This is a genomic window from Leucobacter sp. G161, assembly GCF_001482305.1.
GTDB lineage: Bacteria > Actinomycetota > Actinomycetes > Actinomycetales > Microbacteriaceae > Leucobacter.
This window is the reverse complement of sequence record NZ_LOHP01000063.1, coordinates 56726-101619: the sequence shown is the minus strand read 5'-3', so window position 1 is coordinate 101619 and position 44894 is coordinate 56726. Positions and strand designations below refer to the sequence as shown.

General features: G+C 64.9%; 51 protein-coding genes and 1 tRNA gene (1 of these 52 cut by a window edge). 33 read left to right on the top strand and 19 right to left on the bottom strand.

Annotated features, from left to right (window positions below; genetic code table 11):
- Positions 1–172: 172 nt before the first annotated feature.
- A complete protein-coding gene (locus tag AUL38_RS17985; protein WP_083506766.1) occupies positions 173–310 on the bottom strand; it encodes a hypothetical protein in 138 nt (45 codons plus the stop codon).
- Between the two features lie 542 nt (positions 311–852).
- Here AUL38_RS17985 and AUL38_RS10040 point away from each other — a divergent pair.
- Genes AUL38_RS10040 through AUL38_RS10030 form a run of 3 tightly spaced genes read left to right on the top strand, consistent with a single transcriptional unit; the run spans position 853 to position 3773 of the window.
- Entirely contained in the window at positions 853–1680 is an 828-nt protein-coding gene (locus tag AUL38_RS10040) for a CoA transferase (protein ID WP_059061715.1), read from the top strand.
- A 35-nt stretch (positions 1681–1715) separates the two neighbouring features.
- A complete protein-coding gene (locus tag AUL38_RS10035; RefSeq protein ID WP_059061713.1) occupies positions 1716–3383 on the top strand; it encodes a long-chain-fatty-acid--CoA ligase in 1668 nt (555 codons plus the stop codon).
- Between the two features lie 57 nt (positions 3384–3440).
- Positions 3441–3773, top strand: coding sequence for a DUF4190 domain-containing protein (locus tag AUL38_RS10030; protein WP_059061710.1), 333 nt, complete (start codon positions 3441–3443; stop codon positions 3771–3773).
- A gap of 82 nt (positions 3774–3855) precedes the next feature.
- Here AUL38_RS10030 and AUL38_RS10025 read toward each other — a convergent pair whose 3' ends face one another.
- A complete protein-coding gene (locus AUL38_RS10025) occupies positions 3856–4053 on the bottom strand; it encodes a hypothetical protein (RefSeq protein WP_059061708.1) in 198 nt (65 codons plus the stop codon).
- A gap of 82 nt (positions 4054–4135) precedes the next feature.
- On the bottom strand, positions 4136–4717 hold the full coding sequence (locus AUL38_RS10020; RefSeq protein ID WP_059061706.1) for a TetR/AcrR family transcriptional regulator: 582 nt from the start codon (positions 4715–4717) through the stop codon (positions 4136–4138).
- A gap of 70 nt (positions 4718–4787) precedes the next feature.
- On the opposite strand from AUL38_RS10020, the gene AUL38_RS10015 reads away from it, so the two are divergent.
- Genes AUL38_RS10015 through AUL38_RS10000 form a run of 4 tightly spaced genes read left to right on the top strand, consistent with a single transcriptional unit; the run spans position 4788 to position 7181 of the window.
- Positions 4788–5402, top strand: a complete 615-nt coding sequence (locus AUL38_RS10015) for a biotin transporter BioY (protein ID WP_059061704.1) — start codon at positions 4788–4790, stop codon at positions 5400–5402.
- A gap of 10 nt (positions 5403–5412) precedes the next feature.
- The gene (locus AUL38_RS10010; protein ID WP_059061702.1) at positions 5413–6096 is read left to right on the top strand and encodes an energy-coupling factor ABC transporter ATP-binding protein; all 684 of its coding nucleotides are present in this window, start codon (positions 5413–5415) and stop codon (positions 6094–6096) included.
- On the top strand, positions 6093–6716 hold the full coding sequence (locus AUL38_RS10005; RefSeq protein WP_059061700.1) for an energy-coupling factor transporter transmembrane protein EcfT: 624 nt from the start codon (positions 6093–6095) through the stop codon (positions 6714–6716). Before AUL38_RS10010 ends, AUL38_RS10005 begins: the two co-directional genes overlap by 4 nt.
- A gap of 9 nt (positions 6717–6725) precedes the next feature.
- The gene (locus AUL38_RS10000) at positions 6726–7181 is read left to right on the top strand and encodes an SseB family protein (protein ID WP_059061698.1); all 456 of its coding nucleotides are present in this window, start codon (positions 6726–6728) and stop codon (positions 7179–7181) included.
- A gap of 64 nt (positions 7182–7245) precedes the next feature.
- On the opposite strand, the gene AUL38_RS09995 is transcribed toward AUL38_RS10000, so the two are convergent.
- Positions 7246–7821 carry an HdeD family acid-resistance protein gene (locus AUL38_RS09995; RefSeq protein WP_059061696.1) on the bottom strand — a complete coding sequence of 192 codons (576 nt, stop codon included), beginning with the start codon at positions 7819–7821 and terminating at the stop codon, positions 7246–7248.
- A 173-nt stretch (positions 7822–7994) separates the two neighbouring features.
- On the opposite strand from AUL38_RS09995, the gene AUL38_RS09990 reads away from it, so the two are divergent.
- Positions 7995–8285 (top strand): cupin domain-containing protein, encoded by a 291-nt coding sequence (locus AUL38_RS09990; protein ID WP_059061695.1) that lies wholly within the window; start codon positions 7995–7997, stop codon positions 8283–8285.
- Positions 8282–8734: a GNAT family N-acetyltransferase gene (locus AUL38_RS09985; RefSeq protein WP_059061693.1), complete on the top strand. Its 453-nt coding sequence runs from the start codon at positions 8282–8284 to the stop codon at positions 8732–8734. Before AUL38_RS09990 ends, AUL38_RS09985 begins: the two co-directional genes overlap by 4 nt.
- On the opposite strand, the gene AUL38_RS09980 is transcribed toward AUL38_RS09985, so the two are convergent.
- Complete coding sequence (locus AUL38_RS09980) at positions 8731–9153, bottom strand: acyl-CoA thioesterase (RefSeq protein WP_059061688.1); 423 nt, start codon at positions 9151–9153, stop codon at positions 8731–8733. The two genes, AUL38_RS09985 and AUL38_RS09980, sit on opposite strands and share 4 nt — an antisense overlap.
- Positions 9154–9204: 51 nt before the next feature.
- Between AUL38_RS09980 and AUL38_RS09975 the strand changes: the two genes are divergently transcribed.
- Complete coding sequence (locus AUL38_RS09975; protein WP_059061685.1) at positions 9205–9423, top strand: SCO4848 family membrane protein; 219 nt, start codon at positions 9205–9207, stop codon at positions 9421–9423.
- 90 nt (positions 9424–9513) lie between these two features.
- On the opposite strand, the gene AUL38_RS09970 is transcribed toward AUL38_RS09975, so the two are convergent.
- On the bottom strand, positions 9514–9714 hold the full coding sequence (locus tag AUL38_RS09970) for a hypothetical protein (protein ID WP_059061661.1): 201 nt from the start codon (positions 9712–9714) through the stop codon (positions 9514–9516).
- A 118-nt stretch (positions 9715–9832) separates the two neighbouring features.
- On the opposite strand from AUL38_RS09970, the gene tagD reads away from it, so the two are divergent.
- Positions 9833–10231, top strand: coding sequence for a glycerol-3-phosphate cytidylyltransferase (tagD, locus tag AUL38_RS09965; RefSeq protein ID WP_059061658.1), 399 nt, complete (start codon positions 9833–9835; stop codon positions 10229–10231).
- Positions 10232–10325: 94 nt separating this feature from the next.
- Here the strand turns inward: tagD and AUL38_RS09960 are convergent, their stop codons facing one another.
- The 5 genes from AUL38_RS09960 to AUL38_RS09940 form a co-directional block, all read right to left on the bottom strand.
- Positions 10326–11099 carry an amino acid ABC transporter ATP-binding protein gene (locus AUL38_RS09960; protein WP_059061656.1) on the bottom strand — a complete coding sequence of 258 codons (774 nt, stop codon included), beginning with the start codon at positions 11097–11099 and terminating at the stop codon, positions 10326–10328.
- The gene (locus tag AUL38_RS09955; RefSeq protein WP_059061654.1) at positions 11096–12076 is read right to left on the bottom strand and encodes an amino acid ABC transporter permease; all 981 of its coding nucleotides are present in this window, start codon (positions 12074–12076) and stop codon (positions 11096–11098) included. The genes AUL38_RS09960 and AUL38_RS09955 overlap by 4 nt, the downstream gene beginning before the upstream one ends.
- 82 nt (positions 12077–12158) lie before the next feature.
- Complete coding sequence (locus AUL38_RS09950) at positions 12159–13055, bottom strand: ABC transporter substrate-binding protein (protein WP_059061653.1); 897 nt, start codon at positions 13053–13055, stop codon at positions 12159–12161.
- A 283-nt stretch (positions 13056–13338) separates the two neighbouring features.
- Complete coding sequence (locus AUL38_RS09945) at positions 13339–14100, bottom strand: DUF4822 domain-containing protein (protein WP_059061651.1); 762 nt, start codon at positions 14098–14100, stop codon at positions 13339–13341.
- 236 nt (positions 14101–14336) lie between these two features.
- Positions 14337–15116, bottom strand: coding sequence for an ankyrin repeat domain-containing protein (locus tag AUL38_RS09940; RefSeq protein ID WP_059061649.1), 780 nt, complete (start codon positions 15114–15116; stop codon positions 14337–14339).
- A 154-nt stretch (positions 15117–15270) separates the two neighbouring features.
- Between AUL38_RS09940 and AUL38_RS09935 the strand changes: the two genes are divergently transcribed.
- Both AUL38_RS09935 and AUL38_RS09930 read left to right on the top strand, forming a co-directional pair.
- Positions 15271–16437, top strand: a complete 1167-nt coding sequence (locus tag AUL38_RS09935) for a sensor histidine kinase (protein WP_059061647.1) — start codon at positions 15271–15273, stop codon at positions 16435–16437.
- The gene (locus tag AUL38_RS09930; protein WP_059061645.1) at positions 16434–17060 is read left to right on the top strand and encodes a response regulator transcription factor; all 627 of its coding nucleotides are present in this window, start codon (positions 16434–16436) and stop codon (positions 17058–17060) included. The genes AUL38_RS09935 and AUL38_RS09930 overlap by 4 nt, the downstream gene beginning before the upstream one ends.
- A 38-nt stretch (positions 17061–17098) precedes the next feature.
- On the opposite strand, the gene AUL38_RS09925 is transcribed toward AUL38_RS09930, so the two are convergent.
- Both AUL38_RS09925 and AUL38_RS09920 read right to left on the bottom strand, forming a co-directional pair.
- Entirely contained in the window at positions 17099–17950 is an 852-nt protein-coding gene (locus tag AUL38_RS09925; RefSeq protein WP_059061643.1) for an ankyrin repeat domain-containing protein, read from the bottom strand.
- A 208-nt stretch (positions 17951–18158) separates the two neighbouring features.
- Positions 18159–18246: transfer RNA gene (locus AUL38_RS09920), tRNA-Ser, on the bottom strand.
- 338 nt (positions 18247–18584) lie between these two features.
- On the opposite strand from AUL38_RS09920, the gene AUL38_RS09915 reads away from it, so the two are divergent.
- A complete protein-coding gene (locus AUL38_RS09915) occupies positions 18585–19178 on the top strand; it encodes a lipase (protein ID WP_235590681.1) in 594 nt (197 codons plus the stop codon).
- A 17-nt stretch (positions 19179–19195) separates the two neighbouring features.
- Here the strand turns inward: AUL38_RS09915 and AUL38_RS09910 are convergent, their stop codons facing one another.
- Together AUL38_RS09910 and AUL38_RS09905 are read right to left on the bottom strand one after the other, a co-directional pair.
- Entirely contained in the window at positions 19196–20431 is a 1236-nt protein-coding gene (locus AUL38_RS09910) for a glycosyltransferase (RefSeq protein ID WP_059061641.1), read from the bottom strand.
- Positions 20432–20437: 6 nt separating this feature from the next.
- The gene (locus AUL38_RS09905; protein WP_059061639.1) at positions 20438–21622 is read right to left on the bottom strand and encodes a glycosyltransferase; all 1185 of its coding nucleotides are present in this window, start codon (positions 21620–21622) and stop codon (positions 20438–20440) included.
- Between the two features lie 211 nt (positions 21623–21833).
- Between AUL38_RS09905 and AUL38_RS09900 the strand changes: the two genes are divergently transcribed.
- Positions 21834–22217, top strand: coding sequence for a helix-turn-helix domain-containing protein (locus AUL38_RS09900; RefSeq protein ID WP_083506764.1), 384 nt, complete (start codon positions 21834–21836; stop codon positions 22215–22217).
- Here AUL38_RS09900 and AUL38_RS09895 read toward each other — a convergent pair.
- On the bottom strand, positions 22214–22507 hold the full coding sequence (locus AUL38_RS09895; protein ID WP_059061636.1) for a DUF4229 domain-containing protein: 294 nt from the start codon (positions 22505–22507) through the stop codon (positions 22214–22216). The two genes, AUL38_RS09900 and AUL38_RS09895, sit on opposite strands and share 4 nt — an antisense overlap.
- A gap of 72 nt (positions 22508–22579) precedes the next feature.
- Between AUL38_RS09895 and AUL38_RS09890 the strand changes: the two genes are divergently transcribed.
- The 3 genes from AUL38_RS09890 to AUL38_RS09880 all read left to right on the top strand — a co-directional run bounded on the left by AUL38_RS09890 (position 22580) and on the right by AUL38_RS09880 (position 25793).
- Positions 22580–22972 (top strand): PLD nuclease N-terminal domain-containing protein, encoded by a 393-nt coding sequence (locus AUL38_RS09890; RefSeq protein ID WP_059061634.1) that lies wholly within the window; start codon positions 22580–22582, stop codon positions 22970–22972.
- On the top strand, positions 22969–24807 hold the full coding sequence (gene menD, locus AUL38_RS09885; RefSeq protein WP_235590680.1) for a 2-succinyl-5-enolpyruvyl-6-hydroxy-3-cyclohexene-1-carboxylic-acid synthase: 1839 nt from the start codon (positions 22969–22971) through the stop codon (positions 24805–24807). The genes AUL38_RS09890 and menD overlap by 4 nt, the downstream gene beginning before the upstream one ends.
- A gap of 116 nt (positions 24808–24923) precedes the next feature.
- Positions 24924–25793, top strand: coding sequence for a PPK2 family polyphosphate kinase (locus tag AUL38_RS09880; protein ID WP_059061632.1), 870 nt, complete (start codon positions 24924–24926; stop codon positions 25791–25793).
- A gap of 195 nt (positions 25794–25988) precedes the next feature.
- Here the strand turns inward: AUL38_RS09880 and AUL38_RS09875 are convergent, their stop codons facing one another.
- Together AUL38_RS09875 and AUL38_RS09870 are read right to left on the bottom strand one after the other, a co-directional pair.
- Positions 25989–26381: a VOC family protein gene (locus AUL38_RS09875; protein WP_059061731.1), complete on the bottom strand. Its 393-nt coding sequence runs from the start codon at positions 26379–26381 to the stop codon at positions 25989–25991.
- Positions 26382–26600: 219 nt separating this feature from the next.
- Entirely contained in the window at positions 26601–27983 is a 1383-nt protein-coding gene (locus tag AUL38_RS09870; protein WP_059061630.1) for an isochorismate synthase MenF, read from the bottom strand.
- A 61-nt stretch (positions 27984–28044) separates the two neighbouring features.
- Here AUL38_RS09870 and AUL38_RS09865 point away from each other — a divergent pair, with 61 nt between their 5' ends.
- The 3 genes from AUL38_RS09865 to AUL38_RS09855 are packed head-to-tail and all read left to right on the top strand — an operon-like array spanning position 28045 to position 31563.
- Positions 28045–29121, top strand: a complete 1077-nt coding sequence (locus AUL38_RS09865) for a class I SAM-dependent methyltransferase (RefSeq protein WP_083506762.1) — start codon at positions 28045–28047, stop codon at positions 29119–29121.
- A 41-nt stretch (positions 29122–29162) separates the two neighbouring features.
- The gene (locus AUL38_RS09860) at positions 29163–30176 is read left to right on the top strand and encodes a polyprenyl synthetase family protein (protein WP_083506769.1); all 1014 of its coding nucleotides are present in this window, start codon (positions 29163–29165) and stop codon (positions 30174–30176) included.
- A 10-nt stretch (positions 30177–30186) separates the two neighbouring features.
- Positions 30187–31563, top strand: a complete 1377-nt coding sequence (locus tag AUL38_RS09855) for an FAD-dependent oxidoreductase (protein WP_059061623.1) — start codon at positions 30187–30189, stop codon at positions 31561–31563.
- A 57-nt stretch (positions 31564–31620) separates the two neighbouring features.
- Here the strand turns inward: AUL38_RS09855 and AUL38_RS09850 are convergent, their stop codons facing one another.
- On the bottom strand, positions 31621–32673 hold the full coding sequence (locus AUL38_RS09850; protein ID WP_059061620.1) for an Ldh family oxidoreductase: 1053 nt from the start codon (positions 32671–32673) through the stop codon (positions 31621–31623).
- A 112-nt stretch (positions 32674–32785) separates the two neighbouring features.
- Between AUL38_RS09850 and AUL38_RS09845 the strand changes: the two genes are divergently transcribed.
- From AUL38_RS09845 to AUL38_RS09790, 12 genes are all read left to right on the top strand, one after another.
- Positions 32786–33496 (top strand): GntR family transcriptional regulator, encoded by a 711-nt coding sequence (locus AUL38_RS09845; protein WP_059061618.1) that lies wholly within the window; start codon positions 32786–32788, stop codon positions 33494–33496.
- Positions 33493–34086: a short chain dehydrogenase gene (locus AUL38_RS09840; RefSeq protein ID WP_059061616.1), complete on the top strand. Its 594-nt coding sequence runs from the start codon at positions 33493–33495 to the stop codon at positions 34084–34086. Before AUL38_RS09845 ends, AUL38_RS09840 begins: the two co-directional genes overlap by 4 nt.
- 219 nt (positions 34087–34305) lie before the next feature.
- Positions 34306–35157: an ABC transporter substrate-binding protein gene (locus tag AUL38_RS09835; RefSeq protein ID WP_059061614.1), complete on the top strand. Its 852-nt coding sequence runs from the start codon at positions 34306–34308 to the stop codon at positions 35155–35157.
- 23 nt (positions 35158–35180) lie between these two features.
- Complete coding sequence (locus tag AUL38_RS09830) at positions 35181–35927, top strand: amino acid ABC transporter permease (RefSeq protein ID WP_059061612.1); 747 nt, start codon at positions 35181–35183, stop codon at positions 35925–35927.
- Positions 35924–36727 (top strand): amino acid ABC transporter ATP-binding protein, encoded by an 804-nt coding sequence (locus AUL38_RS09825; protein ID WP_059061609.1) that lies wholly within the window; start codon positions 35924–35926, stop codon positions 36725–36727. Before AUL38_RS09830 ends, AUL38_RS09825 begins: the two co-directional genes overlap by 4 nt.
- Before the next feature lie 134 nt (positions 36728–36861).
- Positions 36862–38241 carry an aldehyde dehydrogenase family protein gene (locus tag AUL38_RS09820; RefSeq protein WP_059061607.1) on the top strand — a complete coding sequence of 460 codons (1380 nt, stop codon included), beginning with the start codon at positions 36862–36864 and terminating at the stop codon, positions 38239–38241.
- 18 nt (positions 38242–38259) lie between these two features.
- Complete coding sequence (locus AUL38_RS09815) at positions 38260–39504, top strand: FAD-binding oxidoreductase (RefSeq protein ID WP_059061605.1); 1245 nt, start codon at positions 38260–38262, stop codon at positions 39502–39504.
- A gap of 24 nt (positions 39505–39528) precedes the next feature.
- A complete protein-coding gene (locus AUL38_RS09810) occupies positions 39529–40431 on the top strand; it encodes a dihydrodipicolinate synthase family protein (RefSeq protein ID WP_059061603.1) in 903 nt (300 codons plus the stop codon).
- Positions 40431–41492, top strand: coding sequence for a proline racemase family protein (locus AUL38_RS09805; protein ID WP_059061601.1), 1062 nt, complete (start codon positions 40431–40433; stop codon positions 41490–41492). The genes AUL38_RS09810 and AUL38_RS09805 overlap by 1 nt, the downstream gene beginning before the upstream one ends.
- Before the next feature lie 23 nt (positions 41493–41515).
- Entirely contained in the window at positions 41516–42277 is a 762-nt protein-coding gene (locus AUL38_RS09800) for an SDR family NAD(P)-dependent oxidoreductase (RefSeq protein WP_059061598.1), read from the top strand.
- Complete coding sequence (locus AUL38_RS09795) at positions 42277–43032, top strand: SDR family NAD(P)-dependent oxidoreductase (protein ID WP_059061596.1); 756 nt, start codon at positions 42277–42279, stop codon at positions 43030–43032. The genes AUL38_RS09800 and AUL38_RS09795 overlap by 1 nt, the downstream gene beginning before the upstream one ends.
- A 153-nt stretch (positions 43033–43185) precedes the next feature.
- Positions 43186–44894: the 5' portion of a pyruvate carboxylase gene (locus AUL38_RS09790; protein ID WP_059061594.1), read on the top strand. 1690 nt of this gene lie beyond the right edge of the window; the window shows 1709 of its 3399 coding nt (coding positions 1–1709); its start codon is at positions 43186–43188; its stop codon lies off the right edge, out of view.

The window sequence follows — 44894 nt, the reverse complement described above, 5'->3', positions numbered from 1 at the left end:
CGGGCCCACAGCTACCGACAACCTCGCACATTTGTGCCGCAGCCACCACGCACTGAAAGGCAACTCGGACTGGACAGTGAGACAACTCGCGGGCGGGGTGCTCGAGTGGACGTCACCGACTGGGCGTATCTATATCGACCTGCCACCAGACCTCCTCCCAGAGCTACGGGCTTCACGGCCCAAACCGAAACGCAAAGTGCAATTCGAACCCGCGGTTGAAGAACCCGCGGTTGACGATCCCGCGGTTGAAGAACCCGCGGTTGACGATCCCGCGGTTGACGATCCCGCGGTTGACGATCCCGCACTGCACCCTTTCTAACTGCCCGGCACGCCACTGCGCCGCGGGGTGGAGTGAGCAAGGTTCGGGCTGCCGCGGGCGATCCGTGCCCGACCCCCAGGGTCAGGCGTGCTGTATTCCGGAGGGCACGTGTGCTGTACCGGCTGTTTCGTCGCGACCGAGACACGCACGTCGCGACCGAGACACGCAAGTCGCAGCTGAGTGCGCGCCCTGCGCAAGGCTGCCCGATGGCCCGGCTCATCGCGGCCCCGCGTCGACCTCGCCAGCCACTACACCCGCTAGCGAGAAGAACCCCCAAGCGGGGCCACCCTCCCACTCGCCACCTGCCGGCACACCCTCAACTGCGAAGAACCGGCTTCCCCAAACATCTCTACTTCAAGTGCCTGAAGACTTGCACTGTTGGGGTGGAGCTCTCCTTCAGTAGCACTTCTGGCGCACTCGTCCCCATCGAGCAGCATCACTCCCGTCAACCGCAGCGGACGGCGCAACCCAGAACTTTTTGCAGCACAACCAAGCGAATAGCGATACGGTTGTAGTCGAAAGGTGGGTGGGTTATGCCAGAAGCTTCACCGTTAGCAGGCATTCACCTCGTCTCTCTCGCCACAAATCTCCCTGGTCCGCTCGCTGCTGCACGACTACACGAGCTCGGCGCCACCGTCACCAAGATCGAACCGCCCGCCGGCGATGCGCTCGCGCAGGGGGCACCAGGCTGGTATTCGAAGCTCACCCGCGGCCAGACGATCCTTCGGCTCGACCTGAAAGTGGAGACCGACATCGACAGGTTTGCGGATGAGCTCGCCCGCGCCGACCTTCTTCTCACAGCGATGCGTCCCTCCGCTGCAGAGCGGCTCGGCCTTCCCGACATCGTCGCCGGGCTTCCTCGGCTCTCCGTCGTCGAGATCGTTGGGTCCGACGACGCGGAGCGCCCGGGCCACGATCTGACGCACCAGGCCGAACACGGGTTGCTCACGCCACCGCTGATCCCGCGCGTCCTCATCGCGGATCTCCTCGGGGCCGAGCGCGCAGTCTCCGCGATGCTCCTCGCGCTCCTCAATCGCGCCACCAGCGGCCGCGGTGGTCATCATCGCGTTTCCCTCGAGCGGGCAGCAGCTGATGCCAGCGACTCGATGCGTTTTGGCTTGACGACGCCCGGCGGCCTGCTCGGCGGGGCGGATCCCGCTTACGGCTTGTACGACACTGCCGATGGCGTGATCGCCGTTGCCGCTCTCGAGCCGCACTTTCACGAGCGCCTTGCGCTCATGATGGGCGGTTCAACCCGTGAGGCGCTGGAATTCGCGTTTCGCGCCCACCCCACCGCGACCTGGCTCGCACTCGCAGCAGACGCAGATGTCCCGCTGGCGCGCGTGCATCCCAGCACCTAGCCGGTTGCGACAGTCTGACATTTCAAGGAGGAATCATGACCACGAAGTTCGTCACCGGCAAGCCCTCGACGATGGGCGACAGCTACCAGCTCAATACCACCACGATCATCAGGCACTCCGCGCGAACATTCCCTGAGCAGGAGATCGTCTATCGCACGACCAACGGCGAGTGGGGCCGTTACACCTACGGCGAAGCGTACGCACGGACGCAGCGCATCGCGAATGCGCTTGAGTCCATCGGTGTCGAGCCCGGTGACGTCGTCGGCATTCTCGACTGGAACAGCAAGCGTCACTTCGAGCTGTACTGGGCCATCCCGGGCACGGGCGCGGTCATGCTGCAGATGAACCTGCGATTGCCGCCGCTGGACCTTGGGTACGTGACAACGCACAGCGGCGCATCGGTGATCCTTGTCGACGAAACGCTGCTGCCCGTCGCTGAGGGCCTCGCAGCGCACTCCCCGGGGGTGCGGGAGTGGGTAATCATGTCGGATCGACCGATGTCGGAGATCACGACCACGCTGCCGAACGCGCGCCACTTTGAGGAGCTCGTCGCGGATGCGGATCCCGAATACCACTGGCCAATCATCGACGAAAAGTCGGCATACAGCGCCTGCTACACGACGGGCACCACGGGACGCCCCAAGGGCATCTTCTACTCGCATCGCAGTATCTACCTGCACACGCTTGCGTGCGCAGCGAGCCTCGATATCAGCGCGGACGATACCGTGATGCCGGTCACGCCAATGTTCCACTGCCAGAGCTGGGGCTTCCCGCAGGCCGCGGTCTACAGCGCGGCGAAGATTGTTCTGCCGGGGCGGTACCAGGCGGAGGATCTCCCGGCGCTCGTCGACACCCTCATCTCGGAGGAGGTCACGGTCGCCAACGGCGCCCCGGCCATCTTTCAACCGATGCTCAGCTACATCAAGACCCTCGACCCGATGCCAGATCTCAGCCAGGCACGCCTCATTTCCGGCTCCACAGAACCGGCGCTCTCGCTCATGCGCGACTTCTACGAACTCACGGGAGCGAACGTCATACACGCGTTCGGCGCCACAGAATCCTCGCCGTTCGTGAGCGTGAATCTCGGTCTGAAGCCGTCCATGCTCGGCACCGTGAGCGATGAGAAGATGTGGGATCGCAAGCGAAGCCAGGGCCTGCCGGTAAACGGCATCGACATCCGCGTCGTCGACAGCGAGGATCGCGATCTGCCGTTTGACGGCGAGAGTGTCGGCGAGGTGCTGCTGCGGGGGCCTTGGATCGCCGAGCGGTACCACGAGCTCGAGGACGATGCCGACCGGTTCCTCGACGGATACTGGCGCACGGGCGACGTCGGCAGCGTTGACCAGTTCGGCTATCTCAAACTCACCGACCGGCTGAAGGATGTCATCAAGAGCGGGGGCGAGTGGATCTCATCGATCGACATGGAGAATGCGATCGTGGGGATTCCCCGCGTCGCCGACGCCGCCGTCATCAGCGTGCCGCACCCGAAGTGGGAGGAACGCCCACTTGCGCTCGTGGTGACCACCGACGGAGAACCGTTGGCCCTCGACGAGCTCCATGCGGGCCTCGATGGCCGCTTCGCAAAGTGGCAGCTGCCAGAGGAGATCGTGCACGTCGCGCAACTGCCGCGCACCGGCGTCGGGAAGATCGACAAGAAGGCGCTGCGGCTCGAGCACGCCGACGTCTACGGATCCAGTGCGTAACAGCCGGGGCGCTCACCCAAGCTGTGCAGGTGCAGCGGGCGCCGGTACTATCGGGGCATGAGCTACCAGCCACCACCGCCGCAGGTTGTTTACCAGCAGCCGCTGCCGCCACCCGTCAACGCGATGGCGGTCACGTCGCTAATCCTCGGGATCATCGGTGGCCTCATCGGCATCTGGTCCCCCTTCCCGATCTTTGGCATCGTGGCTGGCGCGGTCGCGTTTCTCCCCGCGCTCCTCGCGATCATTTTGGGCCACTCCGGGCTGCGCAGGGCAAAGTACACCGGCGCGGGTCGCGGGGTGGCGCTCACCGGTCTCGTGTTCGGCTACGCCACGATCGCGATCATCGTCGCATCAGTGCTGTTCTGGGCGTGGCTGCTCGCATCCGCGTAGCCCTGCAGCCTCAACGCCGAAGCGCCCGGCGCCCGCTCCCCATCGGGGTCGTGGGCGCCGGGCGCTTCGGGGTGCTGAGAGGCTAGTTCTCGCGGAGCTCGTCCTTGACGTCGTTCCGTGCCTTCACGGCGTCGCGCTCGGCCTCGGCGCGCTTCACGTCGGCCTCGGCCTTCAGCTCGTCGACCTTGTCCTTGGCCTTGTCAACGCCATCTGCGACAGCCTCATGAGCCTGCTCAGCGGCCTTCGCCGCGTTCTGCTTGGCTTCATCAAGAAATCCCATGGTATTCCCCCTTCGTTTCCTGCGGTACGAGACCAGTATTTCGCGGGAATCTGAGTGGAAACACTGGTATTCGGGGGAAGTCTCAGACCGTTTTCAGCCCCGCGCCGGTATTCGCGCGGCCAGGATCGCGCGCACCCGCGGCCAACCCAGCAAGGATGATGTCGATGCCGCGGGCAAAAGATCCGTCGAGATCCTCCTCGGGCCTCGCCGCTGGCGTGCCGGTCTGCGGCAGATCCAGCAACGCACCAAACTCGGCAGCCTGCCGATGCGTCTGGGTCGACTGCGTGTGCCCGAAGGTGTACAGCAGCAGGGTCTTTGCCCCGTCAGCTCCGACGAGTTCAGCGAGGCGCCCCTCCGCTACTGAGGTACCGAGCCGGAATGCCTCAACCGTCGCGACGACGTCGGCGCCGTCGCGCACCGCGAGCATCGCAGCTCGCAGCTCGGTGCAGAGGGCGCGGGGATCCGAGCCGTCGAGCCGCACCCGCCGCACGATCTCATCAGCCATGAGCGCGAGCAGGCTCTGCTTGTTCGGCACGTGATGGTAGAGCGCGCTCGGCTGCACATCGAGCTCCGCCGCGACGCGACGCATCGAGCAGGATTCGAGCCCCTGCGCCGCCAGCACGCGCAGCGCAGCGGCGACCACATCGGCTCTCGTGTTGCGCATTGCATCATTCTATCGGTAACCTGAACACCGTTCACCAGAACACCGTTCAGGTTCTACCTTGGGAGTCCGCATGACCGCTTCGCCAGCCCTCGCCCCAGCGCGCAAGCGCCGCAGCACCGCCACCGATCTCACACTCATTGCGAGCTTCGCTGCCCTCATTGGCGCGTGTTCACTACTCCCCGCGATCCCGGTCGGCGTCGTACCGATCACGCTGCAGACGTTCGCCGTGATCCTCGCCGGCGCCGTACTCGGGGCATCGCGCGGCGCGCTCGCCGTGCTCCTCTGGCTCGCGGTCGGCGCGATCGGGCTCCCCGTCTTCACCGCGAGCGGCGCGGGCCTCGCCCCCTTCGCCGGCCCCTCGGTTGGCTACCTGCTGTCGTTCCCGTTCGCCGCATTCCTCACCGGCTTCATCGTCGAACGCCTCCCCCGCAAGCGCATCGCGACGAGCATCCCCCTCATCCTCCTCGCGGGCGTAGCGGCCTCGGTCCTGGTGATCTACCCGCTCGGCGCCCTCGGCATGGCCTGGCGCGCAGACATGACACTCGCTCAGGCCTTCACCTTCGGGCTGACCTTCCTCCCGGGCGACATCCTCAAGGACGTGCTCATGGCGATCGTCGCGACCTCGGTGCACCGCGCGTTCCCCGCGCTGCTCCCGCCACGCGGCCGCGCGGCCGTCACCGCGTAGGATCACTGGGGTGATCTCGTTCAACCAGGCGGCCGTTGCCGCGCACGACGGGGCGACGATCCTGCACCCGGTATCGCTCACCCTCACCGAGCAGCGGGTGTCAATCATCGGCGCGAATGGTTCGGGCAAGTCAACGCTCGCCCGACTCATCAACGGGCTGGTCGAGCCAAGCGCAGGCAGCGTGACGGTCCGCGAGCTCGACACGGTCACGGATGGCGCTGCGGTGCGGCGTGCCGTCGGCTTCGTGTTCACTGATCCTTCGGCGCAGCTCATCATGCCGACCGCCATCGAGGATGTCGAGCTGTCTCTTCGCCGAGAACACCGCGACTCCGGCGAGCGCCGGGCCGCGGCGCTCAGCGCGCTCGCGCGCTTCGGGCTGGACGGCTTTGCCGAGCGCAGCGTGCACGCGCTCTCGGGCGGCCAGCAGCAGCTCCTCGCAATCGCGACCGTGCTGGCGACCGACCCGCAGATCCTCGTCACCGATGAACCCACGACGCTGCTCGATCTGCGCAACACACGCCTCATCGGCGACCTGCTGCTCGGCCTCCCCCAGCAGGTGGTCATCGTGACACACAACCTCGAGCTCGCTGAGCGCGCGGATCGTACGCTCGTGGTCGAGCAGGGGCGGGTTGTCTTCGACGGCGCACCGGCTGCGGCCATCGCCCACTACCGCGCGAGCGCTGCGTCCGCATGAGTGCCCCAGCAGCGCTCGGCGCGTACATCACCCACCGCGGCCCGCTCCACGCGATCCGGCCCGGCGCGAAGCTGCTTGGACTGTTCGCGTTCGCGATCGCTGTGCTCGCCGCGAAGGGGTGGATCAGCGCCCTCCTCGCACTCGCGATCGGTGTCGCGCTCGCCCTCATCGCCGGCCTCCGCGGCCGTGACTTCTGGCGGGTCGCGCGCACCTTTGCACTGATCGGCGTGCCGCTGTTCGCCTTCCAAACGTGGAACGCTGGCTGGGAGCGAGGCACCGAAGTCATCGCCGACCTGCTCGCGCTCATCTTTGCGGCGAGCGCCGTCACCGCGAGTACGCGCGCGAGCGACATGCTCGAGACGATCGCGTGGGCACTCACCCCGCTCCAGCGATTTGGGGTCGACACCGAGCGGATTGCGCTCACCTTTTCCCTCGCGATCCGCATGATCCCTGCCGTGCAGGAGCTGTCACGCGAGACGCTCCTTGCCGCGCGCGCACGCGGACTCGAGCGCAGCCTTCGCGCCCGCACGGTGCCGCTGGTGTTGCGCACCGTCTCCCAGGCGCAACTCACCGGCCAAGCGCTCGCCGCACGCGGCATCGGCGACGAGCAGGCCCCGTAGGCTAGTCACATGGCCGAAATGCAGGACACCCCCGAGGGCGTTGACGAGAACTACGAGAACACCGAGGCGCGTGCAGCACTGCTCGCGTTTCAGGAGACGCCAGATTACGAGCACCTGGCGACGTTTTTGAACGCCATCCGCGAGGGCTATCTCGTCGTCGACGTCACCGGCACCTCGTCGAAGAAGAAGGGGCCGCGGGTGCGCACGATTCGCTCGACGAAGGGCCAGCTCGTACTGCCAATCTTCACGTCCATGGCCGAGCTCCGGGCGCTCTCGGGGACGGCACGCGGCGAGGAACTCAAGGGCGCCATCATGCCAGCCCGCTCGGCGCTGTCGCTCATCACCGCGGACCGATTCGTAGCCGCGGAATTCGATAAGGCGTCGGCTGGCCTCGTCTGCCTGCGGAAGTTCATCACTCTCGCGATGGCATACGACGAGGTCACCGCCGAGTCGCTGCAGGCGTAACTGCCCCCAGACACACAACAAGGCGCCCCTCGCGTTCGAGGGGCGCCTTGTTGTGTTCAGACGGCTACTTGCCGACGCGGAATGCGCGCACGACCTGCACGACGCCGAGAACGACCATCGAGATGCCGAGCAGCCACCAGAGGGTGACCGCGCCCATGAGCGGCGAGAAGAGCAGTGCAATACCGGCGAGCACCGAGATGATGCCGTAGATGATGCTCCACACCTTGCTCTCCGACTTCGACGCGGTCGCGAACGCGAGCACGCCTTCGAACAGCCAGAGGATACCGACCATGATCGAGAACATGAGTGCGGTGACGACACCGGCAAACACGAGGTTCGACATGATGATGACACCACCGGCAACGTACAGCAGACCGAGGAGGATGTGGCCGACGCGCGACCAACCACCAACCCCACGTGAGAAGATCGCGGTGCCGACGTAGACGATTCCCGTCACAATCGCGTAGGCGCCGATGAGCGCAGCAACGAGAGTGAGCGTGACGCCAGCAGACGTCTTCGGTGCGAAGATGACGAAGAGGCCGAGCACAATCGCAATGAGTCCGCCGACGCCGAAGAGCACGCGTGCGCCATCGGTGGCGCGGGCTTCGAGCGTGGGTTCGGTTCTATCAGTTACAGACATGATTCGTTGCTCCTATCAGGATCTCTAGCGCCCCTTATGTGCGAGCGTTTCTCTCAGCATCTCACTTTTCTGTGATGAACGTGTAGCTTTTCTTTGCGCGAGTCCGATGCCGCCGCCACATTAGACTTGCCTCACGACGGCACGGTGGCCGTTGAGCGCTTTGAGGAGGAACGATGAGCACAGGATCGCACGGTGACGTGCAGCTCGAAAACGAGCATTTCCGGGTGACCCGGTGGACCATCGAGCCCGGTGGTGCGATCCCGATGCACCGCCACGACTTCGAGTACGTGGTGGTCCCCCTCGTCACAGACACCATGCGCGTGACGAACGCCGACGGCAGCGTCATCGAAGCAACACTCGAGACCGGCGTGAGCTACACGCGGCCCGCCGGCGCTGAGCATCTGGTCGAGAACCCGCACTCGACCGCCAACATTGTGTTCGTCGAAGTGGAGAAACTCTCGTGAGCGACCTCATTATCCGCCCCGTCACGCCCGCAGACCGCGATGCCTGGGCCTCGACCTACCGCGGCTACCGCGATTTCTACGAGAAGCCGCACGAACCCGCCGTGTTCGACACCGTCTGGGGTTGGCTCAACGACCCGAGCCACGAGACTCGCGGTCTCGTGGCGGAGCTCGACGGCGAGATCGTCGGCCTCGCCCACTTCCGCACCTTCGCCCGCCCCATTGCGGGATCGACCGGCCTCTACCTCGACGACCTGTTCACTGCGCCAGCCGCTCGGGGCAAGGGCGCAGCGAACGCGCTCATCGAGCGGCTCCGCGCGATTGCGCGCGACGAGGGCGCGGGGCTGGTCCGCTGGATCACCGCCGAGTCGAACACGACCGCTCGCAGCGTCTACGACAAGCTCAACGCCCCGACCTCGTGGGTGACCTACGACGTCACGCCACTCGACTAGCGAGCGCGCAGCCCCGCGGCGGCATGGCGGATCCGCTCCGTGCCGGGAGTCGGCATCGTGATGCCGTGCGCCGCGGGATGCCCCGCGTCGTCGACTGCAACGAACACAATGCTGTCGAGGCGCAGGATCTCCTGCCCCGTCACCGCGTTTTCGACGCTGCAGCTCAGCGTGACCGATGTGCGGCCGAACGCGGCAACCCGGTATTCAAACTCGAGCAGATCACCGCGTGCAGCGCGCGCGACAAAGTCGATCGCCGACATATGGCGTGTCACGACGTCCGTCGTGCCCAACTGCGTCACCGCGACAATCGCGGCTTCCTCGTCAACCCACTGCAGCAGCCTGCCCCCAAACAGCGCGTCGTGCTGGTTGAGATCCTCCGGCTTTACCCATTTACGAACAATGTGTCTATAGCCGTTCATAGGCCAAGCCTAGGTCAGAGCCTGCGCGGGATCTGACCGTAGACTGACCCCATGGTCGTCTTCGCTGGAATCCTGCTGCTCATCAACGCCGCCTACAACGTCATTGTGTGGCCGCGCTTCTGGACGCGCGTGGCGCAGGATCCCCGCGCCCGCGACGAGCAGGGCCGCGCGACCCGCTTCCTCACCGTGCACGCGGTACTCATCTCGGTGGCACTGCTCATTGCGGTCGTCTCCGCAATCGCCGGCGTGCTCCTGCTCGTGCAGGGGTAGCACTTCCGACCGCGCCCGCGTTTCGCAGCCCGGACATGAGTCGGCCCCGCCACCCCGGTGATACCCGGAGGGGCGAGGCACATAGGTGGTTTACTCTGAGTCGTCGGTGACTGCAGCGTCTTCGGCGAGTGCCTCATCGACCTCAGTCGAGTCGGCTTCTTCGCGGCCCGACGACGTGTGCGTCGCGGGGCCGAGGTGCGAAGCCCCTCCCTCGCCAACCCAGCCGTCACCCGGCGTCCGAGCCGGATCCGAATTGTGATCCGGCAGCGCCTTCTTCGTTTCGTCAGCCATTCCCGCGCCCCTTTCAACGGTGAAACATGTGCCCCGAGTCTACGCAGGATTCAGGTCCACGACCAGAGGCCGCTGACGAAAGCCGATAGAACCCTGCCAGCCCTAATAGGATGGCGGAATGAAGCGGATCCTCACCTACGGCACCTTTGACCTCCTGCACTGGGGGCACATCCGACTGCTCAAGCGGGCGAAGAGCCTCGGCGACTACCTCGTCGTTGCCGCCTCCACCGAGGAGTTCAACGCCGGCAAGGGCAAGAAGACCTACCACGACTTCGAAACGCGCAAGAACATGCTTGAGGCTGTGCGCTACGTCGACCTCGTCATTCCCGAGGATTCGTGGGATCAGAAGATCGAAGACGTACGCAAGTACGAAATCGACACCGTCGTCATGGGCGGCGATTGGGAGGGCGACGAGCGATTCGAGATCCTCACGCCGTACTGCAACGTCGTCTACCTCGACCGCACCGAGGGCGTTTCGACGACCAAGATCAAGCGGGACCTCGGCGTCAACGGCTAACGCAGAGCTCCTCCGCCACTCGGCAGCGAACGGCCCCGGATCACCCTTGCACGGTGGTCCGGGGCCGTTCGCGTAGCGCGGGGCGTCCTGCCCGCTACAGCACCTTTGAGAGGAACGCCTTCGTGCGCTCCCGCTGCGGGTTCGTGAGCACCTCAACCGGGTCCCCGGATTCGACGACGACGCCGCCGTCCATAAAGACGAGCTTGTCGGCAACCTGCTTCGCGAACCCCATCTCGTGCGTCACGACGATCATCGTCATCCCGCTCTCGGCCAGGCCCTGCATCACGTCAAGCACCTCGCCAACGAGCTCGGGATCGAGCGCGCTCGTCGGCTCGTCAAACAGCATGAGCTTCGGATCCATCGCGAGCGCACGCGCGATCGCGACGCGCTGCTGCTGCCCACCCGACAGGTGCGCCGGATAGTAGTCGTGGCGATCGGCAAGGCCCACCCGCGCCAACAGCTCCATCGCGCGCGTCTGCAGCGCAGCCTTTGACCCCTTCTTGAGCAACGTCGGCGCCATCGCGACGTTCTCAAGCGCGGTCATGTGCGGGAAGAGGTTGAAGCGCTGAAACACCATGCCGATGTCCCGGCGCTGCACAGCGGCTTCCTTCGGGTGCATCTCGTAGAGCTTGTCCCCCTGCTGTCGGTACCCGACCAACGCACCGTCGACCGAGAGCCGGCCGGCGTTAATGGTTTCGAGGTGGTTGATGCAGCGCAGGAACGTGGACTTGCCCGACCCCGAGGGGCCGACGAGGCAGAGTACCTCGCCGCGCTTGACCTCCAGCGAGATTGACTTCAAGACCTCGTTCGAGCCAAACGACTTCGAGACGGCCTCGGCCTTCACCATGGGAGTGTCTGTCTGATTCATCGTCCGCCTCCTAGGCCGGCTCCGGCCGGTCCGTCTGCTTCTGGCAGTTCGCCGACTACACCGATCGACTGCGTTTCAACGGTGGGCTTCTGGACGTCGGTCCGGGCTTCGACGCCCTTCGCGAAGTGCCTTTCGAGGTAGTACTGGCCGACCATGAGGATCGAGGTGACCACGAGGTACCAGACCGATGCGACGATGAGCATCGGCACCGGCTGGTACGTGACGCCCGCAATGTCCCGTGAGCGGGTGAACAGTTCGCCAATGAACGGTACTGCCGCGACGAGCGACGTCGTCTTCAGCATCGAGATGACCTCGTTGCCCGTCGGCGGGATGATCACACGCATCGCCTGCGGCAGCACCACGCGTGTCATCGTGTGCCACCAGCCGAGGCCGAGCGCGGTCGCGGCCTCGTCCTGACCCTTGTCGACCGCGAGCAGGCCGGCGCGCACGATCTCGGCCATATACGCAGCCTCGTTCAGCGCGAGCCCGATCACCGCGAGCGTGAAGTAGGAGAGGAAATCCTTGGTCGTGAGGGTCACGAACGCCTCTGTGAAGGGGATGCCAATCGTAATCGTCTTATAGACGACGGTGATGAGCCCCCAGAAGGTCAGCTGCACATAGACCGGGGTGCCGCGGAAGACCCACAGGTATACCCACGAGACCGCCTTCACGACCGGGTTCGGCGACTGCCGCATCACCGCGAGCAAGACGCCAAGCACGATCGCAATCACCATTGAATAGACCGTGAGCTGGAGCGTGTAGCCAATCGCGGTGATGATCCGCTGATCGAAGAGGTACTTTCCGACCTCTGGCCAGTTGTACACGGGCCGGTTGAATGCTGAGTCGTAGATGAACAGGGCCGCGAGGACGACGATAATAATCGCGGCGAGCATCCGCCAGGGGTGGCGTCGCTTGATCGCCACAAGCGCTTCGGGTCGCGCGTGTTCTTCGCTGGCATCACCAACTAGATGAGACATATCTCTGCTTCCTAATAAGCGTGCGTGAGATGTGAAGCGGGACGGCCGAGCCTGCGCACGGCCGTCCCGCTGCTACACACGACTAGGCTGTCGCCGCGTTGATGGTTGCCTCGGTGAGCGCACCCGCTTCGAAGCCTGCTTCGGTGAGGATCTCGAGATAGGTGCCGTCGTCCATGAGCGACTGCAGTGCAGCCTGCACGGCCTTCGTCATGTCGCTGTCCTTCTGGGTGGCGAAGCCGTAGGGCGCTGCGTCGAACATCTCCCCGACGACATGCAGCTGGTCTCCGAGCTTGTCGACCGCGTCGATTGTGACGGGAAGGTCGGCCGAGAAGGCGTCTGCCATACCATTGACGACCGCGTTCGTCACCTCGGGCTGGCCCTCGAACGGCAAGATCTCGATGGCGTCCTTGCCTGCGTCCTTGCATTCCTGATCGCGGCGCGGCATCTCGTCGAGGTGCTGGACGGTGCCGGTCTGCACAGCGACGGTGAGACCACACGCGTTATCGGGATCAACCTCAGTGCCGGCTGGCGCAGCCCACTGGCTACCCGCGTTCAAGAAGTTCACGAAGTCAACCGACTGTTGCCGCTCAAGCGTGTCGGTGAACGAGGAAGAGCCGAGGTTGACGACGCCCTCCTGGATACGCGGGATGATGCTGTCGAAGCCGAGGATCTCCCACTCAGGGGTAAGCCCAAGCTTTGCGGAGACTGCTTCGGCGAGATCGACGCCCCACCCAATGGGTTCGCCCTTGTCGTTCTTGTACTCGTTCGGCGGGTACTCGGCGTCGGTGCCGATGAGAATGGTGCCCGCCTCGCGAATATCTTCCGGGAGGAGCGCTACCGCTGCCTCGTCGGGCTTGATGGTCGTTGACGCATCGACCTTGTCGCCGTCCGTGCCCTCCTCAGCCGCGTTGTTCGTGCATCCGGTGAGTACCAGGGCCGCCGCCGCAGCGAGGGCGGGAAGTGCGTAGCGAATCTTCATTGATTCCTCCTTGTATGAGGTGGGGTGTTCAGTCATTGAAACCTCGATGCCGAGTGTAGCGAGCTACGCGGCTTCGGATGTAGCCAGAGTACCTATCCCGCTCCATACGAGGACTGGATCAGCCGGTTTTGTTGTCGAACTGTGTCTGGGATCTCGGATACCGGGAGTGTCAAAGCTCGGATCGACCAGAGCCGTGGCTTCATAAGTTCGGGCACATCGTTGGCGGTGCCTGCCGAGTAAGGCTGCGACTCTGCAGGCACCGCGATCTACACTTCCCGGCGAGCTAGTTCCCCACGTGTCGCAGACCGCGTCGTACGAGCAGCACCGCCCCGCTCACGAGCGCAGCCAGCGCAACCATGATCCCTGTCGAAGGGCCGGTTCCACCGGTCTCGGCGAGTTGCCGCGGCTCCGTCCCAACCGTATCCTCCGCTGGCTCGCTGACCCCGTTGCGTCCCGCTTCACCTGTGCTCCCTAGAGACCCACTGCCGTTGCCGCTAGCACTGCCGCCGCTGTCGGTACTGCCGCTGTCGGTACTGCCGCCGTCGCTAGTACCGCCGCCGTCGGCACTGCCGCCGCCGCTAGTACCGCCGCCGCTGTCGGCGTCCTCGACGCTTCCCGGTTCCGCGTGATCGGTCGGGGTATGCACAATATCCACCCATGAGGCCGGATCCTCCGCACTCACCACCCGATACGTGAACTCCGCGCTATCAAGCGCCACAATCGGGACCGTCCGCTCAAACAACACCGCACCGGCAGGATCCTTCGCAGCAATCCAACGCACCAACGCACCGTCAACCTCGCGCATCTCCCACGCACCCTGCATCTTCGGGGAATCATCCAGGTTGAACATCGTGAACGTGCCATCAGCCTTGAAATAGGCGTTCCCCACAAAGTTCATCGCACGCGGATCATCAAGCGCGACCGGCGCACCATCCTGATCCACCGCTCCCGTGGTCTGCCACGGCGTCGCAGCAAGCGCCACAGCGGCTTCGGTCTCCGAGGCGGTGACGACCGCGGCGCTCTGGACTGCACTCCCGGAGGCCATAGCTGGTCCTGCCGGCAAAACGCAGATCGCGAAGGCGACACAGGCCGAAGCGATCACGGTGTTTCGTGTGTATTCGTGAGATTTGTTCTTCAAGAGCACTTCCTTCTATCTATATACCGGTGACGGTGTCTGCCTGCGCTGAACGGCCTCGCTCACTCAGTTTTAGGCCCGAGAACCACGCAAAAACCGGGTGAGAACCCGCACATCAATCGATCAGTTGAACCGGGAACCGCCGCTCAGATGCCTGTGAGATGCGCATCCAGTTCAGCTGCAATGGCCCAGTAGCCGTTTGCCGCGGCAAGGTCGCGCGGCGACGTGCCGCCGCCATCCGCAAGCGAGGGGTTCGCGCCCGCGTTGAGGAGCATGCGCACCGCAGCGAGGTGGGCATCACCACCTGTTCCGAGCACGATAGCCTCGTGCAGTGCCGTCCATCCAAGGTTGTTGATGTGGTCGATCGGCACCCCGGCATCGATCAGCATTTTCATCGTGCTGAGGTGCGCGTGCTCAGCGGCCGGTATGAGGGCTGTTCCGCCAAAGCGGTTGACGGCGGTGACGTCGGCACCGTGTTCGAGCGTGAGCCGCAAGATTTCGTCTAAGCCCTCGGCCCCCGCGTACAGGAACGCCGAGTCTCGCATATCGTCTTGCGCGTTCGGGTCGGCACCGGCCTCGAGGAGGGCCCGCGCAATCTCGACCTGGTTCGCCTTCGTTGCCGATACTAGAGGGGTGCGCCCTGCTTCTCCTGTGGCTTCAAGGTCCGCCCCATGGAGGATCGCAGAGCGCACTCCGGCGAGATCCGCTGCCGCCGTCGCGTCTCGCAGCGCGACAGTCGCCGCGGCCTTTTCGGCCTCACTCGGGGGCTTGGGGGGATCTGCGGGGATGGGCGCCGCCGGCTCCCGCGTTTCTCTCGGCGGGGTGGGCCGGTCGTCGCCCGAGGTAGGCGCACAGCCAGCCAATACGCATAGCGCCAGCACGAAGGCAAAGGTCCGGATGATTGGCCGCGGCTGCCGCTTCGTCATGGGTACTCTTCCCGCGCGTCAGACCGGTGTGGCGTGGGTCACCGACACCTCGTTCTGTCCAACGAACGCTGTCCCAGGGTCTCGCCTCGGCGCAGGTTACACATCAACCGATCGGTTGAGGCTTGAACCGGCCCCATGCTGGATACTGAAGGCGATGGATCCTCGCGCTTCCCCACTGACTGCCGGCCCCGACAGGCCGCTCACAGCGATGCATATCGCCGTGGACCTGGGATTTGGCATCTTGATGGCCGTGAGTGTCTTCCGGTATTTCAGTAATCACCCGTTCGACGGAGTCGGGGTGTGGGCGCTCGCGCTTGCGGTGGGGTCGACGCTTGCCTACGCGGCCGCGGTCCTCGGCGCCGACCGGGGGAAACGGCAGACGATCGGGATCCTGACAGCGACAGCGCTCTGGCTGCCGCTGGCGGTCATCGCGCCCTCCTTCAGCTGGTGCGCCTTCGCACTCATCTTCGCCGTCTATCGCGTGCTGCCGAGGCGTCAGGCGACGGTCACGAGTGCGGGCATCGTTGTCACGGTCAGTACGGGACTGCTCATCATGTCCGACGGGCAAGATCTCGGGCTGGTTCTCGGCCCCTTCTTCGGCGGGATCGTGGTGTCCACGGCATACGTCGCGCTTGATCGTACGCTCGAGAACCGACGGCACCTCACCGACGAACTCTTGGCCACCCGGGAACAGCTCGCCCGCACGGAGCGAGATGCCGGAGCGCTCGCCGAGCGCGGCCGCTTCGCGAGCGAGCTTCACGACACTGTGGTGCAGCGCACCGCAAGCGCCCTCTTGCTGCTCGAGTCCACGGATGAGTCACGGGACCGCGGTGACGCGGCCATCGCCGAAGTACGGGAGGTGCTCCGCGAAGCGCTCGTGGAGACTCGGCAGCTGCTGCACGGTCTCCAGGCACCAGCGGAACAGGAGTCGCTCAGCGCTGCCCTGCGCGACCTCGCGCACTCGCACGCAGCAGAGTTCACGGCCGTTGGGGAGGACCATGCGGTCGAAGCCGATGTCGCGCACGCCCTGCTCCGCGTCACACAGGAGGCGCTCGTCAACGCGGGAAAGCACGCAGATGCTCGCACGGTGCGAGTCACACTGACGTTCTTTGATGATGCGGTCGGGGTGGACATCGCAGACGATGGCCGCGGTTTCAACACCGAGCAGGAGCAGCCTGTCGAGGCCGGCTACGGTCTCCGAGCGATGGCGTGGCGGATCGAAAACTTGGGTGGCCGCTTCACCCTGGAATCAGCAATCGACCAAGGCACGGTCATCGCGTGCGTCGTGCCGTGCGTAATTCCGGAGGATTCCCGCGCATGATCCGCATCCTGCTGGTTGATGACCACCCCGTGCTCAGGCACGGGATCCGTGCGCTGCTCGACACGCAGCCCGATTTGGAGGTGGTCGCCGAGACCGGGGAAGCCGACGAGGCCGCTTCGCTCGCGCTCGCAGAACGCGTTGAGGTGGCGCTCGTCGATCTCGACCTCGGGCAGGATCGAGCTGACGGGGTGGCTGCGACGAGAGCAATCCTCTCGGCGCACCCGGCGGCACGAGTGATCGCGTTCACCGCGTTCGATTCAGACTCCGACATTGTTCGCATGACCGAGGCAGGTGCGATCGGCTATCTCCTCAAGGACAGCCGACCGCAGGCGCTCTATCGGGCTATACGCGCGGCCGCCGCTGGCGCACCCGCAATCTCCGGTCCGATCGCAGCACGACTCCACGGTCGCCAGCAGCATCCCAACGAAACACTCACTGCACGCGAACTCGCCGTCCTCGAGTTGGCTGCGTCAGGGCTGTCGAACAGGGATTTGGCGCGGAGGCTCCACATCAGCGAGGCGACCGTGAAGACCCATCTTCACCACGCATTCACGAAGCTGGGGGCGGAGAATCGCCAGAGCGCCATCGCGATCGCCATCAAACAGGGACTCGTCAGGCTCTGACAGGCGCCGAGCGCAGGGTCCCGCGTGTCCCGCGCTCGCTACCCACCGAGCACACGCAGAACTGATGCCGCCGCGCTGTGCCCTGCGTCTTCGGCGACCTGCCTCGCGGTCCGGCCGTCGTCGCCCACCGCAGCCGGATCGGCACCAGCCCGCAGCGCGAGTGCCACTGCATTCGCGTCGCCCGCCGATGCACCTGCAAACAGGGCCCGGCCAGGTACTGCGGGGGCGGGTGCGTTCAGCGCTTCCAACACCGCGATCTGGCCGGGGAACCCTCGATGATGCGCCATCTGCAGCGGCGTCATGCCTTCGCTACCCGACGGCGTATTCAGGCTCGCGCCTCCCGCCACGAGCACCTGCAACGTCAGGTGGTAACTCGGGTCATCGCGCCCCAGGATCACTGCCTCGTGGAGCGCCTGATAGCCCAGCCTGTTGACATGGCTGGAGTCGATGCCGTTGCGCAGCAGGATTCCTGATACCTCCCAGTGACCGCGCTCGGCGGCCCGGATCAGTCCCGTACCGTTCCAGCTGTCGAGGTCGGTGAGGTCCGCGCCGTGTTCGAGGGTGAGTTCGAGAAGCTCGGATCGCCCCTCGCTCGTGGCGATGAGATACGGCGACTGCATAGTCTCATCTTGTGCGTTCGGGTTTGCTCCCCACTCGATGAGTCGCTCAGCTGCTCTAACATCGTTGACCCAGGCAGCGTCGCGGAGCTGCTGGTCGAGGGCGCCCTGCGCGAGGCCGGGGTTTTCTGGGCCCGGTTGAGGCGTTGCAGAAGGCTTGGCTGCCGCCGCATCGGTCGCGCCCGACGTCACCCGTTCCGGCGCGCTCGATGGCTCGGGCGCGCAGCCGCTCAGCAGTACCGCGCTCCCGAGAAGCAGCGCAGTGAAACGCATATTCGTGGTTGTCCGGCAGTCAGTCATCCAACTCAGCCCCCTGCAGTTGCGCGGGCTCGGTGCCCGGTCTCATCTGCCAGCGTATGAAGTGACTGCCCCAGCCACATCAACCGATCGGTTGAGCCCGGCCCACTACCGGGGCACGCGGCACGACAACCCAAAAGCCCCTGACTGCAGTGAATGAACACGCAGTCAGGGGCTTTCGTTGTGGCGGAGGATGGGGGATTTGAACCCCCGAGGGCGTGAACCCAACACGCGTTCCAGGCGTGCGCCATAGGCCGCTAGGCGAATCCTCCATGTTTGTCGAGCGAACTCAACCAACGCGGATAAGTCTAGCGTGTTCGCGGGGCGCCGTGCGCCACCACCCCCACAAGGGCCGTGAAACCCCGACATTCCGCCGGAAATCCGGCGACCGAACGACGCGGATGCGCCCCGATCTGGCCAGCCAGCGTCCCCGGAAGGACGCAGAGCGCGCTCCCCGGAAAGCTGAGAAAACGTGCCCGAGCTTGAATGTAACGGAAACGTAACGCATACTAGAAAGGTTGCTGGCCCACCGGTCTTGCAATAATCAACGTTTTGGAGTCTCTGAGTGCCATCACCCGCCAAACCCTTTGTGGTCACGCTTGTAGCTGCTGTGACCTTCGCACTGGGAGCAGCGCCAGCCGGCGCAATCGAGACCGAAGACTTTACGGCAGCTTCAGCTGCGCCGACTGTCTCGCTCACCACACAAGCTTTGAACACTGAGACGGATACCTCTCCGCTCGTTCCCATCAGCTCCGTCCTTGCCGAGGCCGAGAGCAAGCACGCTGACGCCGTGCACAACTTCGATGTCGAGGCAGCTATCGCCGCAGCGACGTCAGAGCTGGGCACGAGCCGCGCCACCGGCTGGGGAGCCCCCGGCGAGTGCATCGTCTCGGCCCAGCGCTGGATCCGCGCAGGCAGCGGCGCCTGGACCGGCGGTGGCGACCCCGTCGCGAACTACGCGGGCGCACTCCGCCTCTCCCCCAACGAGGCAGTTGCCGGCGACATCATCCAGTACGAGCACATGCAGTTCCCGACCTCCTGGGTCTCCGGCGTGCACACCGTGCTGGTGACCGGCGTGAACGATGACGGCACCTACCAGATCATCGAGTCGAACGTTCCGACCGGATCGGGCTACGTGCAGGCGCACGAGTCGTGGGTTCCCAAGCCGCCCGCAGGCTTCCAGGCAGTCGCCTGGCGCTTCTAGGCAGTCGCCTGGCGCTTCTAGGCGCTGAGTACCCGCTCGTACAACCCCACCATGCCTGCGGTCTGTGCTGACTGCAGCAGCCGTCCGCCAACGTCCTCCGGCACGCGGTGCACTCCCGGACGCTCGGAGATCCCGGCGACCGCTTCCCGCAGCACAGCCGCAAGTGCCGCGACACTTGCATCTCGCGCGAGCCATGCGGGCTCCACAGCAAGGTCGGCCGCGATGTTCGGGTCGCAAAAAATCGTCGGGGTCCCGAGCGCCGCAGCCTCGTACGGAGTGAGACCCTGGGTCTCAAACCCGATCGAGGTTTGCACGAGCGCATCCGCGTCGCGCATCGCGGCGAGCGCCTCCTCGTAGGGCACAGGACCCGCGACGCGCACGCGATCCCGCAGGCCGAGCGTCTCGATCCGCCGTTCGACCTTCCCGAGCAGCAGCCCGGCCCCGTGCAGGGCGACGTCAGCGTCGATCCCCGACTGGCCGAGCGCCTCGATAAACTCGAGCACGCGCTTCTCGCCGCTCATGCGGCCGAGCCAGACGAGCCGTGGCCTGGTGCGTGCGCTCCGGGGAGCCGCGCGAACAGCGCCGATAAGCTCGTCGTCGACGCCGCCCTGGGTCACCTCGACACTGCGCGCAACCCCGTGTGCTTCGAGCGTCGTCGCAAAGTGCCCGGATGGCGCGGTCACGAGTGCGGCACCGGCAGTGAGCTCTGCGAGGTACCGCCAGGCGCCAGTGTCGCTCTCAGCGACCTGCGCGCGCGCGACCGCGGGAATCCGTCCGACGGCGATCCGCCGCCAAGCGCGCAGGCCAGCGAACGCGATGGGTGCGAGCGGGGTGACGGCACGCGTCCCCTCGTCAACGTTGTTGTGCATCGTGAACGCGACCGGCAGTCCGTGCCGTTTCGCTGCGCGGAGGCCAATCATCGCGCCCCAAAAGTCACCCTGGATGTGCACGAGATCCACCGGCGGCGCCCCCGCGGCTTGGCGGGCGGCGAGCGCCCGATCCAGCGCGCGATCGGTGCGCTTCCCCGGCCAACTGATGCCGTACTCACGGTCCTTGGTGATCGGCATCGACGGGAGGTCGATGTAGGCGTCGCGGTCGGCCGGCGTCGGCGCGTAGCCCGCGCGATGCAGCGCGGGAGCCGCGATGCTCACGGTGTGGCCCGCGCGCTCGAGAAAGCGCCGCTGCAGCCGCAGGGCGACCTGTACGCCACCGAGCGACTCGGGGTGCTGGTCGGTGACGATGAGGATGTGCATCGCGCGCTACGCGGCTGGAGCGCCCCGATAGAGGGCTTCGAAGGTGTCGAGGGTGGTATCGATATCGTGCGACTGCACGGCGGCCAGCGAGGCCTGCTGCATCCGTTCGTACTCCGCGGGATCCGCCGTGAGCACCTTCTTCAGTGCCTCAGACAGCTCGCGGTCGTTCCCCGCCTGGAACAGATAGCCGTTCTCGCCGTGGTGCACCAGGTGCGGGAGCGCCATCGCGTCGGCGGCGACGATCGGCAGGCCAGAGGCCATCGCTTCCATCGTTGCGATCGACTGGAGCTCGGCGATCGAGGCGATGGCAAACACCGTGGCCTCGGTGAGGTGACGGCGCAGCTCGTCGTCACTCACGCGGCCCGTGAAGTGCACGCGTCCGGTGAGCCCGAGCTCGGCGACGAGTTTCTCAAGGTTCTTGCGCTGGTCGCCGTCGCCGACGATGGTGAACGTCGCCTGCAGCTCCGGGTCGAGGCGGGCGAGCGCCCGGATGATGACGTCGATCTCTTTTTCGAGCGTGACGCGGCCAACGAACACCAGTTTGTTCTGTTCGCGCGGACCGACCACTGCCGTGTAGTCGCTCGCACGGAGCCCACAGCTCACCGGCTGCACTCCGCGCCGATATGTGTTTCGTTCGAGGAAGTCTGCCGCGCGCCTCGTCGGCGTCGTGATCGCTGCGGCGTTGCGCAGCACGCGGTCGGCGTCGCGCCAGCCCCAGCGCACAAACAACCGCTTCGCCCGCTCGGGGAGAAGCGTGAAATCGAGCACGTTCTCGGGCATGATGTGGTTGGTCGCGACGATCCGAATGCCACGCTTCGCGCCCTCGCGAGCGAGCCCGCGACCGATCACCAGGTGGGACTGGATGTGGATCACGTCGGGCTTCACCTGGTCGAGGATCTGCCTGGCGTAGTGCCGTGCTCGCCACGGGAGCACGAACCGGAGCCAGTCATGCGGGTACCAGCGCCAGCTGGCGAGCCGGTGCACCACCATACGCTCGCCCTCGATCGTTTCGATCGACGCGCCCATGAGCCGGTGTTTCTTCGATGGGGCGGCCACATGGACGTCATGCCCGCGACGCACCAGTCCGGCGGCGAGCCGCTCAGCGAAACGCGCAGCACCGTTCACATCTGGGGCGAACGTGTCGCAGCCGAGCAGTATGCGAATCGGGGCGTTGTCGGGTTGTTGGGTCACGGGGTGCTGTCGTCCTTTAATACATAGGGGTCGGCGAACAAACTCAAGTGTATTCTGCGCTTCCCGTGTTCTCGCAGTGGATCGCCGCTCCCGCGAATCCGCGGAGCCCTGCGGCTTTCGCGCAATCGGTGAGGTACTTTTCCACCGGGTGAAATGCAACCCACCGGTCTACGTTCTGGCGCTTATCGCCCCAGCACACGAACCTAGTACGGTGCCCAGTTTCCATTCCCCAGCCGCCCACATCATCGGAGATCGCATTCGCGACGCACGTCGAACACGTGGCCTCTCCATGGACGACCTGAGCGAACTCGCAGTAGTGAGCCTGACAAGCATCGGCAAAATCGAGCGGGGCGTCCAGAGCCCCTCGGCCGAGACGCTCGTGCGCATCGCCACCGCGCTCGACGTCGATGCCGGGTCATTCATTCGCGGGATAACGGCAGACCATTACGGTCGGCGCTCGCACCAGTTCACCGCGCGTGACTTCATTCGCGAACAGCAAGCGCGGACGGGCGGTGGACCGTCCGCGGACGCGCAGACAGTCTCTGACGCCGACGGGGACACCGCCAACGACGATGTGCGCCGTTCAGCGAGCTAGCGCTCGTCAGCCTCACCGTCGAGCACCGCGTCCTCGGCGACGTCATCGAAAGTCCGATCGCGGTTACGCCACGCGTAGATACTCTCCGAAGCTTCTTCGCGCGGCTTCGACAGCAGCAGGATCGACAGCGAGACACCGATGAGCGCGGCGAGCACCGCAGCGATGATGCCGGACATCATCATCGTGAAGCCGAGAGCCAGGCCGAGCGCGTACAGCGCAGCGAACGGCACCACAAAAAACAGCAGGCGCAGCACAATGTAGGTGGTCCAGGCTTTGCGTTGTTCACTCACAGCGCCGAGTCTACCGAGGCAGACTGTGCACTCTCTCCCCTCACCCGGAGGGTTGCCGGGTAGCATGAGGGCATGGTCAGGTTTATCATTATCGGCGCTGTCATCGCGGTAGCGTTCACACTGTACTCGTTGGTTGACGCCGCGATGACTGACCACTCACGCGCTCGCGGGGTTAGCAAGCCAGTCTGGATCGTCATTATCGTGCTGCTGCCAGTCATCGGCGCGGTGCTGTGGCTGATGATCGGCAAGGGAAGCCCCACCTCGGGTCCTGGCACGCAGAAGCATCTCGCGCCCGACGACGATCCACGGTTCACCGGCCCTCAGCTCAGCGATGCCGAACGCGAATCGCTCCGCGACCTTGAGGCGCGCCTGAAGGAGCTCGACGACGAGACCTTCCCCGGCGAGGAGCCCCGGAAGCCGCGGCCCAGCGAGGACCAGGATCAGGACCAGGACAAGACACGGTGAGCGCGGGGCCAGCTCCCGCGTCAATCTTCGCAGTAGAGCTCCTCGCTGAGCTCATTCGCCGAGGTATCTCCGATGTTGTGGTGTGCCCCGGGTCACGGTCGCAAGCCCTCGCGCTCGCGGCCGCTGCTGCTGAGGAGGCCGGAGCTATCCGGCTGCATGTTCGTGTCGACGAACGATCCGCCGCGTTTTTCGCGCTCGGTCTTGCCCGCGAGACCGGTTTGCCAGCCCCCGTCATCGTCACGAGCGGCACCGCGGTCGCGAACCTCGCACCGGCAGCGCTCGAGGCGCACGAGGGCCGGGTCCCGTTCATCGCACTCACTGCGGATCGCCCGGCCGCGCTGCGCGGTACGAGGAGCAACCAGACCACGACCCAGTTCGATATGTTCGGCAGCGCCGCGCGGCTCTCGCTCGACGTTGCGCCACCGACGTTCGGCGTCGACGGCGACATTGGTCGCGGCCCCGCGCAGGATCCGGGACGACTGGCGGCGCGCGCGTTCTCAGCAGCCCGGGGGTTCCCTGGGGACCGACCGGCGGGGCCGGTGCAGCTCAACTTGCAGTTCGTCGAGCCACTGTCGGGCACCACGGGCTTCGAACAGATGATCGCCGCCGGCTTCGCGGCAGCCGGCGAAGAAGGAGCCACTGCCCGCGAGAACATTGCGGCCAACGCCGCGGCGGCGCCGGGATCGGCGTCGCGTTCGGATGGCGAACGCTTCCAGACGTTCCTTCCCGATACTGACGGCGGCTACGTCCACCGCGATGACGCCCTCGCCGTGGTCGTCGCAGGCGCCGGTGCCGGCGATGAGGCCGAAGCCTTCGCGCGCGACGCAGGCCTCCCACTACTCGCCGAGGTCGTGAGCGGCTCCCGCTTCGGCCGCGAGGCGATCACCGCGTACGCAACACTCATCGACGACCCCGAGATCGGCGGGCTCACCGAGCGCGCGATCGTGTTCGGGCACCCAACGTTAACCCGCCAGATTCCCGCGCTGCTTGGGCGCGATGACGTCGAGGTCATAGTCGTCGACCCACACGCCGGCGACCAGTACGCCCCAGTCTCGGGCGCACGGGTCGTACCGTCTGCCACGATCGCGGCAGACCACAATCCACGCGTGCACCGTCGCTGGCTCGGCGTCTGGGTTGCCGCCGACCGCGAACTCCAGCGGGCGCGCAGCACCGTCCACGAGCCAGACCTCGACGCCGCACGCGAGACCGGATACAAGGAACGCAACGCCTACGCGCGCGCCGAGGTCGCTGTGAAGCGGGAACCCATCTCCCGCGAGCTGCTCGTCGAGACCGTCTGGCGCGCCACGTGGCCACACGACCGGCTCGTCATCGCCGCGTCTCGCCTCGTGCGGGTGCTCGATACGCTCGCCCCAGCCCGGAAACTCACGGTGCACTCGAACCGCGGACTCGCTGGCATCGACGGCACCGTCGCAACCGCCATGGGTGTGGCCGTCGCGAGCCAGGTCGATCCTGACCCGGCGCGCGCCGCCGGCACCACCCGAGTCATCATCGGCGATCTCGCGCTGCTGCACGACGCCGGCTCGCTCCTCCTCTCGGACGACCCCGAGGTGCGACCGAGGATTCAGCTCGTCGTCGGCAACGACGGCGGCGGTACGATCTTCGACAACCTCGAGGTGGCCGCGACGACCGCCCCAGGCGCCTTCACGCGGGTCATGCGGACGCCCAAAGCCGCGAACCTCGAATCTCTCGCCGCCGCCTACGGCTGGGAGTATCACCGGGCCGCCACCCGCGGCGAGCTCGAACGGCTCTTCACCGCTCCCGTGACGGGCCCCACACTCGTCGAAGTGCCGATCGGCGAGGTAGCGTCAGTCTGATCCGCCGCCGCTGGGTGCGGCCCCGAGGCCTGTTGCCCCCGGCCCGCAGGCCCTACAGTTGCTGTACGGCGACGGCTGCCACCCGGCACCCGTGCGAGCCTATGACGGGGGACGACATGGCGAACGAGTTCTGGGACAGCGACGTAGCGACCCTGCTGCGCGTCGGCGAAGGGTGCACACTCAGCGGGATCGACCCCGGTTCGACCCCGGGGACAACGGCGAATAAGAAAGCGGGCCAGGCTGAGCTTGCGGCGGCAGCGCACGAGCTACGCGAACTCCAAGAGCGACTGTTCGCACAGAGCCGCGCGGGTGCACCGGATCGCGTGCTCGTCGTGCTGCAGGCCATGGACGCCGCAGGCAAGGGCGGCATCGTCAACCACGTCTTCGCCCAGCTCGAACCGCACGGCCTCGAACTCACCGCATTCAAGTCACCGACCGAGGAGGAGCTCTCACACGACTTTCTGTGGCGCATCGAACCTCGCGTCCCAGGGCCCGGCGTCATCGGGCTCTTCGACCGTTCACACTACGAAGACGTGCTCATTCAGCGGGTGCGATCCTTCGCACCGGCTGAGGAGATCGAGCGCCGCTACGGTGCGATCACCGCGTTCGAGCAGCGCCTCGCCGACGAGGGCGTCCACATCGTGAAGGTGATGCTGCACGTCTCACCTCAAGAGCAGGCCGAACGTTTGAGCGACCGGCTCGCAGATCCCGCGAAGCACTGGAAATACAATCCGGGCGACGTCGACGAGCGGAAGCTATGGCCGGCATACATGGAGGCCTTCCAGACCGCAATCGACCGCAGCAACGCGCCACATGCGCCCTGGTACGTCGTGCCGGCCAACTCGAAGTGGTACGCGCGGGTCGCGGTGCAGCGCATCGTGATTGGCGAGCTCGAACGGATCAACCCGCAGTGGCCGGCGGCAGACTTCGACGTCGTCGCCGAGCAGGCCAGGCTCGCCGAGACGAGCGAGCTGCGCTGGCCGTAGGGTCCCTGCCCGGCCATGCCGTCCTCTCTGCCCCGAGTCTTCCTTTCCGAGCCTTGTGCGTGCGTTGCAGGAGTCGCACAGGATAAAACGGGTCGGAAAGGATGCTGCGGGGACTCCGGGGGCCGACACGCAGCTGAGGGCACCCAGTTGCTGTCAGCGGTTTCGCGGCCCCCAGTGGGGCCGCAGCCAACTGGCTCAGGTGTCGTCCGCGACGAGTTCAACCTTGAACCCCGCGGCGTTCTCGAGCCATCCGGCGTAGTGTTCAGCACCTCCAGCGTGCGGATAGCGGTCTGCATATAGCTCGCGCCATCCCCTCTGCTTGGCTTCCACCATGAGTGCATCGACGCGGTCGCCGGATCCTGCTTTGAAAGCGATGTGGTTGACCCCTGGCCGTCGCCGATCCTGCATCGGCGTTGACAGATTCGGAGAGGTCGTGAGCGTCAGGTATGCCCCACCGGCTGCCCAGGATTGACCCTCTGCCCACTCGCTCTCGAGGGTGAATCCGAGACCGCCGAGCAGCCACCCCCACTCATCGCGTGCTTCAGCGATGCTGGAGAGCCATACTTCGACATGATGAATTCCGGGCACCCCCATACTCTCAGCTGGCCGCTTCGGCGCAACCCCGGACGGCCAGCTTCATCCCGCCTGCCCGGGTTTTTCTTGGCTGAGCCTTGTGCAGGCTGTGCAGGACTCGGACAGGATAAATCGGGTCGTTTGGGGTGCCCGAGGGTCGGGATCGCGGGCGCGGGCGCGGCGATAGGCAGGCCCAGGCAAGCGAGCGGGCAGGCGACGCGAGGAGCGCAGCGGCTAGCGCGCGAAGGCATCGGTGATCGGGCGGAACTTCGAGACCGTCTCGCCAAGCTCGTGCTGCGGGTCGGAGCCCTCGACAATCCCGCCGCCGGCCGTCGCGACGAGTGTCCGCTCGCCTGATGCGTCAGGTTCACCGAGCTGCGCGCAGCGGAGCGCGATCACCCACTCCCCGTCGCCAGCTGCGTCGATCCAACCGACGGCACCCGAGTAGCGGCCGCGGTCAAACGGTTCGAGTTCGGCGATCATCGCGACCGCGTCGGCGGTCGGGGTGCCGGCGACCGCGGCGGTGGGGTGGAGCGCATTCACGAGTTCCAGTGCCGTCGATTCGGCGCCGAGCGCTGCCCCCAGGTCGGTCGCAAGGTGCCAGACGTTGGGGAGCTGCAGGGCGAACGGGGCATCGCTCGTGCGCAACTCTGTGACGTGCGGCGCGAGCGCGGTCACGACGCTTTGCACGGCAAAGTCGTGTTCGTGCTGTTCCTTCGCAGAGCGGAGCAATTCGTCCCTCGCCGCCCGGTCGCGAGCCGCATCTTCCGAGTGGCGGCCGCGGGTGCCAGCAAGCACGCGTGCCGAGACGGCGCCGCTCGTGGACCGGACGAGCGTCTCCGGGCTCGCGCCGATGAGGCCGTCGACGGCAAACGTCCAGCAGTCGAGGTAGCGTTCGCTCAGCCGGTCCAGCGGGATCCGCAGATCAGCGCCAGCCTCCAGCTGACCCCCGATTTGGCGGGACAGCACGACCTTCTCCAGCTCGCCGGCAACCACCCGCGCCGTCGCATCCCGCACGCCGGCGAGATAGGCGTCGACGTGGCTGCCGCCGGCCGAAATACCAAACTTGGGTCCGTCCGACCCGCCCTCGGGCAGCCGCATCGCTACAACCTCAGGCGCGAGCAGTCCGACACCGGCCCAATCGGCCGCGGCGAGTTCACGAGGTTCGGGCAGCACAGAAGCGGGATCAGTTGCCCCAGCAAGTGCGCTGTTCTCGCCCGGAAGGGTCACTTCCGTCACCCAGGCCATGTCTCGGTGCCGGTGAATGAGGAGCTTCGGAACGATGAGGACGCTCTCGGAGGAGCTTTCGTCTGCGAAGGCGAAGGTGCCGAACGCGACGAGGCCGGAGCCTGGCATACCGACCGGGTCGTCGACCGTGGAAGCGGCGGCGATCTCTCGCCATACTCGCGATGCCTCTGTATACCGGTCTGGGCCTGCAAATCGGAGCCGCAGCGCCTCACCGACGCCGACGCAGCCGCGATCGCCACGGTTCCAGAAGAGCGGGAATTCGGGGTCTGCGTAGCTCAGCAGATTCGGCAGTTCGGGCAGCGCCCTCGTCACCGCTTGCAGCGTCGGCACGTTACCCACAGGTCCCCCGGTCACATCGGTAATCACCATCCCAATCTACTCGCCAGCAACTGCATGCATTCACAGAGGTACAACCGGCTACGATGGAACGGTGACTCGACCAGACACCACGACCAAGCATGCGACGGACGTTTCTGCCATGTTCGATGAGGTATCCCAGAAATACGATCTCCTCAACGACGTGCTGTCGGTCGGTAACTCCCGCCTGTGGCGCATTGCGACCACTCGCGCTATCGCACCCCGCAAGGGCATGCGGATCCTCGACCTCGCCGCCGGCACCGGCACGTCGTCGGCAGCGCTCGCAGCGCACGGCGCGCACGTCACCGCCGCGGATTTCTCTGAGGGCATGCTCGCTGAGGGCCGCCGCCGTAACGCCGGCAATGACCTCATCGACTTCGTCTGGGCAGACGCAACGCAGCTGCCGTTCGAGGACGACAGCTTCGACGCCGCAACTATTTCGTACGGCCTCCGCAACGTCTCCGAGCCGAAGCAGGCGCTCGCCGAGATGGCGCGCGTGGTGAAGCCCGGCGGACGGGTCGTCATCGCCGAATTCTCTCAGCCTCCGGCTGGTGCCGTGAACTGGGCGTACACGCAGTACAACCGGCACGTTCTGCCACGCGTCGCAGGTGTTATCAACCGCGATGCTGCCGAGGCGTACAAGTACCTCAACGAGTCGATTGAGACTTGGCCGGCGCAGGAGGAGCTCGCAAGCTGGCTCCGCGAGGCGGGCCTGGAGCGTGTCGCATACCGTAACCTCACGCTCGGAATCGTAGCCCTCCACCGCGGGTTTGTACCGCGCGCAGCCAAGCCAGCGGTACCCGCAGCAGCGAAGCCAGCACAGTCGGCAAAGGCCGCTGCCACGAAGCCCGCTGACGCGCAGCCCACAGACGAAAAGTCAGCGGAAGCGAAGCCGGCCAGCCAGAAGCCCGCGGCGAAAAAGACTGCAGCGAAGAAGCCTGCCGAGAAGAAGCCTGCCGCGAAGAAGCCCTCGACGCAGTCGGCCGACGCACAGCCTTCGCAGAAGAAGGCTGCGGCAACTAAGCCGAAGGCGAAGGATGCAGCCGACGGCACACAAGCACCCGCCGCAAAGAAACCCGCAGCGAAGAAGCCGGCCGCGTCGAAGCCCAGCACCCCGAAGACCGAGACGAACGAGCGAGGCCACGAGTGATCCGCCAGAGCACGGCTGACACGACCACCCAGGCGTTGCCGATGCGACTCTTCCAGAGCGCAGGGGATCGTCGTCAGGCGAAAGAACTGCAGCGCGAGCTTGACCTCATCGAGGCTAGTCTCCTTGAGAACCTCGGCTTCGCCTCTGCCGTCGCGGATGCACCCGCTCGCTACCTCGCTGAGGCCGGAGGCAAGCGGATCCGCCCGATGCTCACGGTACTCACCAGTCAGCTCGGAGACGGCCCGAACGAGCTCGTCCGCCGCGCTGCGGTCGCCGTCGAGATGACGCACCTCGCCTCGCTCTATCACGACGATGTCATGGACGAAGCGACTCTGCGTCGCGGCGTCTCCGCATCGCACATGGTGTGGTCGAACTCGGTCGCGATCCTCGCGGGCGACTTGCTGTTCGCGCGCGCCTCGTCGCTCGTCGCCGGCATGGGCGAGGACGCGATCCTGCTCCAGGCGCGCACCTTCGAGCGGCTCTGCCTCGGCCAGCTACACGAGACCGTCGGCCCGCAGCCCGAGGATGAGCACATCGCGCACTACATTCAGGTGCTCGCCGACAAGACCGGTGCGCTCATCTCGACTGCTGCACGCATGGGCGTCATGTTCGGCGGCGGCAGTGCTGAGCACGCGAACGCCGTCACCGAGTACGGCGAGCGCATCGGCGTCGCCTTCCAGCTCATCGACGACGTCATTGATCTCTCCCCAAAAAAGGAGCAAACGGGCAAGCGTGCGGGTACTGACCTCCGCGCGGGCGTCGCAACGCTCCCCCTGCTCCTCCTTCGAAACCGTGCCGCATCAGGCGATACCGACGCACAAGCGCTCCTCACCCGCATCGACGCGGGCGTGCAGGCGATTGCTGACGGCGCCGATCTGTCGGTCATGGATCCAGAGGTTGACGCGCTCTACAACCATGTTGTGACGCGCGAGACCGAGGCAACCGCCCAGCGTTGGGCCGACGAAGCTGTCGCAGCACTGAACGTGCTGCCCAAATCGCCGGTGAAGCGCGCGCTTGAGCGCATGGCGGAATCCATTGTTTCGAGGGAAGGGTAGTTCCGAGGGTATGAGCAAAATGCGCCTGGCCATTGTGGGGGCCGGACCAGCCGGCATTTATGCTGCAGACCTGCTGTTGAAAGCGGAACGTGATTTCGAGGTGGAGATTGACCTCTTCGAGCAACTCCCTGCGCCCTATGGGCTCGTTCGTTACGGCGTCTCCCCCGATCACCCGCGCATCAAGGGCATCATCAACGCCCTGCGTGACGTGCTCGACAGCGGCGAGATCCGCTTCTTCGGCAACGTCCGCTACGGGCAGGACCTCACACTCGACGACCTCAAGCAGCACTACAACGCTGTCATTTTCTCGACGGGCGCGATCCGCGATGCGATGCTCGGCGTGCCCGGCATCGACGCCGAGGGATCGTACGGTGCCGCTGACTTCGTCAGCTGGTTCGACGGCCATCCTGACGTGCCGCGCACCTGGCCACTCGAGGCCGCGTCTGTCGGCGTCATCGGCAACGGCAACGTCGCACTCGACGTGTCGCGCATGCTCATCAAGCACGCCGATGACCTGCTCGTCACCGAGATCCCCGAGAACGTGTACGACGGGCTCAAGGCGAACCCCATCGAGGAGCTGCACCTGTTCGGGCGCCGCGGCCCGAAGTATGTGAAGTTCACGCCGCTCGAGCTCCGTGAGCTCGGCGAGGTGCGCGACGTCGACATGGTGATCGACGAACGCGACTTCGCGCACGCCGACCCGTACGCCGACGAGGTGCTCGCGAAGAACAAGCAGGTCACGGTCATGACCCGCATCATGGACAAGTGGCGGGACGAGCAGCGTGCACGCGAGGCCGGCGAAACCGAGCCGTCGTCGCGTCGCCTGCACCTGCACTTCTGGTCGAAGCCTGTCGAGGTCGTCACCGAAGAGGGCCGGGTCACCGGTCTGAAGATCGAGCGCACCGCGCCCGATGGTGAGGGCGGCATCGTCGACACCGGCGAGTTCGAGGTGATCCCGATGCAGTCGCTCTACCGCGCGGTCGGCTACTTCGGTTCACCGCTTGACGAGATTCCGTTTGATGAGAATCGCGGCGTGATCCCGAACGACCGCGGCCGCGTGCTCGATCTCGAGGGCGCTCAGATCCCCGGGGTGTACGCGACCGGGTGGATCAAACGCGGCCCCATCGGCCTCATCGGCCACACAAAATCGGACGCTATGGAGACGCTTGAGCGCCTTATGGAGGATTCGACTACATGGTGGCAACCCGAGCATGGTGACGCGAACATCATTCCTGAGCTACTCTCGAATCGGGGGGTGCCATACACAAACCTCGACGGGTGGCACCGACTCGACGAGCACGAACTGTCGCTTGGCGAAGCAGCCGGGCGCACGCGCATCAAGGTTGTCTCGCGCGACGAGATGACCCGCGTTTCGCGCGGAGAATAACGACCGCTCGCGCGTGAGGCGCACGCCACGGGCCACCAAGGACCGGCGCCTCACGCGTTACTCAGCAAAGAGCATTCTGACGGCATCCGTGACGGGAATGCCCTCCCGATTGGCGCGCGCCCGCGCCATATACCGACGGTCCGAGGGAAGCCGCTCCAGCCCCGAGGCACGGAGTTCCGCAACAAGCTGCGCGATACGGTCAGCAAAGCTGCCGTCTCCGCCTCGCTCGGGGTCGATGAGGATCAGGAGTTGCCCCGTCCGTGCGGTACCGCCATCTTCTGGGGCCTCGGCAAACACCAGGTCGTCACGGTAGGAGAAGGCTCCGCCGGTGAGGCCTGAGGCCAGAATCTCGACCATGATCGATATGTTTGCTCCTTTGTGTCCACCGAATGGGAGCAACCCTCCAGACTCGAGTATCTCGTCAGGGTCGGTCGTGTCGCGGCCATGCGTGCCAGTACCTGTTCCAACGGGGACAGGTTCTCCTGCCTGAGCTCGGAGCTGCAGATCGCCATGGGACATTGTGGAGGTTGCAAAGTCCATGACGAGGGGGTCGCTCCCAGCAACCGGGGTTGCGAACGCAAACGGGTTCGTTCCGAGCATCTTTCGATCGGCACCACGGGGAATCACAGACGCACCACCCGTCACCATCGTTATCCCCAATACCCCACGTCTTGCGAACGGCTCGATATCTGGCCACAGGGAGCTAAAGTGGTGTGAGTTTCGGATTGCGACCACGGCAACCCCTACGCTCTCCAGCGCCTCGTCGATCACCGAGGATGCCGCGTTGATCGCGGGCTGGGAGAACCCATTTGCCGCGTCAACCCTAATGAATGCCGCACTGGATTCCTCCACTCGGGGAACCGCAGCCCCGTCGGCCCAGCCGCTTCGCAATGATTTCAGGTAACCAGGCACCCGAAACACACCGTGGCTCACCGCACCGTCACGCTCGCAACTGGCGCAGTTCTCCGCAAGGACCGCCGCCACACCGGGATCGGCCCCTGCTTGCTCAAGCAGAAATCGAATTCTGGCCTCGAGCGCCTCGAACCGAATCTGAGAGCCCAATGCTGAGCGAGATGTATTCTCCGAGTTGGCAGGATTGAAATCAACCACGTGTTCCCCTTTGATGACAAAACCACATTGTCTGACAATAAGATAATATTGTAATTTGGGCACGTAGCCCTACCCGGCACACCGGCCAGTGATTCTGCTCAACAGGAGAGCCATGCACCCACTCGACTCCAGACCAGTTGGACCCGGCGTCTCAGGTCCAGCAAAGATAACGAGCCTTTCGCGCAGAGACGCGGTAAGGCTCGAAATCCGCAGAGCAATCATTCTCGGCTCCCTGAACCCCGGCGACAGGCTTACTGAGGCCCGTCTTGCCGACCAACTGGGCGTGAGCCGCCCGACCGTCCGCGAAGCACTCAACGCATTAGCCGAGGAGGGCCTCGTCACCAAACAGCCTTACAAGGGGCTGCGTGTGGCACAGCTCGATCCCGCTGCTATACACGACATCGCAGTCAGCCGGACGGCCCTCGACATGGTCGCCGTCGAAGCAGTGCTCAACGACCGAACCGGAGCGAAGTTCGCAACGATTGAGCGCGGCTGGCAGACCTACGCCGTCAACGTATACAACTCGGATCCGGTTGTTCAGCACGACGCCCACCTCGAGTTTCATCGGTGCATCTGGGAAGCCTCCGGAAACTTTCTACTCGAAAAACTCTGGCCAGTCACCGCAGCCCAACTCACCATCGCGCTCGCGGAAGACCAGCGGCGCCGCTCGGACCCAGAGCGCGAGTACGAGATACACCTCTCCCTCATGGAAGCGCTGCGAACCCGAGACTTCGATACGATCCGGGACGCCATCTCCGCCCACACCCTCGTGAGCGCGGACGAGATCGTCGCCATGATGCTCGCGGAACGGAGCAGCCTATGAAGACACTTGTCATCGGAGCCACTGGCCACATAGGTTCTGCCGCCGTTGCGGCACTCGCTCCTCGCCATGAAGTCATCGGAGTTGGGCGCACGTCAACCCCCGGGGTAGACATTGAGGACCCCGCCTCAATTCAGCGGCTCTTCGAGACAGTGGGGCGGGTGGACGCGGTCATCTGCGCGGTTGGATCGGCACCATTCAAGCCCGCTTCTGACCTCAGCCTTGACGACTTCGATGCCGCATACCGCGGGAAGGTCTTCAGTCAGTTAGCCGTATTTACGAGCGCCCTCCCCTACCTTACTGACGGTGGATCGATCACACTCACGACGGGAATCCTCGCGCGTGAGCCGGTTCGCACCGGTGCGGCAGCTTCACTCGCAAACGGTGCAATTGAGGCGTTTGTGATGGCCGCCGCACCGGAGCTTCCGCGCGGTATCCGAATCAATGCCGTAAGCCCCTCGGTTCTACGGGAAGCACACGGGTACCATGCCCTATTCGCCGGGTTTGAGCCCGTGCCCTCGGAACGCGTTGGGCTCGCATTCGTGCGTTCGGTTGAGGGCATTGAGAGCGGGCGCAGCTACGAAGTCAACTAACCCACCCCGAAACCCCTGACCTCCGCCGCTTTGGCCCAGGAGAGGTCAGGGGTTTGTCGACTTTCAGGACAATTTTCACTGGCAGCTTGATTGTAAGACAGCATGACGCTATTGTCGGATTGTAAGACAGTTACGTCTGGGTGGCGCCCTCGCCACTCCGCAGCGTCCATCTGATGTGGGCGACGTCCGGCCCTTACCCGAACACTGAAAGAGACAACGATGTCAAAGACAAGCAAGATCATCCTCGCGGCTCTCGGCGCCGTGATCCTGGCCGTCGCAGCCGGATTCTTCGGCTCCACCCTCAACGGGGGCGGAGGTGGGAGTGGCCCAGCTGCCTCCACCGAAGGTGCTTGGCTCGCAAAGATCAAGAAGCAGGGCGAGCTTCGGGTGGGAATCGCCTCGGCACCTCCTATGACTGCCGAGCAGCCCGACGGGAAGATGGGTGGCCCGAACGTCCTCCCCCTTCAGAAGCTCGCGGACGAAATGGGCGTGAAGTTCACCCCCGTTGCCGCGGAGTGGAGCAAGATGGTGTCCGGCCTACAGGCGGATCGCTTCGATGTCGCCGCGTACCTCGACTCAACCTCGGAGCGGTCGCTTGCAATCCAGTTCACCAACGCGGTCTACACCTATCAGGGCGTCTTCATCGTCCCGGCCGACTCGGGCCTCACGAGCGTTGATGACATCGTCAACACGGGCAAGCCTGTCGCCCTGGCGAGCGGCACCTCGTATGAGCCCGCAATCAAGTCCCTGGGAGTCGAGCTGATGACGACCGAGAGCATCCCGAACGCAGTAACTGCAATGAAAGCTGGGCGCGCTGTTGCTGCTTTCGCAGATCTCCCCACAGTCGCAGATGCTGCCCAGAAGGACCCCTCCCTCAAGATCGTGGTTCCGGAGCCCGCCATCTTCACTCAGGATTCCAACTACGGCGTCAACGCAAACATCGATCCTCGCTCGTTGCAGGTGCTGAACATTGCCATCCGCGGAGCGCAGAACGACGGTTCACTCTCACGCGCATTCGCTGAGGCCGGCATCATCGAGGTCGAAACCCTCGGCGATCTCCGGATGAAGTAGACGGACCCTACCTAACTACTCTCATGATGCTCAGAACTTACGACTTCGACTGGAATGTCGTCACCAGCAACTTCCCGAGGCTACTCGAGGGCCTCGGCATGACGCTGCTGATCGCGGTTATCGTGATCGCGATCAGCATGGTGCTCGCCATTCCCGTCGCGCTCATGCGCATGTCGCAGATCGAGGTTGTCCGTTGGCTTGCCCAGGGGTACATCGAGCTCTTCAGGTGCACGCCACTTCTCATCCAGCTGTTCTGGGTGTACTACGCAATGCCGACGCTTACGGGAATCACGATCCCGGGAGTCATCTCAGCTGTTATCGCGCTCACGCTCAACCTCACTGCGTTCATGGCTGAGGCGTACCGCTCCGGCTTCCAGGCCGTGCCGATCGAACAGATCGAAGCGGGGAAGATGCTGCGGCTCACCAACTGGCAGCGGATGCTCCACATCGTCATACCGCAGGCCCTCAGGCAGCAACTCCCGGTCATCCTGTCGTTGAACATCTCACTCTTCAAGGACACAGCGTTGGTCTCAACGATCGCCGTCGCTGACCTGATGTTCACTGCGAACAAGATCGCGTCCGAGTCGTACCGTGCACTTGAGATCCTCACCACCGCAGCACTCATGTACTTCGTCGTTGCGTTCCCGGTGTCGCTCATTCTCAGCCGCATTGAACGCAACATGATGGCAGGTAACAGCCGCGGTGGCAAGAAGAGCAAGTCCGTCGCAGCCCAGCTGGTCCCAGGAACGAAAGTGCAGGTCACGGCATGAGCGAGCATAGCGCGCCACGATCGGGTGGGGTCCGGACGATCACAGCGTCCATCGGCGAGGCACTCGTCTCCGCCCGCGGTCTCCAGAAGAGCTTCGGAGACCGCCAGGTCATGAAGAACGTCGATTTCGATATGCTCATGGGCGACATTACCGTCATCATTGGCAAGTCTGGGTCTGGAAAGAGCACGCTCCTTCGCGCTCTCGCAGGGCTCACAGACCCCGATGAGGGGCGGATCATGTTCGATGGCGAGATTGTCTTTGAGAACCAGCAGCGCACGCCCGTATGGAAAGAGGTCGACTCATACGTCGGCATGATCTTCCAGTCCTACACCCTGTGGCCACACATGGACGTTGCGAAAAACCTGACGCTTGCTCCGCGCAAGAAGCTCGGGCTCAGCGAGGAGGAGGCGATGGAGCGAGCGAAGAAGTCGCTCGCGGAAGTGGGGATGTCGGAGCATCTGCATAGCCGCCCGAGCCAGCTTTCAGGTGGTGAGCGGCAGCGTGCCGCAATCGCGCGAGCGCTCATGATGGAGCCGAAGCTGCTGTTGTGTGACGAGATCACGAGCGCGCTTGATCCCCCAGTCGCGGCCGAGGTGCTTGGCGTCCTGCAACGACTCAAGGAGGACGAGGGGATTGCGGTTGCCCTCGTAACCCACGACATGGCGTTCGCCTCGAAAGCAGCGGACCGCCTTGTGTTCTTCCACGAAGGCGAGATCGCAGTCAACACGACACCGCGCGAGGCCTTCAACCAGACCGACCATCCCGAACTGAAGAAGTTCGTCGACGCGGTCAGGTTCTAACGAGGTGGGGTGCACAACCGAGTTGTGCACCCCACTGGCTCAGCGCCTCCTTGTGGGGCGCAGTCCAGCTGTGCCCACAGGGCAGTCATACCCACATCGCTGCGAGGCTCGCCTCGCCACAGGCAAGGAATAACATGGCAAAGTACCGGGTCCAAAACCCCGCGACGGGCGACATTCTCGAGGAGTTTGAGTCCGCAACCGACGCCGATATCGAGGGCTTCCTCGAGCGCGCGGATGCGACCTACCGCGGCTGGCGTGAGCGCAGCGTGCAAGAGCGAGCGGCCGTTGTTGGCCGGGTCGCAGACCTGTTCGCAGAACAGCGCAGCCACCTCGCTCGACTCATCTCGCTCGAGATGGGCAAGTCTCTTCCCGAGTCTCTCGATGAGGTTGACTTTGCCACCGACATCATCCGGTACTACTCGGTGCACGGACCAAGCCTGGTCACTGCCAACGAAATCCCAAGCACGATCCCAGGCACAGCGATGATCGAGCGCCTTCCAATCGGAGCGCTCCTCGGGGTGATGCCGTGGAACTTCCCCTACTACCAGGTCGCTCGATTTGCTGCGCCCAACCTGCTGCTCGGAAACACGATCCTCCTCAAGCACGCGGATATTTGTGGGCGCTCAGCGGCCTTCATCCAAGACATCATGGAGCAGGCTGGTGTGCCGACTGGGGCCTACCAGAATGTTCGCGCCTCACATGCCCAGATCGCCACGATGATCGCCGACCCCCGTGTGCAGGGGGTATCACTCACCGGCTCCGAGCGTGCGGGTGCCATCATCGCCGCCAAGGCCGGCACCCACCTGAAGAAATGCGTCCTCGAACTCGGAGGCATCGATCCAATGGTGGTGCTCGATGCTGACGACGTGGCCGCAGTTGCCGCAGAAGCTTGGAACTTCCGTGTCTATAACGGCGGCCAGGTCTGCAACTCGAACAAGCGGCTCATCGTCATGGCCGACATCTACGATGAGTTCGTCGCCGAGCTGAAAAAGCTCGCGACGGGACTGGTCCCGGGTGACCAGCTCGACCTCCCGCCGGGTGCGTACGCACCGCTCTCATCACGCGCAGCGGCTGAAACTGTGCACGCCCAGGTTACGCGCGCAGTGGCCGCGGGTGCGACCCTCGAGGCTGGCGGTGAACTGTGCGATGGGTCCGCCGCTTACTACTCCCCGGCGGTACTCACCGGGGTACCACGAGGATCTGACTCATACAGTGAGGAAATTTTCGGTCCTGTAGCGATCGTATACCGGGTATCAAGCGATGAGGAGGCACTCGAGCTCGCGAACGACTGTGCGCTCGGTCTCGGCGGATCGGTGTTTTCCAGGGATGAGGCCCGCGCTGCGAGGGTCGCCGCACGCCTCGAGGTTGGCATGGCACATGTCAATATCATCGCGGCCGAGGCAGCAGAACTTCCGTTCGGAGGTGTTAAACGCTCGGGTTTTGGGCGCGAAATGGGGCCGGTCGGTATCGATGAGTTCGTCAACAAGCGCCTCTACTTCGTAGCGGCCAACTAGGTTCGGAAGGATACCGAGTTGCACACAGTCGTTATTGGAGGCGGAGTCATCGGTCTCACGTCTGCCTACCACCTCGCCCGCGCGGGAGAAACCGTCACCGTAATCGATCAGCGGGACACCGGCCAGGGGGCGAGCGATGTGAATGCCGGCTGGGTCGTTCCAGCCGAGTCTGCCCCGGTCCCAGGGCCTGGTGTCGTGCTCCAGTCGCTCAAGTGGATGACCCGGCCCGACAGCCCGCTCTACATCAAGCCGTCACTCAAGCCCGACTTCATCTCGTTCATGCTCGGCATGTTTCGAGCATCCAATGCAAAGTCGCAGCGGGCCGGGTTCGCGGCGCACCTCGCGCTTGCAGAAGACTCGGTGCATCTCTTCGATGACTACCGGGCCGACGGTATCAACTACGAGCTCCACCACCAGGGCCTCCTAATGGCGTTCACTGACAAAGAGCTCATGCACCACCACCTCGGCTATGTCGATCTCACGAAGCGCTACGGTCTTTCACCGGAGTCTCTCGTGGGTGATGCCGTTCGCGAACATGAACCGCTGCTCAACGACAGTGTCGAGGGTGGCCTGTACTTCCCGAAGGAACTCCACCTCGACCCCGGCGGGTTCGCCGCGGCAATGCGGGCAAAGCTTGTGGATCTCGGAGTTGACGTGGTTGAGCACGCGGCGATCGACGCTGCGCAGATCAACGACGGCCGGATCTTGAGCGTGTCGTCAGGCAACAGGGTGTTCGCGGGAGACCGTTTCCTCCTTGCCGCCGGTGCGTGGAGCGGCGAGCTGTCACGGATCTTCGGCGCGAATCTCCCGATCCGCTCCGGGAAGGGCTACTGCGTTGAGGTTGCCCCCTTCGGGCTACGTGGGGCAACCAACCTTCATGATGCGAAGGTCGCCACCACTCCGCTAAGCGACCGTTTCAGGCTCGCGGGCACGATGGAGTTTGGCGGACTGGACGAAAAGATCAACCAAGTTCGCGTTGACGCGATTCTCCGCGCCCCTGGGCAGTACTTCCGAGACTGGGAGCCTCCCGCCAAGGCGGAAATCAAGCCCCGAGCAGGCATGCGGCCAATGTCCCCAGATGGGCTTGCCATCATCGGTCGCCTCCCCAGGCTAAGCAACGGCTTCGTCTCGACAGGGCACGGCATGCTCGGAGTCACGCTCGCCCCCGCAACGGCTCGAGTCGTCACGGATCTCATCCGTGACGGGCACGAGTCTCCTCTGCTCGCCCCATTCTCCCCCGCCCGCTTTCGCGGCGGTCGCTAGTACCCACGCACAAAAGGAACAATCATGACTCGTAAGAACGCCAACCTCACTGGGATCTTTGCCGCGATCCCCACCCCTTTCTCCGCAGACGGCTCCACAATTGACGAGCTCGCGTTGCGGGATCAAATCGACCGCATGGTCGCCGGAGGGATCTCGGGTGTCGTGCCAACAGGCACGACCGGTGAGTTTTTCAGCCTGAGTGATGCCGAGTACCGCGCCGCAATCCGCCTCAATGTAGAAGCTGCCGCCGGGCGAATCAAGGTCATCGCGGGCGTCGGCAGCACCAGTACTGCCGGGGCAGTCGAGTACGTGACGTACGCGGAGGAAGTCGGCGCGGACGCCGTCATGGTGGTGCCACCGTTCTACGACCCGCTCTCGTTTGATCAGCTCATGGCATTCCTCCGCCGCGTCTCTGCGGCGACAAGCCTAGAGATCATGTACTACAACGTTCCCGGCGCGACCGGCATCCATCTCGACGCTGCTCAGCTCGCAGAGATCGGCACGATCGACGGGGTGAACTATTTCAAGGACACCTCCGGAGACGCCGTCACCCTCACCGATATACTCACGAGCCGCACCGAAAACATCACGGCATTCAATGGCTGGGACACCCTCACCTTTCTCGGCATTTCCCTCGGAGCAAAGGGCTCGGTATGGGGCGTTGCCTCGATCGCCCCCGCTCACGCCGCAGAGCTATTTCAGACGATCGCTGTAGAGAAGGATCTCGAGCGTGGCCGCCAGCTCTGGGCACCGCTGTGGGAGTTGAGTTCAGTGCTCGAGTCGGTAAACTACCCCGCCGGAATCAAAGCTGCGATCGAGCTCAGTGGCCACGTTGCAGGCCCGGTGCGGGAACCGCTGCTGCCGCTCGCTGACGTAGACCGCGAACGGATTGCCGCTTCCCTCGATCGACTCGGTCTGCTCGCCTAATGACGCGCGAAGTCTTCTCGGTCAACACTATCGAGGTGCACGCAGAGGGTGAGCCTGGACGCATTGTTCCGAACGCCGATCGCTTCGTGCGCGGCGAGACAATGGCCGAGCGCTTTGACTACTGCGTGCGCGAGCTTGACGGCCTGCGGAAGCTCCTGCTGCGGGAGCCAAGGGGCTACCCGGCAACATGCGGCGTTTTCCTCGTTTCCCCCGTTACCCCAGGCGCGGACTTTGGGATCATCGTGCTCGAGCAAGGCGGGTTCACTCCAATGTCGGGCAGCAACACGATCTGTGCCGTCACCGCCGCAATAGAGACTGGGATCGTTCCAGCGCGCGGCCCGGAAACCGAGGTGGTGATCGATACAGCCGTCGGCGTCGTGCGAGCGACGGCCCACGTCGTCGACGGCAAGGTCGAGACCGTGACTGTCGCGAACGTGCCATCGTACGCGGTAGAGCTTGATTGTCCGATCACAGTGCCGGAGTTCGGAGCACTACGTGTCGACGTGGTCTTTGGTGGTCAGTTCTTCGTGCAGCTCGACGCAGCACAGCTCAATATTGAGCTCATCCCGGAGAACGCAAAGCAGCTCACCCGCGCCGGAGCGCTCATTAAAATGGCCGCACTCGAGCAGATCAGCGTTGCGCACCCAAGCAACCCGTCGATCAACAAAATTGCTATGGCGCTGATCCACAACGGAGACAGGTTGCCAGGAAAGCAGGCGCGCAACGCGAACGTACTCACGAGCGCACCGCTCGATCCCTTACGGGAGGAGAGCTGGACGGGTGTGCTCGACCGCTCACCGTGCGGCACCGGTACGAGTTCTCGCATGGCGGCGTTGCACGCCCGTGGCCAGCTCGCGCTGCACGAGGACTTTTCCCACCAGAGCATCATCGGATCCGAGTTCATCGGCCGCCTGGTGGGCGAAGTCGACCTCGGCGGCCACTCCGCTGTGCTTCCGACCGTCACTGGTAGGGGCTGGATCACCGGCCGCGCGACATGGCAGCTCGACCCGTCTGACCCGTACAGCGAGGGATATACCCTCGGCGACATCTGGGCCGCTTAGGCCCCCAGCAGAAAGACACCATCATGAAGCGTTTCGCAGGCAAAGTTGCACTCGTCACCGGCGGGGGCGGCGGGATCGGCTCAGAAACCTGCCGGCGGCTCGCCTCGGAGGGGGCACACGTCTATGTGGCGGACGCAGTTGCCGAGCATGCGGTAACCGTCGCGGCAGGCATTCGCGAGGCGGGCGGGGAGGCCCAGGAACTCGTGTTCGATCTCACGTTGGCCGAAGCCTGCCGTGCTGCCGTCGCAGAGGTTGAGGCCGCATCTCCAAGCGGGGCAATCGACGTCCTCGTGAACAATGCTGGAGCGATGCGCCGCGGCGCGCTGCTCGAGACAAGCGAGCCTGACTGGGAGCTGAGCTTCGCGGTCAACGTCGACGCGCTGTTCCACATGTGCCGAGCAGTGCTGCCCGGCATGATCGCGGCGGGCACAGGATCCATCGTCAACACTGCCTCGCAATGGGGGCTGACCCCGGCACCCGGGCACATTGCCTACAACGTCACGAAGGCAGCCGTAGTGTCCTTCACGAAGAGCCTTGCCCGTGACTATGCGCCGTCCAATGTGCGCGTCAACGCCGTGTGCCCGGGTGAGATCCACACCCCGATGCTCGAGCGAGGCATCGCTGAAAAGGGCAAGACGATCGCAGATCTCGATGCGATGGTGCCGCTCGGGCGCATCGGTAGGCCGGACGAGGTTGCGGCGCTCATCGCCTTCCTCGCCTCGGATGAGGCGGAGTTTGTATGCGGGGCCTGCGTTGAGATCACTGGCGCCCAGGCGGTTGCCTAGTGTCCGCGCTCACGAAGCTTGAGCTCGCTGGACGTACCGTGCTCGTCACCGGAAGCTCCCGCGGTATCGGCCGCGCGACAGCGCAGCTCCTCCACCAGCGCGGGGCGTCGGTGATTGTGCACGCTAGATCCGCCTCTGCACACACCGACAGCCTGATCTCGCTGTTCGGGAACCGCGGTGCCCTCGTTACCGGCGACCTCCAGGACGCCGGAGGAGCCCGTGAGGTCTGGAGCCGGGCCGAACGCGCTTTCGGACATATCGACGTGCTTGTCAACAACGCGGGTGCCTGGCTCCCGTCGTCGTTAGAGCCAGCTAGCGAGTGGGATGCCGGCTGGGAGGCTAACCTCGGGCTCAACCTCATCGCACCAGCGGAACTGAGCCGTCGAGCGATCCTTCACTTCCGCAAGCGCCGGGGCGGCATCATCGTGAACCTTGCGAGCCGCTCCTCTCACCGGGGTGATGACGCCGAGCACCTCGCATACGGTGCCGCGAAAGGTGGTCTGCTCGCACTCACTAAGGGGATTGCGAGGGGCTACGGCCACGAGGGCGTACTTGCATATGCTGTTGCACCCGGCTGGGTCGCAACAGATCTCGCAGACGGAGCCCTCGAGCAGTCGGTGCTCGATGCCCTCCCGCTCGGTGAGGTGACGCCGCCGAGCGATGTGGCCGAAGTGATCGCGTTCCTCGCCACCGGGCGGGCTAGGCACACAACAGGGAGCACGATAGATATCACAGGTGCCGATTACGTGCGTTAGTCTGGGTCGGGGGTCGGGGCCCCTTGTTCACAACAACGGCTAGGCTCCGAATCTCATGCTGAGAAGCCGCAGGACGATCTGCGGCGGACACTGGCCCGTCGCTTACCAAGCGCACAGACCTGAACGGCCACCCAAGGGAGGAACTCGAAGACGATGTTCGAAAAGATTCTGGTTGCAAACCGCGGAGAGATCGCGATTCGCGCTTTTCGCGCTGCAAATGAACTGGGCGCGAAGACGGTAGCTGTTTACCCGTATGAGGACCGCAACTCGCTCCACCGGTTGAAGGCAGACGAGGCGTACCTCATCGGCAAGGAGGGCGGCCCCGTGCGGGCGTACCTCGATATCGCCGAGATCGTGCGTGTCGCGCAGGAGTGCGGCGCTGACGCGATTTACCCCGGCTACGGTTTCCTCTCCGAGAATCCCGAGCTCGCGGCAGCGGCAGAGGCCGTCGGGATCACGTTCATCGGGCCGGGCCGCAAGGCGCTCGAAATGGCAGGCAACAAGGTTGCCGCGAAGGAGCACGCGATCGCCGCTGGCGTGCCGGTGCTGCGATCCACACCGCCCTCAACTGACGTCGAGGCGCTCATCGCAGGAGCCGAGGGCATCGGCTACCCGGTGTTCGCGAAGGCGGTCGCCGGCGGCGGCGGTCGCGGCATGCGTCGCGTTGAGCGCGCAGAGGATCTCCGTGAAGCCCTCGAGGCTGCGATGCGCGAGGCTGAGAGCGCGTTTGGCGATGCAACCATGTTCATCGAGCAGGCCGTGCTGCGTCCGCGCCACATCGAGGTGCAGGTCCTCGCGGACGGCACCGGCGAGGCAGTACATCTTTTCGAGCGAGACTGCTCGGTGCAGCGCCGCCACCAGAAGGTCGTCGAGATCGCGCCAGCGCCGAATCTCACGCAGGAGCAGCGCGACGCAATGACCCGCGACGCCATCGCGTTCGCGAAGTCGATCGGTTACGCGAACGCTGGCACGGTCGAGTTTCTCCTCGACACCGAGGGTGAACGCAAGGGTGAGCACGTGTTCATCGAGATGAACCCGCGCATCCAGGTCGAGCACACTGTCACCGAGGAAATCACAGACGTCGATCTTGTGCAGTCGCAGATGCGGATCGCTGCTGGCGCGACGCTCGCAGAGCTCGGCCTGACGCAGGACAAGATCCAGATCCACGGCGCCGCCCTGCAGTGCCGCATCACCACTGAGGATCCCGCGAACGGCTTCCGCCCCGACCTCGGCCGGATCTCGGCCTACCGCTCCCCCGGCGGCAGCGGCGTGCGCCTCGACGGTGGCACCATCAACCCTGGCGCCTACATCAGCCCGCACTTCGACTCGATGCTCGCGAAGCTCACGTGCCGTGGCCGCACCTTCGAGGACGCCGTCGTGCGCGCACGCCGCGCGCTCGCTGAGTTCCGCATCCGCGGCGTCGCAACAAACATCCCGTTCCTGCAGTCGGTGCTCGAGGATTCCGACTTCCAGGCGGGCGACGTCTCGACGGCGTTCATCGAGGAGCGGCCCGAGCTGCTCACGTTGAATAAGCCGAAGGATCGCGCGACCCGTCTGCTGCAGCACCTCGCGAACGTCACAGTGAACCAGCCGAACGGCGCACGCCCGCAGACGATCGAGCCCGCCGTGAAGCTGCCGTCGCTCGACCTCAGCGAGCCCGCGCCGGCTGCCGGCCGCCAGCAGCTGCTCGAACTCGGACCCGAGGGCTTCGCGAAGGCCCTGCGCGAGCAGACTGCGCTCGCCGTCACCGACACCACGTTCCGCGATGCGCACCAGTCGCTGCTCGCGACCCGCGTGCGCACCCGAGACCTCGTCGCGGTTGCCCCGTACGTCGCCCGCATGACGCCGCAGCTGTTCTCCGT

Excerpts from the sequence above, each read along its gene's own strand:
- AUL38_RS09880 (WP_059061632.1), top strand. The coding sequence starts at position 24,924 with ATGGCGAACGAGTTCTGGGACAGCGACGTAGCGACCCTGCTGCGCGTC.
- AUL38_RS09825 (WP_059061609.1), top strand. The coding sequence starts at position 35,924 with ATGAGCGAGCATAGCGCGCCACGATCGGGTGGGGTCCGGACGATCACA.
- tagD (WP_059061658.1), top strand. The coding sequence starts at position 9,833 with ATGAAGCGGATCCTCACCTACGGCACCTTTGACCTCCTGCACTGGGGG.
- AUL38_RS09975 (WP_059061685.1), top strand. The coding sequence starts at position 9,205 with ATGGTCGTCTTCGCTGGAATCCTGCTGCTCATCAACGCCGCCTACAAC.
- AUL38_RS09830 (WP_059061612.1), top strand. The coding sequence starts at position 35,181 with ATGATGCTCAGAACTTACGACTTCGACTGGAATGTCGTCACCAGCAAC.
- AUL38_RS09930 (WP_059061645.1), top strand. The coding sequence starts at position 16,434 with ATGATCCGCATCCTGCTGGTTGATGACCACCCCGTGCTCAGGCACGGG.
- AUL38_RS09820 (WP_059061607.1), top strand. The coding sequence starts at position 36,862 with ATGGCAAAGTACCGGGTCCAAAACCCCGCGACGGGCGACATTCTCGAG.
- AUL38_RS09970 (WP_059061661.1), bottom strand. The coding sequence starts at position 9,714 with ATGGCTGACGAAACGAAGAAGGCGCTGCCGGATCACAATTCGGATCCG.
- AUL38_RS09860 (WP_083506769.1), top strand. The coding sequence starts at position 29,163 with ATGCGACTCTTCCAGAGCGCAGGGGATCGTCGTCAGGCGAAAGAACTG.
- AUL38_RS09955 (WP_059061654.1), bottom strand. The coding sequence starts at position 12,076 with ATGTCTCATCTAGTTGGTGATGCCAGCGAAGAACACGCGCGACCCGAA.
- AUL38_RS09840 (WP_059061616.1), top strand. The coding sequence starts at position 33,493 with ATGAAGACACTTGTCATCGGAGCCACTGGCCACATAGGTTCTGCCGCC.
- AUL38_RS09810 (WP_059061603.1), top strand. The coding sequence starts at position 39,529 with ATGACTCGTAAGAACGCCAACCTCACTGGGATCTTTGCCGCGATCCCC.
- AUL38_RS09980 (WP_059061688.1), bottom strand. The coding sequence starts at position 9,153 with ATGAACGGCTATAGACACATTGTTCGTAAATGGGTAAAGCCGGAGGAT.
- AUL38_RS09950 (WP_059061653.1), bottom strand. The coding sequence starts at position 13,055 with ATGAAGATTCGCTACGCACTTCCCGCCCTCGCTGCGGCGGCGGCCCTG.
- AUL38_RS10030 (WP_059061710.1), top strand. The coding sequence starts at position 3,441 with ATGAGCTACCAGCCACCACCGCCGCAGGTTGTTTACCAGCAGCCGCTG.
- AUL38_RS09945 (WP_059061651.1), bottom strand. The coding sequence starts at position 14,100 with ATGGCCTCCGGGAGTGCAGTCCAGAGCGCCGCGGTCGTCACCGCCTCG.
- AUL38_RS09845 (WP_059061618.1), top strand. The coding sequence starts at position 32,786 with ATGCACCCACTCGACTCCAGACCAGTTGGACCCGGCGTCTCAGGTCCA.
- AUL38_RS09890 (WP_059061634.1), top strand. The coding sequence starts at position 22,580 with ATGGTCAGGTTTATCATTATCGGCGCTGTCATCGCGGTAGCGTTCACA.
- AUL38_RS09940 (WP_059061649.1), bottom strand. The coding sequence starts at position 15,116 with ATGACGAAGCGGCAGCCGCGGCCAATCATCCGGACCTTTGCCTTCGTG.
- AUL38_RS09960 (WP_059061656.1), bottom strand. The coding sequence starts at position 11,099 with ATGAATCAGACAGACACTCCCATGGTGAAGGCCGAGGCCGTCTCGAAG.
- AUL38_RS10025 (WP_059061708.1), bottom strand. The coding sequence starts at position 4,053 with ATGGGATTTCTTGATGAAGCCAAGCAGAACGCGGCGAAGGCCGCTGAG.
- AUL38_RS09910 (WP_059061641.1), bottom strand. The coding sequence starts at position 20,431 with ATGCACATCCTCATCGTCACCGACCAGCACCCCGAGTCGCTCGGTGGC.
- AUL38_RS09835 (WP_059061614.1), top strand. The coding sequence starts at position 34,306 with ATGTCAAAGACAAGCAAGATCATCCTCGCGGCTCTCGGCGCCGTGATC.
- AUL38_RS09855 (WP_059061623.1), top strand. The coding sequence starts at position 30,187 with ATGAGCAAAATGCGCCTGGCCATTGTGGGGGCCGGACCAGCCGGCATT.
- AUL38_RS09935 (WP_059061647.1), top strand. The coding sequence starts at position 15,271 with ATGGATCCTCGCGCTTCCCCACTGACTGCCGGCCCCGACAGGCCGCTC.
- AUL38_RS09805 (WP_059061601.1), top strand. The coding sequence starts at position 40,431 with ATGACGCGCGAAGTCTTCTCGGTCAACACTATCGAGGTGCACGCAGAG.
- AUL38_RS10005 (WP_059061700.1), top strand. The coding sequence starts at position 6,093 with ATGAGTGCCCCAGCAGCGCTCGGCGCGTACATCACCCACCGCGGCCCG.
- AUL38_RS10035 (WP_059061713.1), top strand. The coding sequence starts at position 1,716 with ATGACCACGAAGTTCGTCACCGGCAAGCCCTCGACGATGGGCGACAGC.
- AUL38_RS10040 (WP_059061715.1), top strand. The coding sequence starts at position 853 with ATGCCAGAAGCTTCACCGTTAGCAGGCATTCACCTCGTCTCTCTCGCC.
- AUL38_RS09995 (WP_059061696.1), bottom strand. The coding sequence starts at position 7,821 with ATGTCTGTAACTGATAGAACCGAACCCACGCTCGAAGCCCGCGCCACC.
- AUL38_RS10000 (WP_059061698.1), top strand. The coding sequence starts at position 6,726 with ATGGCCGAAATGCAGGACACCCCCGAGGGCGTTGACGAGAACTACGAG.
- AUL38_RS09925 (WP_059061643.1), bottom strand. The coding sequence starts at position 17,950 with ATGCGTTTCACTGCGCTGCTTCTCGGGAGCGCGGTACTGCTGAGCGGC.
- AUL38_RS09870 (WP_059061630.1), bottom strand. The coding sequence starts at position 27,983 with ATGGTGATTACCGATGTGACCGGGGGACCTGTGGGTAACGTGCCGACG.
- AUL38_RS10020 (WP_059061706.1), bottom strand. The coding sequence starts at position 4,717 with ATGCGCAACACGAGAGCCGATGTGGTCGCCGCTGCGCTGCGCGTGCTG.
- AUL38_RS09990 (WP_059061695.1), top strand. The coding sequence starts at position 7,995 with ATGAGCACAGGATCGCACGGTGACGTGCAGCTCGAAAACGAGCATTTC.
- AUL38_RS09800 (WP_059061598.1), top strand. The coding sequence starts at position 41,516 with ATGAAGCGTTTCGCAGGCAAAGTTGCACTCGTCACCGGCGGGGGCGGC.
- AUL38_RS10015 (WP_059061704.1), top strand. The coding sequence starts at position 4,788 with ATGACCGCTTCGCCAGCCCTCGCCCCAGCGCGCAAGCGCCGCAGCACC.